At 74.3% G+C, this 57,671-nt stretch carries 45 protein-coding genes (2 of these 45 running past the window's edge); 29 read left to right on the top strand and 16 right to left on the bottom strand.

The window, feature by feature from the left end; all coding sequences use genetic code 11:
* Together POL72_RS38195 and POL72_RS38190 are read left to right on the top strand one after the other, a co-directional pair.
* Positions 1-1,183 carry the 3' portion of a DUF6600 domain-containing protein gene (locus POL72_RS38195; RefSeq protein WP_272101758.1) on the top strand. The gene continues 275 nt to the left of window position 1, outside the view, so only the last 1,183 of its 1,458 coding nucleotides appear in the window; its start codon lies beyond the left edge, outside the window; it ends in the stop codon at positions 1,181-1,183.
* A 45-nt stretch (positions 1,184-1,228) separates the two neighbouring features.
* Positions 1,229-1,855, top strand: coding sequence for a hypothetical protein (locus tag POL72_RS38190; protein WP_272101757.1), 627 nt, complete (start codon positions 1,229-1,231; stop codon positions 1,853-1,855).
* A gap of 75 nt (positions 1,856-1,930) precedes the next feature.
* Here POL72_RS38190 and POL72_RS38185 read toward each other — a convergent pair whose 3' ends face one another.
* From POL72_RS38185 to POL72_RS38175, 3 genes are all read right to left on the bottom strand, one after another.
* Complete coding sequence (locus tag POL72_RS38185) at positions 1,931-3,547, bottom strand: M16 family metallopeptidase (protein WP_272101756.1); 1,617 nt, start codon at positions 3,545-3,547, stop codon at positions 1,931-1,933.
* A complete protein-coding gene (locus tag POL72_RS38180; RefSeq protein WP_272101755.1) occupies positions 3,544-4,920 on the bottom strand; it encodes a M16 family metallopeptidase in 1,377 nt (458 codons plus the stop codon). The genes POL72_RS38185 and POL72_RS38180 overlap by 4 nt, the downstream gene beginning before the upstream one ends.
* A 398-nt stretch (positions 4,921-5,318) precedes the next feature.
* Positions 5,319-6,182 carry a hypothetical protein gene (locus POL72_RS38175; RefSeq protein ID WP_272101754.1) on the bottom strand — a complete coding sequence of 288 codons (864 nt, stop codon included), beginning with the start codon at positions 6,180-6,182 and terminating at the stop codon, positions 5,319-5,321.
* A 676-nt stretch (positions 6,183-6,858) separates the two neighbouring features.
* Here POL72_RS38175 and POL72_RS38170 point away from each other — a divergent pair.
* From POL72_RS38170 to POL72_RS51040, 8 genes are all read left to right on the top strand, one after another.
* Entirely contained in the window at positions 6,859-9,120 is a 2,262-nt protein-coding gene (locus POL72_RS38170; RefSeq protein WP_272101753.1) for a hypothetical protein, read from the top strand.
* 378 nt (positions 9,121-9,498) lie between these two features.
* Complete coding sequence (locus POL72_RS38165) at positions 9,499-10,710, top strand: hypothetical protein (RefSeq protein ID WP_272101752.1); 1,212 nt, start codon at positions 9,499-9,501, stop codon at positions 10,708-10,710.
* The gene (locus POL72_RS38160) at positions 10,707-11,873 is read left to right on the top strand and encodes a hypothetical protein (RefSeq protein ID WP_272101751.1); all 1,167 of its coding nucleotides are present in this window, start codon (positions 10,707-10,709) and stop codon (positions 11,871-11,873) included. The genes POL72_RS38165 and POL72_RS38160 overlap by 4 nt, the downstream gene beginning before the upstream one ends.
* Before the next feature lie 3 nt (positions 11,874-11,876).
* On the top strand, positions 11,877-12,497 hold the full coding sequence (locus POL72_RS38155; protein WP_272101750.1) for a LysE family transporter: 621 nt from the start codon (positions 11,877-11,879) through the stop codon (positions 12,495-12,497).
* A gap of 89 nt (positions 12,498-12,586) precedes the next feature.
* Positions 12,587-14,869 (top strand): iron-containing redox enzyme family protein, encoded by a 2,283-nt coding sequence (locus POL72_RS38150; protein ID WP_272101749.1) that lies wholly within the window; start codon positions 12,587-12,589, stop codon positions 14,867-14,869.
* 9 nt (positions 14,870-14,878) lie between these two features.
* Complete coding sequence (gene asnB / locus POL72_RS38145) at positions 14,879-16,885, top strand: asparagine synthase (glutamine-hydrolyzing) (RefSeq protein WP_272101748.1); 2,007 nt, start codon at positions 14,879-14,881, stop codon at positions 16,883-16,885.
* Positions 16,882-17,847, top strand: coding sequence for a diiron oxygenase (locus POL72_RS38140; protein WP_272101747.1), 966 nt, complete (start codon positions 16,882-16,884; stop codon positions 17,845-17,847). Before asnB ends, POL72_RS38140 begins: the two co-directional genes overlap by 4 nt.
* Entirely contained in the window at positions 17,844-19,271 is a 1,428-nt protein-coding gene (locus POL72_RS51040; protein ID WP_272101746.1) for a phospholipase D-like domain-containing protein, read from the top strand. The genes POL72_RS38140 and POL72_RS51040 overlap by 4 nt, the downstream gene beginning before the upstream one ends.
* A 5-nt stretch (positions 19,272-19,276) precedes the next feature.
* Here POL72_RS51040 and POL72_RS38130 read toward each other — a convergent pair whose 3' ends face one another.
* Both POL72_RS38130 and POL72_RS38125 read right to left on the bottom strand, forming a co-directional pair.
* A complete protein-coding gene (locus POL72_RS38130) occupies positions 19,277-20,065 on the bottom strand; it encodes a CPBP family intramembrane glutamic endopeptidase (RefSeq protein ID WP_272101745.1) in 789 nt (262 codons plus the stop codon).
* A 209-nt stretch (positions 20,066-20,274) separates the two neighbouring features.
* Positions 20,275-21,618, bottom strand: a complete 1,344-nt coding sequence (locus POL72_RS38125) for an MFS transporter (protein ID WP_272101744.1) — start codon at positions 21,616-21,618, stop codon at positions 20,275-20,277.
* A 356-nt stretch (positions 21,619-21,974) separates the two neighbouring features.
* Between POL72_RS38125 and POL72_RS38120 the strand changes: the two genes are divergently transcribed.
* The 6 genes from POL72_RS38120 to POL72_RS38095 all read left to right on the top strand — a co-directional run bounded on the left by POL72_RS38120 (position 21,975) and on the right by POL72_RS38095 (position 31,114).
* A complete protein-coding gene (locus POL72_RS38120; protein WP_272101743.1) occupies positions 21,975-23,255 on the top strand; it encodes a hypothetical protein in 1,281 nt (426 codons plus the stop codon).
* 156 nt (positions 23,256-23,411) lie between these two features.
* A complete protein-coding gene (locus POL72_RS38115) occupies positions 23,412-24,629 on the top strand; it encodes a hypothetical protein (protein ID WP_272101742.1) in 1,218 nt (405 codons plus the stop codon).
* Positions 24,630-25,661, top strand: coding sequence for a diacylglycerol/lipid kinase family protein (locus tag POL72_RS38110; RefSeq protein WP_272101741.1), 1,032 nt, complete (start codon positions 24,630-24,632; stop codon positions 25,659-25,661).
* 140 nt (positions 25,662-25,801) lie between these two features.
* Complete coding sequence (locus POL72_RS38105; protein WP_272101740.1) at positions 25,802-27,466, top strand: serine/threonine-protein kinase; 1,665 nt, start codon at positions 25,802-25,804, stop codon at positions 27,464-27,466.
* 7 nt (positions 27,467-27,473) lie between these two features.
* Positions 27,474-30,092 carry a Kelch repeat-containing protein gene (locus POL72_RS38100; protein ID WP_272101739.1) on the top strand — a complete coding sequence of 873 codons (2,619 nt, stop codon included), beginning with the start codon at positions 27,474-27,476 and terminating at the stop codon, positions 30,090-30,092.
* On the top strand, positions 30,089-31,114 hold the full coding sequence (locus POL72_RS38095) for a peptidase associated/transthyretin-like domain-containing protein (protein ID WP_272101738.1): 1,026 nt from the start codon (positions 30,089-30,091) through the stop codon (positions 31,112-31,114). Before POL72_RS38100 ends, POL72_RS38095 begins: the two co-directional genes overlap by 4 nt.
* A 15-nt stretch (positions 31,115-31,129) precedes the next feature.
* On the opposite strand, the gene POL72_RS38090 is transcribed toward POL72_RS38095, so the two are convergent.
* The 8 genes from POL72_RS38090 to POL72_RS38055 all read right to left on the bottom strand — a co-directional run bounded on the left by POL72_RS38090 (position 31,130) and on the right by POL72_RS38055 (position 38,564).
* The gene (locus POL72_RS38090; protein ID WP_272101737.1) at positions 31,130-31,582 is read right to left on the bottom strand and encodes a hypothetical protein; all 453 of its coding nucleotides are present in this window, start codon (positions 31,580-31,582) and stop codon (positions 31,130-31,132) included.
* 391 nt (positions 31,583-31,973) lie between these two features.
* Positions 31,974-33,104 carry a hypothetical protein gene (locus POL72_RS38085; protein WP_272101736.1) on the bottom strand — a complete coding sequence of 377 codons (1,131 nt, stop codon included), beginning with the start codon at positions 33,102-33,104 and terminating at the stop codon, positions 31,974-31,976.
* Between the two features lie 126 nt (positions 33,105-33,230).
* On the bottom strand, positions 33,231-33,605 hold the full coding sequence (locus POL72_RS38080) for a response regulator (protein ID WP_272101735.1): 375 nt from the start codon (positions 33,603-33,605) through the stop codon (positions 33,231-33,233).
* Between the two features lie 55 nt (positions 33,606-33,660).
* Complete coding sequence (locus tag POL72_RS38075) at positions 33,661-35,103, bottom strand: HAMP domain-containing sensor histidine kinase (RefSeq protein ID WP_272101734.1); 1,443 nt, start codon at positions 35,101-35,103, stop codon at positions 33,661-33,663.
* Positions 35,100-35,786 (bottom strand): response regulator, encoded by a 687-nt coding sequence (locus POL72_RS38070; protein WP_272101733.1) that lies wholly within the window; start codon positions 35,784-35,786, stop codon positions 35,100-35,102. The genes POL72_RS38075 and POL72_RS38070 overlap by 4 nt, the downstream gene beginning before the upstream one ends.
* 58 nt (positions 35,787-35,844) lie before the next feature.
* A complete protein-coding gene (locus POL72_RS38065) occupies positions 35,845-36,081 on the bottom strand; it encodes a hypothetical protein (RefSeq protein ID WP_272101732.1) in 237 nt (78 codons plus the stop codon).
* 8 nt (positions 36,082-36,089) lie between these two features.
* Positions 36,090-36,632 (bottom strand): Spy/CpxP family protein refolding chaperone, encoded by a 543-nt coding sequence (locus tag POL72_RS38060; protein ID WP_272101731.1) that lies wholly within the window; start codon positions 36,630-36,632, stop codon positions 36,090-36,092.
* Positions 36,633-36,968: 336 nt separating this feature from the next.
* A complete protein-coding gene (locus tag POL72_RS38055) occupies positions 36,969-38,564 on the bottom strand; it encodes a hypothetical protein (protein ID WP_272101730.1) in 1,596 nt (531 codons plus the stop codon).
* Positions 38,565-38,843: 279 nt separating this feature from the next.
* Between POL72_RS38055 and POL72_RS38050 the strand changes: the two genes are divergently transcribed.
* Genes POL72_RS38050 through POL72_RS38035 form a run of 4 tightly spaced genes read left to right on the top strand, consistent with a single transcriptional unit; the run spans position 38,844 to position 43,180 of the window.
* The gene (locus tag POL72_RS38050) at positions 38,844-39,365 is read left to right on the top strand and encodes a hypothetical protein (RefSeq protein ID WP_272101729.1); all 522 of its coding nucleotides are present in this window, start codon (positions 38,844-38,846) and stop codon (positions 39,363-39,365) included.
* A complete protein-coding gene (locus POL72_RS38045; RefSeq protein ID WP_272101728.1) occupies positions 39,362-40,936 on the top strand; it encodes a GMC family oxidoreductase in 1,575 nt (524 codons plus the stop codon). Before POL72_RS38050 ends, POL72_RS38045 begins: the two co-directional genes overlap by 4 nt.
* A gap of 55 nt (positions 40,937-40,991) precedes the next feature.
* Positions 40,992-42,074: a low-specificity L-threonine aldolase gene (gene ltaE / locus POL72_RS38040; protein WP_272101727.1), complete on the top strand. Its 1,083-nt coding sequence runs from the start codon at positions 40,992-40,994 to the stop codon at positions 42,072-42,074.
* Positions 42,071-43,180 (top strand): tetratricopeptide repeat protein, encoded by a 1,110-nt coding sequence (locus POL72_RS38035; protein WP_272101726.1) that lies wholly within the window; start codon positions 42,071-42,073, stop codon positions 43,178-43,180. Before ltaE ends, POL72_RS38035 begins: the two co-directional genes overlap by 4 nt.
* Positions 43,181-43,212: 32 nt before the next feature.
* Here the strand turns inward: POL72_RS38035 and POL72_RS38030 are convergent, their stop codons facing one another.
* Entirely contained in the window at positions 43,213-43,605 is a 393-nt protein-coding gene (locus POL72_RS38030; protein ID WP_272101725.1) for a hypothetical protein, read from the bottom strand.
* 253 nt (positions 43,606-43,858) lie between these two features.
* Between POL72_RS38030 and POL72_RS38025 the strand changes: the two genes are divergently transcribed.
* From POL72_RS38025 to trxA, 8 genes are all read left to right on the top strand, one after another.
* A complete protein-coding gene (locus POL72_RS38025; RefSeq protein ID WP_272101724.1) occupies positions 43,859-44,701 on the top strand; it encodes a hypothetical protein in 843 nt (280 codons plus the stop codon).
* Between the two features lie 38 nt (positions 44,702-44,739).
* Positions 44,740-46,776 (top strand): FHA domain-containing protein, encoded by a 2,037-nt coding sequence (locus tag POL72_RS38020; RefSeq protein ID WP_272101723.1) that lies wholly within the window; start codon positions 44,740-44,742, stop codon positions 46,774-46,776.
* Positions 46,773-48,590, top strand: coding sequence for a Stp1/IreP family PP2C-type Ser/Thr phosphatase (locus POL72_RS38015; RefSeq protein WP_272101722.1), 1,818 nt, complete (start codon positions 46,773-46,775; stop codon positions 48,588-48,590). The genes POL72_RS38020 and POL72_RS38015 overlap by 4 nt, the downstream gene beginning before the upstream one ends.
* A gap of 16 nt (positions 48,591-48,606) precedes the next feature.
* Positions 48,607-49,701 (top strand): S1 family peptidase, encoded by a 1,095-nt coding sequence (locus POL72_RS38010; RefSeq protein ID WP_272101721.1) that lies wholly within the window; start codon positions 48,607-48,609, stop codon positions 49,699-49,701.
* Entirely contained in the window at positions 49,701-51,302 is a 1,602-nt protein-coding gene (locus POL72_RS38005) for an FHA domain-containing protein (protein WP_272101720.1), read from the top strand. Before POL72_RS38010 ends, POL72_RS38005 begins: the two co-directional genes overlap by 1 nt.
* Positions 51,303-51,318: 16 nt before the next feature.
* Positions 51,319-52,848 (top strand): ABC transporter permease subunit, encoded by a 1,530-nt coding sequence (locus POL72_RS38000; protein ID WP_272101719.1) that lies wholly within the window; start codon positions 51,319-51,321, stop codon positions 52,846-52,848.
* Positions 52,845-53,837 (top strand): ABC transporter permease, encoded by a 993-nt coding sequence (locus POL72_RS37995; protein WP_272101718.1) that lies wholly within the window; start codon positions 52,845-52,847, stop codon positions 53,835-53,837. The genes POL72_RS38000 and POL72_RS37995 overlap by 4 nt, the downstream gene beginning before the upstream one ends.
* Positions 53,838-53,992: 155 nt before the next feature.
* Positions 53,993-54,634: a thioredoxin gene (gene trxA, locus POL72_RS37990; RefSeq protein ID WP_044964524.1), complete on the top strand. Its 642-nt coding sequence runs from the start codon at positions 53,993-53,995 to the stop codon at positions 54,632-54,634.
* A 66-nt stretch (positions 54,635-54,700) separates the two neighbouring features.
* Here trxA and larC read toward each other — a convergent pair whose 3' ends face one another.
* Both larC and larB read right to left on the bottom strand, forming a co-directional pair.
* Positions 54,701-56,227, bottom strand: a complete 1,527-nt coding sequence (larC, locus tag POL72_RS37985) for a nickel pincer cofactor biosynthesis protein LarC (RefSeq protein ID WP_272101717.1) — start codon at positions 56,225-56,227, stop codon at positions 54,701-54,703.
* Between the two features lie 67 nt (positions 56,228-56,294).
* Entirely contained in the window at positions 56,295-57,023 is a 729-nt protein-coding gene (gene larB / locus POL72_RS37980) for a nickel pincer cofactor biosynthesis protein LarB (RefSeq protein ID WP_276597601.1), read from the bottom strand.
* A 189-nt stretch (positions 57,024-57,212) separates the two neighbouring features.
* Here larB and POL72_RS37975 point away from each other — a divergent pair, with 189 nt between their 5' ends.
* Positions 57,213-57,671: the 5' portion of a hypothetical protein gene (locus POL72_RS37975; RefSeq protein WP_272101715.1), read on the top strand. It continues 294 nt past the right edge of the window; only the first 459 of its 753 coding nucleotides appear in the window; its start codon is at positions 57,213-57,215; its stop codon lies off the right edge, out of view.

Genomic DNA, 57,671 nt, shown 5'->3' with positions numbered 1-57,671 from the left:
CGGCACCTGGGTCGACGACCCGAGCTACGGCACGGTCTGGGTGCCCTCCGCGGTCGTGGTCGGCGCCGATTTCGCGCCCTACCAGACAGCGGGCCACTGGGCGCTGACCGACGACGGCGAGTGGCTCTGGGTCAGCGACTACACGTGGGGCCACATCCCCTTCCACTATGGCCGCTGGGTCTGGATCTCCTCCCACGGCTGGGCCTGGATCCCGGGGCGAACGTACGCCCCGGCGTGGGTCGTCTGGCGCGTCGGTGACGCCGGCTACGTCGGCTGGGCCCCGATGCCGCCGACCTACACCTGGAGCAGCGGCGTCGCGGTCTCGCTGTGGACCGTCCCCCCTGCCGCGTACGTCTTCTGCCCGACGACGCACGTCTTCCACCGCCACGTCCACACGCACGTCATCCGCGATCGCGAGGTCGTCCGGCGCATCGCCGCGCACTCGCACACCTACAGGCCGGCGCGGCCCACCGCGAGCAGGCCCGGGCGCGCCGACATCCGCCCGGGCGGCGATGGGGGCGCGGGCCGCTCGAGCCCGTCCCACGGCATCCGTCCTGGCGGCTACCGGCCGGCCTCGCCGTCGCTCGCGGAGGCCGGCGTCCCCTCCTCGGCCGCGCCGAGGCACCGCGACAGGCCGGATCCTCGCGCCCTCGCTTACGCCCGCAGGAGCACGACGCCGAGCGCACGCCACGCGGCCCCGCCGGCGCGCCGTCCGGCGTCGCCCGCAGGCGACGACCGTCGCGCGGCGCCCGCGCTGCGCACGCCGCTGCACCCGCGGGGGACGCCCGACGGCGACGCTCCGGCCCCGGTCGCCAGGCCGGGCCTCCCGGCGCGGGGCGTGTCCGACGCGGGCGCGCTGCACCGCAGCGGCGCGAGCCCATCCCACCGGCCCTGGCGGCCGGCGGTCACGCCGGCGTCGCCCCTCCCGGCCCCGGAGACGCCGGCCTCCCCGGCGCCGCGCCCCGTCGGCACGCCGGCCGCCACGCGCGACCTCCCGCACCGATCGCCGTCGGCCACCGCGCCGCGGCCGCTGCCGCAGGCGACGCAGGCGCCGCAGCCGATCGCGAAGCCGCGCGCGCTCCCGAGCGCGCCGTCGTCGCCGCCGCGCCCCAGGATCCACCTCCCGTCGGGCCCGGCTCCGGGGAAGACGGCGCCGGCGTCCGGTCGCCCGCGGTCGAGGTAGCGCTTGGTCCACGTCTTGCGACGTCCACGAGCAGGAGAAGATCCGATGACTCTTTCCGCTGACTTTGTGAAGCGTCGTTCACTGGGGCTGTGGTCGTTCCTTCTCGTCGCCGCGCCCCTCGCCTCGGCCGGTTGCATCATCGTCGACGAGGACGGCGACCATGATGGCCATCATGTCCACGATGACTGGGACGACGGCGACGACGGCAGCGTTCCCCCGCCGCCCGCGGACGACGTGCGGCGCGTCGCCGTCGACACGGACGCCACCCTGAGCACCGAGCCGGGCGAGGGCGTCGGCATCTTCGTCGAGTACACGGCGGGCGGGACGTGGACGCTCTGGACGACCTGCGACACCAACACCTCCAAGGTCGTCTGCAGCTTCGATCTCTATGCCTCGGTCGACACGTCGTCCGAGCTCATCGACCTCGCGGGGATCGAGATCGAAAAGACGGACGAGACGCGCCTCGTGGACATCGGCGTCGCGTATTTCCACGCCGAGACCGGCTCGGACATCGACGCGATGACGTTTGCCACCACCCCGGGCGCCGTCGTCCGCTTGGAGGCCCACCTCGACGGGGCGCCGGAGCCCCGCTTCGTCTACTGGTTCGGCGACGGCGTCCTGCACGAGGGCGCGCCCAGCAACCCGATCGACTTCAAGCCGACCGCGCCCTGAGGGCGCGATCCTGACGCTCCTCCCGCTGCCCGCGCGGCGGGAGGAGCGCCCGGCGAGGACGCGCGCCGCTCGGGGCTATTTCTTCGGCTGGATCGGCTGCCCCTCGACGTCCCACGCCTCCGGCTCGCCCAGGCCGATCGCCTGGAGCTGCGGCAGGATCTCCTGCCGCGGTCCCACGACCACGACGGTCGCCCCCTTCGGATCCACGGCCCTCGCGAGCTCCGCAAGGGTCGCCAGCGTCGCGCCCTGCCGCGCCTTGCTCGCGTCGCCGTCGAACGTCTCCGGCAGCTCGAGCCGCGCCAGCGTCCCGAGGCGCTGCGCGGTGCGGTTCACTGTCTCGTAGGCGGAGACGAGATCCGCGCGGTCCTGCGCCTGCACCTTCGCCAGCTCGTCACGGGTCAGCCCGGAGTCGGCCATCTTGGCGAGCTCGGCGAGCATCTCCTTCAGGGCGGGTCCGGTCGCCTCGGTGACGACGGAGGCCCGCGCCACGAACGCGCCCGGCTGCCTCGTCTCGGTGAACGCCGAGCCGGCGCCGTAGGACCAGCCGTGATCCTCGCGCAGGTTCTGGTTCAAGCGCGACGTGAACGAGCCGCCGAGCGCGGAGTTGACGAGCTGGAGCAGCGGCCGCCGAGGATCGCTCGCGGCGACCCCCTCCCGCACGGCCGCGATCACCGACTGCGGCGCCCCCGGGCGGTCGACGAGCACAAGCCGCGGCGGCTTCCAGGCCGGCGCGGCTGCCGTCGCGCCCTGCGCTGCCGCCGCGCCCTTCGTGGCCGGCGCGGCGGCCCCCGCCGCGCCTTTCGTGGACTGCGCGGCGCTCGCCGCCGCGCCCTTCGTGGCCGGCGCGGCGCTCGCCGTGGCGCCCTTCGCCGACCAGGTCCCGAGATCGCGCGAGAGCGCCTGCTGCAGCTCGTCCCGGGTGATGTCGCCGACCACGGTGATCACCGCGCGGTCCGGGCGCCACGCCGCCTTGTAGAACGCCTTCACGGCCGGGAGGCCGATCGACTTCGCGTCCGCGACCAGGCCGTCGACGGGGTGCCCGTACGGCGTGCCCGGCCCGTGGAGCGCGGCCATCGAGACCAGCCCCGAGACCCGCGTCGCGTCGTCGCCGCGCTTCCTCAGGTCGTTCTGCCAGAGCTCGCTGACGCGCTTCCACTCCTTCGCCTCGAACCGCGGGCGCGCGACCACGTCGGCGAGCAGCGAGAACGCCTTGTCGAAGTTCTTCTTCAGCACGGAGAGCGTCGCGACGCTGCCGTCGGCGCGCGCCCCGACCGAGAGCGTCGCGCCGAGGTCGTTGATCGCGCTGGACAGCTCCACCGCGCTCCGCGTCCCCGCGCCCTCGTCGAGCATGTCCGCGGTGATGTGCGCGAGCCCCGCCGCGCCCTTCGGATCGTCCGCCGCCCCCGACGCGACGGAGATGGCCACGGACACGATCGGCAGCGTGTGGCGCTCGAGCAGCCACACCTTCGAGCCGTTCGGCCCGTCGAGCACCACCGGCGCCGGCGGCGTGAACGGCTGCGGCTTCGGCAGCTCCGGCCTGGGCCCGAGCGGGTCCGCGGGCTTCGCGGCCGCCGGCGGGGCGCTCGGACGTGGCGCCTCCGCCCGGGCTGCGGACTGCGCCGGCGTCCTCGGCTCGCAGCCGAGGGCCGCGGCGACCAGCGCGATCATCGCGCCTGCGTGTGTCGCTCTCATTTCGTCACCGCCTTCTTCGCCTCTTCGCTGCCCTTCGGCACGACCCGCAGGATCACCCGGGCGTCGGGATCCAGGGTGCTCTTCGCGTACGCCTGCAGCGACTCCGCGGTCGCGTCGCGGTAGCGCTTCAGATCCTGCTCCACGAACCCGGGCTGGCCCTTCGACGTCTCGTACCGGTTGAGCATCGAGGCCCGGCCGGCGACCGACTCGAGCGCCGTCACGAAGGCGGTCTCGTACTGGTTCTTGGCCCGGTCGAGCTCCTCGCGGCTCAGCTTCGCGTCCCGCACCTTGGCGAGCTCCGCGTCGATGGCGGCCTCGACCTTCTCGAGCGGCACGCCCGGCCGCGCGATCGCCTCGACGGTGAACGTCGAGCCGAGATCGCCGGAGTGCTGCACGGCGCTCACCTCCTGGGCGAGCTGCTTGTCGTAGACGAGGGCCTTGTAGAGGCGGCTCGCCTTCCCCTGCTCGAGCGCCGTGGCGAGGAGGTCGAGATCGGCGTCGCCCGGCGCGTACTGCGGGGGGCTGTGCCAGGCCATGATCACCTTGGGGAGGTTCACGTTGTCCTCGATCGTCTTCCGCACGACGCCGCTCAGCTTCACCGGCGCGGGCGTCGTCGCCGCGGGGACGGGCCGCTCCGGGATGCCGCCGAAGAACCGCTCGATGAGATCGCGCGTCTTCTGCGCGTCGAAGTCGCCGGCGACGACGAGGGAGACGTTGTTCGGCACGTACCACCGCCGGAAGAACGTCGTGACGTCGTCGACGGTCGCGGCCTGGAGGTCCTCGTGCGAGCCGATCACGGGGTGGTGGTAGGGGTGTCCCTCCGGGTACATCAGCGAGGGCATGAGGAGGTCGACCTTGCCGTAGGGCTCGTTCTCGCTCGTCTGGCGGCGCTCGTTCCGCACGACGTCGCGCTGCGCGTTGAGCTTCGGGAGGTCCATGCTGTCCGCGAGCGACGAGAACCGATCGGCCTCGAGCCAGAGCAGGAGCGGCAGCGCGTGGGCGGGCGCCACCTCGTGGTAGTCGGTCCGGTCCTCGCTGGTCCACGCGTTGTTCCAGCCGCCCTCGGCCTCCATCCAGGCGTCGAACTGCTTCGTGGGGACGCGGCGCGTGCCCATGAACATGAGGTGCTCGAACAGGTGCGCGAAGCCGGTGCGCCCCGGCTCCTCGAACCGCGAGCCGACCTTGACCATCAGGTTCAGGGCGACCATCGGCAGCGCGTGGTCCTCGTGGAGGATCACGGTGAGGCCGTTCTTGAGGGTGTACTTGGTGAACGGGATGTCGAGCTTCGGCGCCTGGGAGGCCGCGGACTGAGGCGCCGTGGGCGCGGACGCCGGGGCGGCGGCCAGCGCGGGCGCCGGGGCCGCGGCCGGCACGGGCGCCGGGGCTGAGGCTGGCGCAGCCTTCGGAGCCGCGGCTGGCGCGGACGCCGGGGCCGCGGCTGGCGCAGCCTTCGGGGCCGCGGCTGGCGCGGCCTTCGGCGGTGAGGACGTGGCCTCGGGCGGAGCTGCTGGTGCGGGCTTCGGCCCGGACAGAGAGAGGGCCGCGGCCACGGCGACCAGGATCGGCCCGGTGGAGCGCGGGAGCGGCGGGTGACGCGCGCGGGTCTGCATGAGCCCGAGGGTTGCGCCGGTCGCGGGCGGAGCGCAAGCGGGCGGGAGCATGGATACGGAGCCGCGCCCGGCCAACGGGTGTGGTTGTCAGTTTGTCACGAAGGACGAACGCACCACGGATGCAGAAGGAGCGATGCGACGCGGACGGGATAGGGTGGGGTTTACGCGGGCTGAGCGCCGGCCGGTGCCGTGGACGCCGCGGGCGGAGGCGGAGGCGCTGCCCCCGGCCGGTTGCCGGCCACCTTGCCCTCTGCGGTCTTGCGGGCCTTTTCCCGCCGCGCTGCAGCGCGGCGGCGCCGCTCGTAGGCGCTCGTGACCTCGCGGATGATCTCCGGATGGCGGCGGAAGACGTGCGCCGCCGTCTTCCGGATCGCGCCGATGCGCTCGAGCATGAGGTGCAGGAGCTGATTGCGGGTCGCGCTCGCGGCGGCCGAGGTGTCACCGTCGGGGATCGTCTCCAGCGCTCGCCGTTGCAGGTCCTCCGCGAGCTTCCTGGCCTCGACGATGAGGCGGACATCGAACTCCTCATCTGCCTCGACCAGGCGTTCCTCGAGCGACGCCGCGAGCCCCGCGTAATCGCGGAGCGCCTGGGAGAGGGCGCTGGAGCGCTGGCCGTCCTGCGCGTGAAACTCCTTGATGCGCGCGAGCTGCGCGTCGGCGGGCTCGTCGACGTCATCGTCGAGCAGGAACTCGAGCGCCGACTCGAGCTCATCGACAACGAACCTGGCGCGCTCTCCGACGTCGGCCACGGCGGGGTCGACGATGAGGAGCAGCCGAGTCTGCGCCTCCTGCACGGCGTGGACGATGGAGACCAGATCGTCGCTGCTCGAAGCGGGCAACCGGTTCTTGACGCGCTTGAGGCCCGGGCGATCGCCGTCGGGCTCCCAGTACTTCTTCACGAACGCCGCGGCGGCGACCGCCTCGCGCACGGCGACGTCGTACGGCAGACTCAGCGGGTTATCGGTCCGCCCCTGCTCGGCGGCGGCCTTGACCCAGCGATCGTAGTCCTTCCCCTGCTTGGCCATGATGATTGCTCGACCCCTCCTCCTGCGTCCCTCGCCCCCTCCGGGCGCGGCGCGGAGACGCGAAGATGAGTCCGCTCGAAGCGCTGTCCAGAGCAGACGCACGATCCGGACGCGATCGAGGTCCACCGGAGGGGAAAGCGTCGGGGTGGGATGTCCTGATGGCCGGCTGCGTGTCCTGATGGCCGGCTGCCCTGTCCTGATGACCGGGTACCCTGTCCTGATGACCGGCTGCCCTGTCCTGATGACCGGGTACCCTGTCCCGATGGCCAGCTGCGTGTCCTGATGGCCGGGTGCCCTGTCCCGAGGGAGACAAACGCGGCAAGTTCGGCCCGTACAAGCCAAGATGATGAGTCTTTCTCATGTTCAGGAGAGCCCGATGGCAGGACGGTTCTTTGGCAAAGATCAGTCCAGAGCGCTCGAAGGGCTGCGGGCCTGGTATGATGCGGGCCGCCCGGCGGCATGCATCGTCCACGGTCCGCCCGGCGCGGGGAAGAGCACCGTTCTCGAACGCTTTTTCTGTTCGATCACCGCTCCTGGAACGCTGAAGCTCGTCGTCCACGCTGGACGCGTGTTCGGCGCTGCCTTCGAGGAAGAGGCGCTCGCGAGGCTCTCAGCAGGTCCGTGGCCCGAAGGCACAGGGTTCAGCGAACATGCCTTCGGCGTTCGCACGAGCCTCGTGAACCGAGTCATGAACTGGGACGGCGACGACGGGCAGCCGCAGCTCCTGCTCGGTCTCATCGCGCCTGACGCGTGCGTGGACTGGCCGGAGAACCCGCGCCGTTCTGTGCTGGACGAGCCAGGGCCCGCCGCGCGTGTGCTGGTGGCGGTCTCCGGCACGCGCGATGTCGCCGAGCGGTGGGCAGAGCGCCTCAATTTCCGCACCGAGCGCGTGACGTACATTCCGGTCGACGGGTTCCGTATCGATGACATCGATCCAGCTCTCCGCGACAAGCTCGCCTGGGCGGCGGTCGACGGCCCAGGCCCACGCGCCCATGTAGAAGCGATCGCGACCTCGCTTCGCGAGCGTGGTGCGGCGCGGTTGGAGACGCTCATGGCGTTCCTCGCGTGCGCGTTCGCGCCGCTCGACATCTCCGCGCTGGCTCTGCTCCTCGATGCGCAGGTGGCCGAGGTGACCGGGTGGCTCGATGCGCGCCGCGACGCCCTGGATTCGGTGATCGAATGGCATGAAGAGGGGCACCGGATTCGCTTTCGTCACGAAGCCTTGCGCGCCGCCTGGGCAGCCGCGAACCAGGAGCACGCGGCGCTCGCCGAGCGACGGTTCGCTGAGGCTGCCCGGGCCCTCGTTCGCACCTGGGAGGGCGTCGACAACGCCCAATCTCGCGCGCTGGTCTACCTCCGCCGCTATGCCGGCGATCACCTCGTCGCGTCGGGAGCGCCGCACGCCGATCTCCTCCGGCTATGCGACCCGCGGTGGGCCTGGCCGCGCTCCCGCGAGGATGTCGCCGCGCGCCGGATGGAGCTGGGGCGCGTGCGACGCACGCTGACGGCGCCGCTCGACGGCGCGGACGCCATGGGAATCCCGTCCGAAGCGCTATCGAGCTTCGTGAGGCTCGCGATGGCGCAGGGCGCGCTCGCGACGCTGCACCACGCGTGGCCCCCTGAGGCGGACGAGCCCGGCAAGGAGGCGTGGAACGACACGGAGCGGGCGCTCGCCGTGGCGCTCTTCGCGCTCGCGGCGCACGCCTCACCATCGCTGCGCGCACACATCGAGGCGCGCGCGCTCGACGTCGTACGTCGGACCGGCGCCGCGTGGCGCGGCGATGGGTGGGAAGATGCGCTCGCATTGCTCACCGCGGCGCGTGCTGCATCCGGGAGCGAGGCCGCGATGTGCGCGCGCTGGGCGGTCTCCGCCACATGGCGTGCGGAGAAAGGGCCCGACATCTACTTGCCCGCGTGGCTGACCGCAGCCAGCTTCCTGCCCCCGTCGGAAGCGGTAGCGCTGGTCCAACAAGCCATCGAGCGCGCGCTGGTGAGCGCGAAGCCGGGGCGTGCGCTCGCGCAGCTCGCCGCGCCGGAGGGGCAGGCGCTCGCCCTCTTTCGCGCAGCGATGTCCCTCGAACCGAGGTCACGCGCGAACGCTCTGGCACCGCTCTTGTCGAAGCTGCCCGATGACGAGCGGGCCAGAGCCGTCGGGGTGGTGTTCGATGCGTTCTTCGTTGACTTTGATGCAGACGCGGAGCGGCTTGACGACGAGACCTGCACCACGGCTGTTGTTCCATTCCTAGGGCTGGTTGAGCTCTCGAAGCTCTTTGACGATCCGACGACGGGAATGGGCGCCGCGTTGGCCGTGCGGTTCGCCGAGCTCGGTGCGCCGGGACGCGCGCTCGACGTCATCCGAGAGCTCTGTGGCGGCGGCATCCACGGCGCTCGCGCGCTGCTCCGCGCCGCGGCGACCGAGGGCGGCCGCTCCCTCGTGCAAGCCGCGCGCAAGGCGGTGGCTGCGCTCGACCCCGCATGGGTCGCCGCGAAGCTCGTCTGCGAACACCCAGCCGAAGCCATCCAGGTGCTCGGCCTCGATGCTGCCGTCGAAATCGCCGAACGGGCAGGCGGAGGTGGCTCCGAGGCAGCGCGCATCATGGCCCTCGCGGCGCTCTGTCGCGCCGCCCCCGAGCCGTCGCGCCCCGCGCTCGCCGCGCGCGCCGTCGCTGCCTACCACGACGATCGAGATACCGACGGGCTGGAGAGCGTGATGCGCTGCGCACCCTGGATGTCACTTGCGGACGCAGCAAAGCTGTTCTCCGTGAGCCTCGGGAACGCAGCCGAGCAGGTCACGCTCGTCGCGACCCTGAGCCGCTGGGGCGGCGTGGAACAGCTCGCGCCCCTCATCGCGCGCATCGGCGGGGAGGACGCGCTCGCCGCCGTCGCCGACGTCCTGCCCGAGGCGCTCCGGTGGATCTCGCGGGCGGAGGCCGGCTAGAACGTCGACTCGCCCCCGCAGCCCGGCTTCGGGTCCAACGACGCGAGCCGTGACCGCCCATGGGGAAGCGCCCGTAGCCTGCTGTGAAGAACCCTGCGCGCCTGGGTAATGCATTGCTCTCCATGCAGCGGTCGCCGCGCTGACCGCTTCGCACCTCGCCCCCTCGAAGAAGTCGGAACGTTCGGAATTCTCGGAATTCTCGGATGTGCGGCGCGCGCTCCGACACCGTGTGGCAGGGCACGACGCGTGCTTTATCGCCGCCGGCGCCCGCAAAGCGCCTGGTGAATCGCTCGCGTACAGCGCGGGCGGCTTTGCCGCGTTGGAGCTCCTTTGCCTCGTGAGGGTGCTTTGAGACGACGTCTGCCTCGGATTCACGCGTTGCTCGCCCCCTTATCGGCGGCGATGCTCTGGTCCGCGCCCGCTCGCCCCGACGAGCCGCCGCAGCTCTCCTGGGACAAGCCGGTTCGCTGCATCCGGTCGCCGGACGGCGGCGCGGTGCGCGTTCAATGCGAGCCAGGCCCGGAGGGCGAGCGCTGCCTCATCGCGCCCGATCACCTGGCCTACGACGGCGGCGCGCTCGACAAGGTGCAGCCGTGCAACGTGGTTGAAGATGCCTCGGCCTACCGGGCCCTGACCGCGCGCGGCGCCCGCCTCGTCGCCGCGATCGCCGAGGCGCCGCCGGGCTACGCACGCTCGGCCGACGGCAAGGCATTTCAGGTCAAGTTCGATCTCCTGAACCGGCTTTACCTGGGCGCGTCCTGGCTGCCCACGTTCCATGGCAACAACGGGCTCCCCGTGCCCGCGAGCTTCCCCCTGGGCCGCGGGAGGGCCGAGGCCGGCATCCACGTGAGCGTGCTCTCGACGCGCTCCCGCGCCCGCCATGACCTGCGCATCCTCGAGGGATCGGCGACGTTCGACGATCTCGAGCTCTCGGGGGTGCTCCTCAGCTACGATTACCAGCACCTGCACCGGCGGCCGGCCCACTGGCTCAGCACCTTCGTCGGTAAGCCGCGGCTTTACCCGATCTCGCCGCGGATGGGCTGGGGCTTCCGGGTGGTGTCGGTGAACGACCGCCCTCCCGCGCGCCGGGACACGCTCGACGTGGAGTTCGGCGAGGTCCATCTCGCGTGGAATCCGTGGCAGTCGAACGACATGTACAGCCATGTCCGGTTCGAGGCGGGCGCCGATCTCGGGGAGTACTGGGAGCACCGATCGGAGATCGACGACGGCCTGGACACCGGCGCTCTTTACGTTGGCCCGACGGGCGCCATCAAATCGCGCTTCAGCCTCGGCGAGGGCGGCCTCCACGCGCTCTCGACCGCGTTCACCTACCGGCGCCCGAGCATCGCGGCCGGGAGCGGGAGGGGAGCGGCGATGAACCGCATCGAGGCCACGATCGCCTACGAGGGCATCCTCCTCGCGATCAACGATCAGCCGATCTCGCTGCGGCTCGCCGCGATGGGGGTGAGCCGCAACGACCTCGACAGCGACGTTCGCGACGTGGAGGTCAAGGCCGCCGCGGGCCTGCGGGTGTCGTTCTGGGCTCCCCCACGGGTGTTCGAACCGATGCCCGTCTTCGAGGACCCGTGACGGCTCGGCGCCGCTTCGCCGCGCTGCTCGTCATGGCGGCGGCCGCGGCGCTCTCCCCGCGCGCCGGCCGCGCCGAGCCTGCGCGCGAGGAGAGCGAGCGCGCCGGCGGAGGCGATACCGCTGTTTCCGAGGAAGGCCGGCGCTTCCGCGTGCGCTTCGACCCGGCGAGCCGGGTGTGGCTCGGCGTCGCGTCCGCGCTGCACCGGGGCGCGGGCGGGGCGATCGAGATCGAGCCCGAGATCGACGCGGGCCTGTCCTACCGCGCGCGCAGCGTCACGGGCTCCGGGCCGGGCCGCGTGATCTGGCAGTCGGATCACCGCGTCCTCGCCGGCCGGGTGTCTCCGACGGGGCAGGCGCTCGACGGCGTGCCCGCGCTCGACGGCGTGCCCGCGCTCGACGCGGCGCTGTACGGCGCATCGTTCCTGCGGCACGACGAATCGCCGCGGGTGGTCTTGCCGATGTCGCCGCCCATCGCGGTCCCCTTCCCCTTCGACATCGGCGTGGAAGCCGAGGTGGGCCGGGTGAGCATCCCCTCGATCCCGCAGCGCCGGGGCGACGGAGCGCCGGCGCCGATGGTCCGGCTCGGCGTGGCGCGCGCCACGGCGATCCTCGATCCGTGGCGCACGGGCGAGGCGGGCCGCAGCTTCGAGATCGGGCTCGGGGTCCGTTACGATGTCGACGCTTACTACGCCGAGTCCCCCTCTCCCCACGCCGCGCCCGCGCGCCGCACGCTCGGTGAGCCGAGGGTGGTCCACCGGATCGCACCCATGACCGCAGGCTCGCTGCGGCTGCGCCTCCAGAGCGGCGACGGGCTGACGGTCTTCGATGGTCGAGGCGACGTGGTCCCGCACTGGACGAGCGAAGGGCGCTGGCGTGTCCTTGTGCGCTCGGCCGCGCACGCCGAGAGGATCCTGGCCGCGATCGACGATCAACCCATCGCCGCGGTGCTCGAGGGCGAGTACCGGCTGCTGCCGCCCGCCCTGGATGTGCAGGCGGTCCACGATCTGCGGGTGAGCCTCGGGCTCGCGTCACGCTGGCGCTGCGTTAAGGCGACGACCGGGTTGAAACCGCCTGACGACCGCGTCTCGCCCCCGCGCCCATCGCCCGCGGCGCGCCGCGGGCGATCCTTTGCAGCTCACCGCCGCACACCTCGCTTCGGATGAACCATGGCGCTCGCGCTCGTCGTGGGGTTCCTGCTCGGTTATCTCGGATCGATCCCGGCGGCGGGGCCGCTGGCCGTCTTGCTGGTGGCCGCGGCGCTCGCGGGGCAGCCCCGGCGTGTCTTGATGCTCGCCATCGGAGGCGCCTTTGCCGAGGGGCTCTGGGCGCTCGCCGCGGCGCGCGGGCTCGGGTGGGTCCTCGAGGCGCACCCCGCGATCGATCGCGCCCTGCGAGCGGGCGGCGCGGCGCTCGTCGTGGCGATGGGCCTCGCCCTGGCGCTCGCGCCTCGGCGCGCCTCGGAGGCGCCCTCGTCCGGGCGCGCGACATCGGCGCTCCTGACCGGGTTCCTCCTCGTCGCCTTCAATCCGTCGTTCCTGGCGTCGTGGATCGCGTCGTGCGCCGTGCTCCGCGCGTACCCTGCCCTCGCGCCCGCGGTCGCGCCGCCCCACGCGGCAGCGCTCGCGGTGGGCGCCGCCATGGGCGTGGTGAGCTGGTTCGCGACGCTCGGGCGCTTGCTGGCGCGCTACCGCGAGCGGCTCGGCGCATGGCACGGGCGCCTGGTGCGCGGCCTCGGGTGGACGCTGGTGGCGCTCGGGCTCGCGGGGCTCCTGCAGCGGCTCGCGTGAGATCCGTGCGCTGTGTGGACGCCGGTCGCGCGCACGCATAACGTCGTCCGGATGGGGGTAGGCGCCGGCAGCCTGCGTCGTCCGGTCGTATGAACGCCCTTCCCACCCCGGCATCGGACCGCGCGGCGAGCCCTCGGTCGCGCGCCTCGGACGCGTCGCCGCGCGCGATCTACCGCAGGCTGCGGGCCGGCGAGCCGGCCCCGGAGGATCTCGCGGGCGAGCCCGCGCTCGAGGCCGCGGCCCCCGACGGCATCGAGGCGTTCTTTGCGGCCCTGACCGCGCTCCGCGACGAGGACGAGCGATGCGGCGCGCCCGGCGACGAGGGCGAAGGCCCGGCGCGGGTCCTGCTCGGCTACGCGCCGACCGCGCTGCTCGACGGGTGCTGGCTCGCCGCGGCGGTGCGCGTGCGCCACGCGGACAGCGCGCTCGGCGCGGCCTGCCTCGACGCGTTCTGTCTGGAGTGCGGCGAGGGCGACCCGGCGCGGCACCACGGCGCCCTGTACGGCGCCGCGCTGGCCGCCGCGGGGCTCGCGCTGCCCGATCTCGGGAGCCCCGCATTCGAGCGCTCGGTCTGCCTCGCCGACGCGGACTTCGCCCTCGCGATCCCGGGGCTCCGCATTGCGCAGCTCGGGGCCGCGAGGCTGCCCGAGGCGCTGGGCCACCACGCGGCGGCCACGGTGCTGGGCCCGCCCGCCGCGGTGCGCCGGGCCGCGTCGCGCGCGCGCTGCGACGGCCTGTATTTCGCCGAGCACGCAGAGGGCGCGGAGACGGCCCGCCGGGCCCGCGATCTCGCGCGACGGTGTCTCGAGGCGCACGCCGCTGGCGGGGCGCCGGACTGGCCGCGCGTGTGGCGCGGCGCGTGGTCGCTCTGGGCCGCGCGGCGCGCGTGGCTCGCGTCGCTCCGGCCCGCCGCGGCGCCGTCCGCGTGGGAGGCGATGCTGGCGCTCGTCGAGGCGAAGGCGCGCCACGCGTTCGGATTTCACGGCCGCGTCCGGCTCGACGGACAGGCGCTGGACGGCGCGCTCGATCCGGCGCGGCTCGACGCGCGCGGCATCCTCCTGCGCCTCGCGCGCTCGCCGTGGATCGTGCCGGGGAGGCCCGACGAGAGCCCGCTCGTCACCCGCTCCGTGCAGTTCGGCGGCCCGATGTTCGGCGTGTTCACCGACGCCGAGGTCGACGTGATGCGCGCCTGGATCCGCGCGCTGATCGAGGCGCCGGAGCCTCCGGCCCCCGTCCGCGCATCGCGCGGCGGGGACGAGCGCGCCGGCTCGCCGCGCGTCGATCACGACCACGACGGGGCCTCGATCGACGGGAATCGTCGAGGATCCACCCCTCGCGCGGAGGTACGCGCAGGGCTCCCCCTGCCGGAGCTGTACCACCGGCTGCTCTGCGCCCGCGGGCCCGGGGACGTGGACCGCGACGCGGGCGAGCTCGCGCAGGCGCACGTCGAGGCGGTGCTGCGAGAGGCGCACGGCGAGGTGTCCCCCGCCCGGCTCGCCGCGGATGGGCGCTGGCCCTGGTCCGCCGCGGGGCTCTCGCGCTGGGTCGACGCGCGGCTGCGCGAGCAGATCTTCGAGGAAGGGCACGCCCACGCGCAGTCCACGGCGGGACCGCATGCGGCCCCACGCCCCGCGCGCGGCCACACGCAGCCCACCGACGACGCGGGCATCGCGCGAGAGCTCACGCGCGACGAGGCCGTCTGGCTGCTCACCCAGCTCGCGCCGGCGGCCGTGATCGACGGCGCGTGGCTCCAGGGCACGACGGCCCCCGGCGCGTTCCGCACGACGGTCGCGGCGCTCCTGCTCCGGATCTACCGCGACGAGCTCGGTGCGGGCGTGCCCGCCCAGCACCACGGCAACGTGCTGCGCAGGGCGCTCGCGGAGCAAGGCGTGACGCTGCCGCCGTGCGACGCGCGCGCGTTCATCGAACGGCCCGACCTCCTCCCGCAGGCGTTCTCGATGCCCGTGCTCTGGCTCGCGTTCGCGCAAGGGTCCATGGAGCTCTGGCCCGAGCTGCTCGGCCTCAACCTGGCCATCGAGATGGCCGGCATCGGCCGCGGGTACGCCGTGGCCGCCGCGATCCTGCGGCGCCACCGGATCGACCCGTACTTCTTCGACCTGCACAACACCATCGACAACGCCGCGTCGGGCCACACCGCGTGGTCGATCGAGGCCATCACCCGGTTCATGGACGCCTGCGCGGCGCCCGGCGACGCGCTCGCGATCGAGCGCGCAACGCTGCGGATCTGGCGCGGGTACGCCGCGTACGCGCGCGCGAGCCGGCCGCTCGTGCGCGCGGTCGCGGTGCGCCTCGGCCCACGGCTCGGCTGGCGCTGGCTCCGGCGACATCTGCTCGGGGACACGGGGAGGTAGCGATCGATCATGTGCGGCATCGTCGGAGCGCTGGATCTCGCCGGGCGACGCACGTTCGATCCGGCGCGCCTCGACCGCATGGCGGCGAGCGTGCGGCACCGCGGCCCGGACGACGGCGCCTCCTTCTCAGCGCCAGGGATCGCCATGGCCACGCGGCGCCTCGCCATCGTCGACGTCGCGGGCGGCCGCCAGCCGATGGCCGACGCGAGCGGTCGCGTGTGGGTCTCGTACAACGGCGAGCTGTTCAACCACGCCGAGCTGCGCCGCGAGCTCGCCGCGCGCGGGCACGCGCAGCGCACGCGGTGCGACACCGAGCTGTGGCCCGGGCTCTACCTCGACGCGGGCGAGGGCGCCTTCTCCCGCGCGCGCGGGCAGTTCGCCGTGGCGCTCTGGGATCGCGAGGAGCGCACGCTGCTGCTCGGCCGCGACCGGATCGGGATCTGCCCGCTCCACTACGCGGTGGCGGACGGCTGGCTCCTCTGGGCCTCGGAGATCAAGGCGATCCTGGCGAGCGGGCTCGTGCGCCCCGAGGCCGATCCGGCGGGGATCGACCACGTCTTCTCGCTGTTCGCCGCGGGCACGCAGCGGACGTGCTTCCGCGGCGTGCGCTCGATCTGGCCCGGGCACTACCTCCGCGCGCAGGGCGGCGCGGTGGAGCAGCGGCGCTACTGGGACCTGGATTTCCCGGCCCAGGGCGAGGAGCGGCGCGTCGCCTCGCTCGACGCGCTGATCGAGGAGACGCGCGCCTGCCTGCGCGACGCCGTGCAGCGTCGCCTCGTCTCCGACGGCCCGGTGGCGACGTACCTGAGCGGCGGGCTCGACTCGACGCTGGTGCTCGGCCTCGCCCGGGAGGCCCGCGGCGACGCGCCCATCGCGTCGTTCACCGTGGGCTTCGACGGCGCCGGGCCCGACGAGCGACGCCGCGCGACCCGCAGCGCGGCGCGCCTGGGCGCACGGCTCGAGACCCTGGTGCCCTCGCCTGCGGAGATCCTCGAGACCCTCCCGCGTGTTGTGGAGGCCGCAGAGGGCCCCGTGATGGACACGGCCGACGGGTGCGTGCTCCTGCTGGCCGAGCGCGCCGCGCGCCGGGGGTTCAAGGTCGTGCTCACCGGCGAGGGCGCGGACGAGGCGATGGGCGGCTACGTCTGGCACAAGACCCACCGCGCCATGGAGCGCCTCGCCCGCGTCCACGCAGCCTTGCCGCGCGCGATCCGAAGAACGCTGGCCGAGCTCGCAGCGCCCGGCACACCCGCGCCCACGTTCCAGGACCATTTCGGCGACGTTCGCCCGAGCCTCCTCGACCTGTACGAGCCGCTCTCCCGCGCGCGCTGGCTGTTCTATTCGGATACGATGGCCGAGCGCGTCGCGGGCCACGATCCGTTCTCCGAGCTCGACATCGCGCCAGCGCGGATGCGCCGCTGGGATCCGCTGAATCGGTCGCTCTACGTGGAGTACAAGCTGATGCTGGCCGGACACCTGCTGGTGGGCAAAGGCGACCGCGCGGCGATGCGCTCGGGCGTGGAGCACCGCTACCCGTTCCTCGACGAGGCCTTCGTCGAGCTCTCCAGCGGCCTCTCGCCCCTGTACAAGCTCCGCGGGCTGCGGGAGAAGTGGCTCCTGCGCGAGGTGGCGCGGCGGGTGCTCCCGCGTGACGTCGCCGACCCGCCCAAGGGGATGTTCAAGGCCCACGCGCTCTGCGCGCTCGGGCCCCAGCCTCGCTGGATCGCGCAGCTCGTGAGCCCCGAGTCGCTGCGAAAGACGGGCTATTTCTCGCCCGCGAAGGTCGCGCGCGAGCAGCGCTTCCAGCGGATCCTGCCCGCGCTCGCCCCGCGGCGGATCGTCGCCGACGGGAGCTACACCGCCGTGGTCACCACGCAGCTGTGGCACCACCTGTTCCTCGGCGGCGGGCTGTGCGAGCTGCCCGCGTGGTCGCCGCCGGCGCCCGCGGCCGGCCCGGCGCCCGCGGCCGCAGACGAGCGCGCGGTCGCGTCGATCGAGAGGACGGTCCCCTCGTGAGCCTCCAGCTCTCCGCCGATCCCGCGCTCCCCGGCCACGAAGGCAGCCCTCGAACGCCGCTCCACGACGGAGAGGCCGCCGCGCGCGAGGACCGGCTGCACGCGGCGGTGCGCCGGCGCTGGGACCGCATCGACTGGACGCGCCCGATCCCGGCCGATGCGCTGGTGATCCCTGAGGCGCACTACATGGACGTCGCGGGCCTCGGCCTCACGGAGCGCCAGCGCGTCGCGATCAACCGGCTGTTCGCGTGCTTCACGTGCGAGCTGTTCATCCACTTCGAGGGCTACGTGATCCGGTACCTCGAGCGGTCGGCCCACCGCGCGCCGTACCTGTCCGCGCCCGTCATCGCCCGCTTCGTCGCCGAGGAGCGCACGCACGCGGAGATGTTCCGCCGGCTCCTGCACAGGCTCCGGCCGGATCTCTACCCGACCGACGCGGCGCCGCCGCGCTTCCTGCGCTGGGGCCGCGGCGACGACGCGGCGCTGCGCCTCGCCCCGGCCGGCACCTTCTTCCTGCTCGCGTGGTACTTCGAGGAGATCACGCTCTTCGTGCCGCGGGCGATCGAGGCCCGGCCCGACCAGAGCGCGGCGCTCGTCGCCGAGATCATGGCCCTGCACGCGCGCGAGGAGGCGCCGCACGTCGCCATCGACGAGCGCGTGCTCCTGCACCTGAACGAGCGCTGTCCGCGCTGGCTCGCCGCGATCCAGACGGCCCTCGCGCTGCCCTTCCTCGTGTACGTCGACGGCGTGGTCGGCGACGCCTGGCGCCGCCTCGTGGCCGCGGCCGGGAGCGAGCTGGGCCTCGACGCGTCGCAGCGGCGGCGGCTCGGCGGGCGCGCCCCGACGCAGTCCGATCGCTGGGGCACCGAGAGCTTCACGCGCAAGCTGGAGGGCCGCGGGCTCGCGGGAGCGCGGCCCCTCTGCTGGGCGCTGCGCCGCGCGCTGCGCGCGGACGCCGCGTGAGCTCCGGGCTCGCGTACATCGGCGACAGCCACGGCATCCTCTCCGCGTGCCGCGACCTCATCGAGGCCGCCGAGCGGAGCGTCGTCCTGCAGATGTACCTCTTCGCGGCGAACGGCGACCAGACGACGCTGCTGCCGCGCCCGGGCGCGTTCCCCTACGCCGACACGGTCGCCGACTGGCTGATCGCCAAGAAGCGCGCGCGTCCCGACGCGACCGTCGTGGTGATCCTGGACAGCAACACGCCCGCGAACCCCGCCCTGACGCGCCGCCGCGGCGCGCTCGTGCGGAGGCGCCTCGCGGACGCGGGCGTCCTCGTGCTGAACGCCTGCCTGTTCGGCGCGCGGTTCGACCGGCGCCGCCGGCTCCTGCCCCGGATGAACTTCCACCTCGACCACGCGCGCGTCGCGATCGAGGACTGGGTCGAGCACCAGAACCGCTGGCAGGTGCTGCACAACGTCGAGGACCACCGGAAGAACCTGGTGATCGACGGCGGGCGCGCCGGCGCGATCACGTCGCACAACTTCATCGACGCGGCGTTCGACTGGCACGAGAACCTGTTCTGGCTCACGGGCGCCGTGGCCCGCCGGCTCTGGCGCGTCGCGATGGCGGCGATCGACGAGGCGCTCACCCTCCCGCAGGCGATCGGCGACGAGGGCCGCGCCGCGCTCCACGCGCTCGTCGCAGGCGCCGCGCGCGCCTCGCACGCCGCGCGCGGGCCCGACGATCCCGGGACGGAGGTCGCCTCCCCGACGCCAACGCTCGCGCCGGTGCCGGGGTACGCCGGCGGCCTGCGCGTCCCCCTCCCCCCGCCCGGCGCGCTCACCGTCGCGGGCGACGAGACGTGCGCGCTCGTCGAGCACGAGGCGATCCGCGCGCGCCTCACGGAGCTGTTCGACGGCGCGGCGGCGGGCGACGAGCTCCTCGTCGCGACGACGTACCTCTCGGACCTGCCGGTGCTCGATGCGCTCGAGCGCGCGGCGGCGCGCGGCGCCCGGGTGCGCGTGCTGATCGACTCCATCGACGCGCTCCCGCTGCCCCCAGCGGCCGCGTGGCTCATCCGCAACCTGGTCAACCACCACGGGATCACCCGCGCGATCGAGGCCGAGGCGCGGTGGCCCGACCGCTTCGCGCTGCGCGTGCACGACTCGCGCGGCGGGGCGATGATGCACCTCAAGACCGCGGCGCGGCTGGGCGCTCGGCCGATGCTCGTGGGCGGCCAGGCCAACTTCACGCCCAACTCGTTCTCGCGCGCCTGGATCGAGACCGACCTCGAGACCCGCGATCCGGCCTTCGTGGCCGCGTTCGCTGCGCACTTCGAGCGGCTCTGGGAGCTGCCCGCCTCGCGGCGCACGTCGAGCGGCCCGGGGTCGTGGACGCGCTCGGCGCTGCTGGGCGCGTTCGAGCTGCTCGGCCTCCGGCCCTGACGCGCTCAGCGGAGCATGCCGATCACCAGGGCGGCGATCGTCGCGTCCGCGACGATGTGCGCGAGCACGGGCGCGAGGAGCCCGCGGGAGCGCTGCCGCAGGAGGCCCAGCATCACGGCCCAGCTGCCCGCCAGGAAGACGCCGAGCAGCCCCCGCGGGAACCCGTGCGCGTGCTGCGCGCCGAACGAGGCGGCCTGCAGGACCACCGCGACGCGCGCGCCCCACGCCGCCGCGAGGCTGGGCTGGAGCACGCCGCGCCAGATCACCTCCTCCAGCGTGGCGTTCAGCACGGCGAAGACCGCGCCTCCCGCGATGAGCACCGGCGTCGACACCTGGAGCAGCTCCGAGCCGGTGATGTCGCGGAGGTCGGGCCGGGCGAACGCGAGCCACCCGACGAGCGCGACCGGCGTGACGCCGCCGACGAGCGCCGTCCAGCGCTTCGGGAGCCCGCCGGCCGCGCGCCAGCCCTCGGGCGGACGCAGCGCGGGCGCGAGCCGCGAGAGGCCGGCGTAGGCCGCGAGCGCAAGGACCATGGCGAGCTGCCAGACGACGCCGAGGCGCATCGCCACCACGATGCACGCCACGAGCGCCGCGACGGCGCGCGCCGGGCCCTGCGCCACGCGGGCCGCGAGCAGCGCCACGAGGGCCGCGGCCGCGGCGGCGGCGAGCGTCGCCTTCGGGAACGCGGGCGCGTCGAGCGCGGCCTGGAGCGCCAGGAGGCCGAGGGAGACCAGGCTCAGCGCGCGGTCGGCGCGCGCCTTCGGCTCGGAGAAGGCGGACGTGGGCTCTTGCATCGGGATCGCGCGGACGAGTCCGATCTACCTGGTTCCACCCGGCGGAGGTCCGGACAGGGATCCGGCCAGAGAGTTCAACGCAAAGACGCAAAGGCGCGAAGGCGCAAAAAAACAAATGTGCATTTTTGCGTCTTTGCGCCCTGGCGCCTTTGCGTTGAACTCTCTCCGCTCGCGAGGCAGATCCCTGGCGGGGTTCCGACCCGCGGTAACTACTCGCGCGGCACCAGGCGCGACAGGACGACCCCCGGGATCGACGCCGCGAACGCGATCGCGAAGAACGCGGTGAACCCCACGCTGGCGGCCAGGTAGCCGCTCAGGCTGCCGGCGAACGTCGCGGAGACCGACATGAGCGCCGACCCGATCGCGAAGTGCGACGACTTGTACCCGTCCACGCAGCGCCGCATGAGGAACACCGCGAGCACCGCCGTCCCGACGCCGGCGGCGAGCTGCTCGAGCGTGACGAGCGCGACGAGCCACGGGAGCGCCGGCCGCGCCCACGCGAGCGCCACGTACAGCAGGATCGCCGAGCTCTGCACGAGCGCGATCGGGAAGATGGTCCGCGAGAGCCCCCACCGCTTGATGATCACCCCGCCGAGGATCGAGCCGGCGATCGAGGCGACCGTCCCGACCCCGCCCACGTTGCCGCGCGCCGCCGTGTCGAGGCCGAGGCTCTTCAGCAGCGGCGACGACATCGCGAACATGAGCGCGTCGCCTGCCCGGTAGCAGAGGATGAACGCCAGGCTCGACGCGATCTTCGGCTGCCGGAGGTACGCACGGAACGGCTCGACGTAGCGCCGCAGCCCGGTCGCTCCTGGCGCGGCGCCGGCTCCGGGCGTCGCGGCCGGGCGCGGAAGCCCCGCGGCGTGCGCGATCGCGAGCAGCGCGAGCCCGCCTGCCGCGACGCCGAACGCCGCGCCAAAGGACGCCCAGCCCGCGAACGCCACCAGGAGCGCGCCCGCGAGCAGCGCGAGCCGGTACGCGCCGACCCGCAGCCCGGAGAACGCCGCCTGCGCGTCCTTGTCGAGCGCCTGCAGGTAGAAGCCGTCGACCGCGATGTCGTGCGTCGCCGCGGCGACGGCGACCGCCCCGAACAGCGCCGCCACGAGCCAGATCGCGCCGCTGTGCGCCGCCGCGGCGAGCCCGAGGACGATCGCGACGAGCGCGATCTCGGCCCCGACGAGCCAGCGCCGCGGGCTGCCGTGGAGGTCGACCAGCGGGCTCCAGAGGAACTTGAGGTTCCACGGGAGCCCGTAGAGCGACGTCAGCCCGATGATCTCCAGGCTCGCCCCCGCCGCCGTGAAGAACTCCCCCGCCACCTTGTGCGCGATCGCGTAGGGCAGGCCCTCGGCAAAGTAGGTCGACGAGATCCACAGGCCCCGGCCCGCCCCGCCCGCCGCGGCGTCGGGCGCCGCCGCCACGCCGGACGACGCGGCCTCGCCGGGCGCCTCCGAGGAGGCGCCACGCCTCGGCGGCTCCGCTCCCTGCTCGGGCAGCGCGGCGCGCGCCGGGACCGCGGGCTCGACGGGCTTGTGGGATGTAACGGCAGCCTCCACGCCTTCTCCGCACCCTTACACGATGCGCCCCGGGACGGAGCAACTTCCGGGACGCCCGACCGCCGCGCCCGACGGCGGAAGCAAGCACGACGCCGTGAGGCCGCGACGCCGTGAGGCGGCGAGGACGCAGCGGACTCCATCGCGAGCGACGCTGTGGTATCGGTCCGGCATCTGGTTTAAACGGTGAACTGCATGCGACGGGCTCACGCTCCCTCGGTGTCCCCCTGCCGTCACGGCGGCGACGCCGATCGTGGCGCTTCGTGCCGCTCCGGCCGTGCGGCCGCGCTCGCGCGCGCCGACCTCGCGCCGACCCGGCCGGCGCCTTGCCCATCTCCGGTCTTTCCGAGGGAGCCAGCGTGAACGAGTACACCCGGCGCGAGGAGGTCCGCGCCACCTTCATCGCCTCGGCCATCCTCGTCCTGTGCATCGCCGTGGCGGTCCTGCGGCTCGTCACCGTCGAGGGCAGGCTCATCCCCGACCCGGGCGCGCGGCGCCAGGCCGAGGAGTCCGAGGCCCGCGTCGCGCCCGCGCGGGCGTGCGCCCTCGCCGGCGAGAAGCTGATCGTCGAGATCGACCTGTTCAAGGCGGCCGCGAAATCGGCGCGCATGCCCGACCCGGGCCAGGCGCCCCCCGCGCCGCCGCCGCCGGCGACGACCACGAAGGGGCGCGCGCCGCGCAACGCGCCGCCGCCGCCGAAGCCCAAGGAGCCGGACAAGCAGGGCGCGTGGGCCTCGGCCCAGCCGCTCTACAAGCAGGCCAAGACCCTGGCGGGCTGCCGCGAGGCGACCGAGGCGCTCCTCGGGGCTCGGGTGAGCGCCATCCCCGCCTGGGAGGCCATCGTCAAGGCGGCCGCGATCACGCCGCCCGGCGCCGCGGAGGCCGAGCAGTTCGAGGCGGCGAAGCAGCTGCTCTCGCTCCTCGGCGACATCCCGGCCGACAAGGTCGCGCAGGCCACGAAGGACGCCGAAGCCGCGTTCAAGGCGAGCGCGGAGCGCGACCGGGAGCGCGCGCTCACCGCGATGGTCCGCGAGGCGCTGCCCCAGGGCGTCTTCTCGCGGCGCGTGGCCGTGAGCGTCGGCGTCGGGCTGACGGTCTGCGCCCTCTTCATCAGCTACCTGGGCGTGCGGGCCGCCTCGATGCGCCGCCTCGCGACGCTGCTCCCGCTGCGCGACGCGGTCCGCAGCGGGCGCCCAGGCATGCAGGCCGCGGAGATCCTGAAGACCGCCGCGGCGCACAACAGCGGCGAGCCCGGCCTCGTGATCGGCGCGGCCATCGGCGGGTTCTCCGCGGCCCTCCTCGCCCCGCGGGACGCCGACCTGTTCGTCGCCGGCGTCATGGCGGGCCTCCTCATCGGCCTCGGCGCGCAGTGGGCCTTCCGCCTCGCCCTCGGCGCGGGCCGCTGGCGCGCCCGCACCACGGAGCTCGCCGAGGTCGAGAAGCCGGCCATCCCCATCGTGCTCGTCCTGAGCGGCGTGAAGCCCGGCCTCGAGCTCGAGTTCATCCAGTTCCTGCGCTCGCTGCCCCCCACCGACGCCGCGGCGGCGGTCGAGAAGCTCGCCTCCCAGGCTGAGGAGCGCATCCTCGCCGCCGCCGACGCGGGCGCCGCCCTCACCCAGGGGAAGCCGCCGCCAGGATGACGCCGGCAGCGTGACGCCGGCCGGCGCGGGGGGCGCGCCTGCCCCCTGCACGGCCACGGAACTCCCGCGGGGTGTCGCCGCGAACACACAGCGGCGGCGGCCCTGCACCGAGCGCTCGATCCGCACGCCGTTCCATGGAATGGAGGCGCTCCCGACATGAGACACCCCCTGCAGGCTCGCCGGCCGTCCGGGCGATGGGCGCTCCTCTCGCTGCTCGCCGCCACCTGGTGGCTCGCCGCGCCCCCTGCAGCGGCGCAGGACACGGCCGCTCCGAAGGCCGCCGCGCCGCAGGCCGACGACGCTCCGCCCGCGACGCACACCGCCGCGCTGCAGGCCGATGCGCCTCCGGCCGTAGCGCCGCAGGCCGACAGCCCTCCGGCGGCGGGCAGCGCGCCCCCGACGGACGGGGCAGCCGGCGCCGGCGCGCCGTCGGGCGGCGCTGCCGGCGCGGGTGGCGCCGGCGGCGCGGCCTCGGACGCTGGCCAGCGCAGCGCGGCGCGGCGCGACAGGCCCGGGGCGACGAGCAGCCGCGCCGCCCCCTCCAAGAAGCGCCGCGGGGACATCAACCCGTGCATGACGCCCGATCCGGGCTGGGGCGTCTACGACCCGTGGTCCCGCGCGCCCTCGATCGGGCAGATGATCATGCCCCACCGGGGCGGGGTCACGAAGCGCGGCGGCTTCGACGTCATCATCCACTTCCACGGCCACGAGGCGCTCCGGAAGGAGTTCGTGAAGACCGCCGAGGGCGCCGTCCTCGTCGGCATCGATCTCGGCATCGGCTCCGGCGCGTACTCGAGCGCGTTCTCGGCGCCGTACGTCTTCGAGAACCTGCTCGACAGCATCGAGCGCGCCGTCGCGAAGAAGACCGGCAAGAAGAAGGCCTACATCCGCAAGCTCGGCCTGTCGTCGTGGAGCGCCGGCTACGGCGCGATCGAGCAGATCCTGCGGCAGCCGGCCGGCAAGCGGGTCGACGCCCTCGTGCTGCTCGACTCGCTCCACGCCGGGTACGCCGACGAGCAGCAGCACAAGCTCAAGGTCGCGCAGATCGAGCCGTTCATCGCGTTCGCGAGGCGCGCCGCGGCGGGCGAGGCGTTCATGTTCATGAGCCACTCCTCCATCCTGCCGCCCGGCTACGCGTCGACGGCGGAGACGGCGAACTTCATCGTGCAGCAGCTGCGGGGCAAGCCGAGGGGCTCCTCCCGCGCCGACGTGCTCGGCCTCGACATGATCCAGCGCTTCGACCGCGGCGATTTCCACGTCCGCGGGTACACCGGCGACGACAAGCCCGATCACTGCGCCCACATCGGCCTGATGGCGGACGTCGTGCGGATCCACCTCAACCCGCGGTGGAAGTCGCCGCGAGGCCGGCGCTAGATGGGCGGCATCGGCGTCATCATCAACCCCCGCTCGCGCCAGAACCTGAGCGATCCCCGCGCGGCGGTCCGGCTCGCGCGCGCGCTCGGCGACCACGGCGTCGTCCGCGCCGCGCGCTCCCGCGAGGACCTCGCCCGCATCGCGGAGGACTTCAGGAAGCTCTCCATCGACGTGCTCGGCATCTCCGGGGGAGACGGCACGAACCACGTCACCATCACCGGCTTCCTCGACGTCTACGAGAACGAGCCGCTGCCGCCGATCGCCTTCCTGCGCGGCGGGACGATGAACACCGTGGCCAACGCCGTGGGCGTCCCCCGCGGGCGCCCCGACGGCCTGCTCGCGGGGCTCATCGCCCGCTACACCGATCGCGGCCGGGACCCGCTGCGCTGGGTCGAGCGCCACGTGATGCAGATCGGCGCCCACTACGGCTTCATCTTCGGCACCGGCTGCGTCCACGGCTTCATCGCCGAGTACAACCGCAGCGAGGAGCGGAGCGCGCTCTGGGCCGCGAAGGTCCTCGCCCGCGCGAGCGCCGCGGTGCTCCTCAACACGGGCACCCAGGTCGCCGCGCGCTGGCAGGGCCGCGTCCACTTCGAGGACGGCTCGGCGTTCCCGGACCGCGACTACCTCGCCGTGGCCGCCGGCACGGTGGACCAGATCGGCCTCGGGTTCCGCCCGTTCCACCGCCACGACGAGCGCCCGGAGAGCTTCCACATGCTGGGCATCCACACCTCCGCGCTCGGCTTCGTCAGGAAGCTGCCCGACATCTGGCGAGCGCGGCCGATGGGCGAGGCGCACACGTTCGAGAAGATCGCCCGGCGCGCGGTGCTCGAGGCCAGGTCGGGCGTCGTCCACTACGTCTGCGACGGCGACGTGCACGAGCACGCAGGCCCGCTCCCCGTGCGCATCGGCCCGCGGGTGAAGATCCTCGTGGAGCACAAGTCCGGCCATCGCCCCGCCCGCGCCCGGCGCGCGTCGCACGATGTGTGCACCCGCGGCGAGCGCGCGCATCCCTGCGGAATCGTACGCTGATCATGCACGGATCACGCGCTGACCCTGCGCCGCCGGCGCGCCGGCGCGCGGGCAGGCAGCGGCGCGCGGGCAGGCAACGACAGACGGGTGCGCGAGACCATGGCTGTGGGAGGCCAGCAAAGTTAGACTGCGATCGCTCCATGCCGCCGCGCTCCATCTCCGCGCCCGCCTCGTCGACGGACTCGACCCCGCGGCCCGAGAGCGCGAGCCGCTCGTTCGCGGCTTCTGCGGCGTTCCCGCGCGGCAGCGCTCCGGGCTCGCTCGACCCGGAGCTGCTCGATCCGTCCCGCGTGACACCGCCCCCGGAGGCCAGCACGCCGTCGCCCGCCCCGGGACGGGCGGCGCGGCGCATCTACCGCGAGGGCGACGTGATCGGCGGCAAATACCGCCTGCGCTACGTCCTCGGCGAGGGCGGCATGGGGATGGTGTGGCTGGCCCACAACGACGTCCTCAACATCGACGTCGCCATCAAGTTCATCCGGCGCGAGGTCAACTCGACCGAGGCGACGGTGCGCCTCCACCAGGAGGCGCGCGCCGCCGCGCGGATCGATCACCCCTCGATCGTCCGTGTGATCGACTTCGGGGAGTCCGATCACCGCGACCCGTACATCGTGATGGAGGTGCTCCGGGGGGAGCAGCTGGTCGAGGCGATCGAGCGCAAGAAGCGCTTCTCGCCCACGGGGGCGCTCCGCATCCTCCTGCCCATCGCGAGCGCCGTCGCCGCGGCGCACGACCGGAGGATCGTCCACCGCGATCTCAAGCCCGAGAACATCTTCCTCGTGAAGAACGATCGCGGCGACATCACCCCGAAGATCGTCGACTTCGGCATCGCCAAGGTGTGGAGCGAGACGGCGAGCGGCGAGATGACCAAGGCGGGCACGGTGCTGGGCAGCCCCGATTACATGTCGCCCGAGCAGGCGCGCGGCATCACCGACGTCGACGGGCAGACCGACGTCTGGGCGTTCGCCGTGGTGCTCTACGAGACGATCACCGGCCAGAAGCCGTTCCAGGGCGGCAATTACCACGACCTCGTCGCGGCGATCCTCGTCAAGGATCCGACGCCGATCACCGCGCTCGGCGTGGGCGACGAGGCGCTGTGGGCCATCATCGCGCGCGGCCTCGGGAAGGAGCGCTTCAACAGGTGGCGGACCATGCGCGAGATGGGCGTCGCGCTCGCGCGGTGGGCGACCGAGAACGGCGTCGTGGAGGACGTGACAGGGACCTCGCTCGCCATGCACTGGCTGAGCGACGGCGAGCAGCGGCCGCTCTCCGAGCGGCCTGCGGTGCGGGCGCAGCAGCGGCGCCTCTCCGAGCGGCCGGCGCTGGCGGCGCGGGCGCAGAGGAGCAGCGAGGACCACCTGGAGGCCGCTGTACACCCTGTACACCACGAGGCCGCTCGCCCGAGCGGGGACCGGCGGCGCGTCGCCATCGTCGCGGCGGCGGGGCTGGCGACGCTCTTGATCCTCGGCGCCGCGCTGTTCTCCCTGCGCGCCATGAACGCGCGTGACGGCAGCGCCGAGCCCGCGCCTGCGGCGCCGCCCGCTGCGTCGCAGGCCGCCGCCGCACCATCGGCCGCACAGGGCCCCGCGCCCGAGAGCCGCCCCGAGCCGGCGCGCACGGCCGAGCCGCAGCCCTCGGCCGGCGCGCCCCGCCTCGGACCGGCGGAGGGCCCCACCGCGAGCGCCCACGCGCGGGAGCCCGCGCCGGCTCCCCGGAGCGCCGGCTCGCGGCGGACCGCGCCCTCGCGGGCGGGCGCGAAGACCTCTGGCGCCGCCTTGCCGGTCCCTTCCCGGCCGAACTTCTAGCGTCGCGATGTCTTCCCAGGAAAGCCCCGCGCGCGAGGCGCGACATGGAAGGTCCACGGCCGGCGCGCGCTGGCCGCTGCTGCTCGCGCTGGCCGTGCTCACCGGCGCCTGCTCGCTGCTCGCGGAGAGCGCCCTCTCCGACAAACCCTCCGAGGGCGGCCAGGACGCGACCTCGACGGGCGGCGGCTGCGCGCCCGACTGCCCGGACGGCGCCTGCTGCGGCGGTACGTGCGTCGCGCTGGACACGGACCGGGAGCACTGCGGCGCCTGCGGCAACGCGTGCGGCGACGGGGAGTCGTGCTGCGGCGGGTCGTGCACCAGCGTGCTGAACGATCCCTCGCACTGCGGCGCGTGCGGCGCGGCGTGCCCGAACACCCTCTGCGTGGGCGGCCACTGCTCGTCCGAGTGCGTCTTCGGCTTCGACAACTGCGACGGGAACGTCGTCACCAACGGCTGCGAGGTCGATCTCACGAGCGATCCCGAGCGCTGCGGCGGTTGCTCGCTCCGTTGCCCCTCGGGCGCCATCTGCGACGCGGGGCAGTGCGCCTGCGCGCCGCCGCTCCTCGACTGCGACAACCTCCACGACACGGGGTGCGAGATCGACGGCTCCTCGGATCCCGCGAACTGCGGCGCCTGCGGCGTCACCTGCGGGCCGAACATGGCGTGTCAGGCCGGCGTGTGCGGGTGCGCTCCGGGATACGCCGACTGCAACGGCGCGCCCGACGACGGCTGCGAGGCCACGCTCGGGACAGAGGCGGACTGCCGGAGCTGCGGGGATGCGTGCGCGGCCGGCATGATCTGCGATGGCCGCAGCGGCTGCGCCTGCGCGAGCGGGCGCCTCGACTGCGACGGCGCGCCTGGCTGCGAGGCGATCGGCATCGACCCGACGACCTGCGGAGCGTGCGACGTGCGGTGCGCGCCGGACAAGGCCTACTGCGACGGCGCGGCGTGCGCCGCCGGCTGCGCCCCCGGCCTCGCCGCGTGCGACGCCTCGTGCGTCGACACGCAGGTCAGCCCGTTCCACTGCGGCGCGTGCGGCGTCGCCGCGGGGCCGCACCAGCGCTGCGACCGAGGCGAGCTGGTGTGCGACGAGGGCTTCGCCGACTGCGACCCGGTCGCCCCGGGCTGCGAGTCCGATCTCACGAGGGACCCGCGGCACTGCGGCGCGTGCGCCACCGCCTGCAAGCCGGGCGCCGTGTGCGCCTCCGGCGCGTGCGCGTGCGGGGCGCTCACGCCGCACGACTGCGGCGCGGCCTGCCGCGCCTGCTGCTCGGACGAGGACTGCTCGGACGGCGACGGCTGCACCGCCGACGTGTGCGAAGACGGCGGCGCGAGGTGCAAGAGCACGGGCTGCGCCGACGGAGAGCAGTGCTGCAGCCTCGTCGCGTGCCGCCAGTGCTGCACAAGCGCGGACTGCAGCGGGGGCGACATCTGCTCCGGCGGCGCCTGCATCGCGCCGTGCGGAGGCGGCCTCGTGGCCTGCGATGGCAAGTGCGTCAGCCTGGGCTCGGCCGAGCACTGCGGCGCGTGCGGGAACGCCTGCCTGAGCGGGCGCGAGTGCCGCACCGGCAAGTGCACGCCCGAGTGGGCCCCGATGACGAGGCTCGGCGCGCCCGCGCCGCGGCAGATGGCCGCGGCGACCTGGATCGGGAGCGCGCTCTTCCTGTGGGGCGGCCGCACGTCGGCCGGGGACGTGGGCGACGGGGCGCTCTACGATCCGGCGCGCGACACGTGGTCGACGCTGGGCAACGAGGGCGCCCCCTCGCCGCGCGTGCTCGCGGCCGCGGCGTGGACGGGCTCCCGGGTGCTCGTCTGGGGCGGCGGCTCGTTCACGAGCTTGTTCGGCCTGTCCACCGGCGGCGTGTACGACCCAGCGGCGCGGACATGGCGCGCGATGAGCACCACGAACGCCCCCGCGGCGCGGCGGATGCCGATCGGCGTGTGGACCGGCACGCGCCTCCTGATCTGGGGCGGCTCCGCGGGCGGCGCTCCGGTGGCCGGCGGCGGGCTCTACAACCCGGTCGCCGACGCATGGACGCCGGCCTCCAGCGCCGGCGCGGCCCCCGCGCGCGAGGGCGTCGCGTGGGCCTGGTCGGGCACGGAGCTCTACGTCTTCGGCGGGCGAGCCGGCGACGCGACAACGAACGAGGGGTACGCCTACAACCCCACGACCGACGGGTGGCGATCGCTGCCCAGCGCCGACGCGCCGAGCCCGAGGACCGATGCGTTCGCGGTCTGGATGGGCGATCGGCTCCTCGTCTGGGGCGGGCAGGACCAGGACGGCAACGCCCGCAAGAGCGGCGCGATCTACGATCCGGCGGCCGACGCGTGGCGCGGGATCGACGACAAGGGCGCCCCCTCGGATCGCAGCCGCGCCGAGCGGCGCACCGGCTGGACCGGGTGGACCGGCGCGCACGCCCTCATCGCCGGCGGGCGGAGCGGCCTGACGTTCAGGCGAGACGGGAAGCTGTACGATCCGATGATGGCAGCGTGGGGAGCGAGCATGTCGGCCGCGAGCAAGCAGCACACCTTCGGCGTGGGCGTGTGGACGGGGACCGAGCTGATCTTGTGGTCCGGGCTCGACGGGCCCTCGCTGGTGCCCGAGGGGGAGCGGTTCAGGCCGTGACGCCGCGGCGGACGCGCGCGCTCTCGGGCGTCCTGGCGCTCCTCGTCGCGGCCGCGATGCTCGGCGCGCCCGCGCCCGCCGCGGCCCAGAGCGCGGCCGACGTCGCCGTCGCGCGCGAGATCTTCATCGAGGCCTCCGAGCTCGCCAGGCAGGGCCGCTGGGAGCAGGCGCGGGAGCGGTACGAGCGCTCGCTCGCGATCAAGCGCGCGCCGATCACCCTCTACAGCCTCGGGGTGGCCCAGCAGCAGACGGGGCAGCTCGTCGAGGCGCTCGAGAACTTCCGCGCGTTCCTCGTCGAGCCTTCCGCGCAGGCGACGAAGGGCTACGAGAAGCTCGCGCGGCAGGCGATCCAGGAGCTCGAGCGCAAGGTGGCGGCGCTCGAGCTGCGGCTCTCCCCGGGCGACGCCGCCGGCCTCGAGGTGAAGATCGACGGCGTCGTGGTGCCCGCGGCGGCGCTCGATCGCCCGCGCCCGGTCAACCCGGGGGATCACACGGTGACCGCGAGCGCGCCGGGCTACCGCGAGGCGGAGCGGAGCGTCGCGGCGGCGCCGGGGAGCCGAGCCGTCGTCGTGCTGAGCCTCGAGCGCGAGGTCGTCCCGCCGGCAGCGCCCGCCGGGCCGCGGGTGTCCTCGACGAGCGCTCCGGCGAGCGCTCCAGCGAGCGGCGCTCCGGCCAGACCGGTCCTGCGCGGCGCCCCGCCGAGCTCCGCGCCCGACGCTGCGCAGAGCCACGTGGTGCCGATCGTGCTGCTCGCCGGCGGCCTGACCACCGCGGCGGCCGGCGCGGCCATCGGGCTGCTCGGGGTCGCGAGCGCGTCGGACGCGCCGACGCGGGACGGGGACGCCGCCGACGCCGCGCGCGCCCAGGCGCTCGCGGGCGACATCGTCGTGGGCGCCGGCCTCCTCGCGGCGGGCGTCGGCGTGCTCGTGATGATCTTCGACCGCGATCCCGCCGGCGCCCCGCGCAAGCAGCCCCCGCCGCGCGCCGCCCTCGACCCGTTCCGCCTCACCGTGCGCTTCTGATCTCCGATACGGGAGCTAGGCCTTCGGCATCTCCCTGCGGTCGAGGTTCACAACGACGAACGCGCCGTAATTCAGGACCGTGAGCGAGTCCTCGTCCACGATGAGCACGCGGACGCACTGGGGCGGAGACGGCGCGAGCAGGTCGACGTACGGATCGAACGGCGCCTCGTCCATGGGCGGCAGCACGGCGTGCAGGAACTCGTGGAGCCGCGCTCGATGGTCGACGATGACGCTCGCGCCCGGCGCCTCCGCGCTGCCCCGCGCGTCGATCCGGAACAACGCCCGGCGCGCGGCGGGGGACACGACGAGGATCGCCGCGTCCGTCACCTCGATCTCGCTGGACGTGCACAGCCGCTCCACGCGACGGCTCACGGCCTCCTCCACCGTCTGGAACAGCCGCAGCCGCCGGCGCTGCCCTTCCGTGAGGCCCGGCTCCTCGATGTAGGCCTCGAGGCTGCACCCGCGCATGTTCCGCTCGCACCCGTACGCCATGCGTCTGCACCGTGGCTCGGTCTGCTCACCCGCTTCTGGCAGCCGGGTCGGACAGCCGTCACGCCTCCCCGCACGGGCGCTCATGCACGGGATTAGCCAACACCCCCTGCACCGCGGCGCCGCTCCAGGGTTGGTCGCGGCTGCCATGGTTTCCATGGCTCGCGGGCAGCGACCGGGACGCACACCTGCGTCCTGGAAGGCGGCACGGCTGCGCGGCGGGAGATGCAGGCGCGAACGCCCGCACCTTAGTGCACAGCCGCCAGGGCGATGCGCTCACACCGCCCGATGCGCGAGAGCCGCTCCGTGTGCCCCGGGCGGCAGGGCGTGGCGCTGGCGAGAGCTGCCGCCCTCGCCCAGCGGACCGGCGCTACGGCGCTGCCGGCGGTGCGAACTTCGCGGAGAGCTCCACCTGGGCCACGCTGCGCTGCGCGGCCTGCTGGGCGGTGGCGCCGGGCGGCACAAGCAATGCCTGGAGCCGCTGCGAGGCGTCGGCCACGCCTGGCGCGAAGCTCGACGGCGACCAGGTGAGCGTGCCCTTGCCCGAGGAGTCGAGCCGGTCGATGGTCATCGTGATCTCCCCGTTCGGGCCCGGCAGCTTGAGGTCGGCCCCTTCCGCGTACTGGCGCGTGTCCACGCTGAGCGAGACGGCGCCTCCCTCCACCTTCTCGATCTTGAAGACCCGGTACCGCAGCACGGGCAGCTGCGCGCCCGACGCCACCACGCGATCGGTGACCATCCAGTAGGCGCCTGCGCCGACGGGCTTGTCCGGGAGCGGCGGCGTGAGGAGCGCGATGGCCTCCCCGAGCGCGCCGATCAGCGGCTGGAGCCCTGGATCGGCGTCCTTGGAGAGCTCGAGCTGGAGGTTACTGACCACGTTCGCCGGCGAGAGCTCGTACCGCAGCGCGCTCCCCTTCAGCCTCGCGAGCGCGTCCGAGAGCTGCTTCGGCGGGCCGCCGACCGACATCGAGGCGAGCGTCGCCGACGCGATCTTCGCGATCACCTTCGTCGGAGCCGCGCTCGCCGCGGGCGCGGCCGCGCCCTCCTTGGGCGCGTCCGCCGGCTTCTCCGCCTTGAAGCTCACGCCGAGCTCCAGGTTCGGCAGCCCCTGCGGTCCGCCGAGGCGCAGCCCGAGCGTGATGTCGAGCTTCTGCTCGGATTTCGGGTCGGGCTTCGCGGCGAGCCTGGTCCGCGGCTCGCTGCCGTCGCTGATGACCTCGATCTTGTAAGGCACGTCCTTCGGGAGCGCGGCGGCCGCGTCGGACGCCGAGAACACGCCGCTCTCCGGCGGTCCATCCGCCGGGCCGCCCGCCGCTGGCCCCTGCTTCTCGGTGCTGCCCGACGCCGCCTCCGCGAGCTCCGCGCCGAGCTTGCCGCCGACGACGGGCAGCGCCGGGCCGGCGTCGAGCGCGCCGGCGTCGGCGGCGACCTGCGCCTTGCTCTTTTCCCCCTCGCAGCCCGCGAGCCCCGAGAGGGCGACCGCCGCGAGCGTCGAAGCCATGACCCAGCGCCACCGAGTGTCCATGACGGCCGGGTGTAGTCAAAACGGGCGCCATCTTCCAGCGCTCCGTTACGTCGCGCGTCGCGCGTCGCGCCGGACGGCTCCCGTCGAGGCGGGGCCGCCGCTTCAGGCGCGCCGCGCGGCCTTGAGCCCGCCGATGTGCTCCAGGAGCTCGAGGGGCCGGAACGGCTTGGCGTAGTAGGCGGTCGCGCCGAGCTTCAAGGCGCGGGCGCGCGCCTCGTGATCGTCGAGGGCGCTGATCACGAGGATGGGGAGGCTGGAGGTGCCCGGGTGCGCGCGGAGGCGCTCGCAGACCTCGAAGCCATCCATGCTCCCGGGCAGCATCAGGTCGAGCAGCAGCACGTCGAAGGGCTCGGTCAGGGCGCGCTCCACCGCCTCGCGGCCGGTGCCCACGCCGATCACCTCGTGACCACTCGCTCCGACCAGCGCCTCGATCATGCGCCGGATCGCGTCCTGATCTTCGCAGAGGAGGATTCGCATGGTCGCGAGCACGGGGAGCGTTGCACCCGCCCCATCGCGCGGTCAAGCGGGAACGCTACGCGCGGCGAGGGCGGGCGTCCGTGTCTGCTCGGCCCGCCAGGTTTGCTCCGCCTGCGCCTGCTCCGGTTGCTTCCCTGTCGCGTCGCTGTGGGCGCGCGGCGCTGGTCGGCGGACGCAGCGCGAGCTCGATGCCGATGCGCGCCCCGCCGCCCTCGCGGCGCTCGGCGAACGCGCGGCCCCCGTGCGCCTCCGCGATGCGCTTGCACAGCGCCAGGCCGAGGCCGAGCGAGCCGCGCTCGGCGCCGCTCTCGCCGCCCGCCGCCCGCTCGCGCCGGAAGAACGGCTCGAAGATGCGCGTCTCCTCCCCCTCCGCGAACCCGGGCCCGCGGTCCTCGACCTCGAAGACGACGCTACGCTGGCCGCCGGGACGGACCCTCAACCGCTCGGCCCCGCCGGCGTGCGCGCGCGCGTTCTCCAGCAAGTTGGCGAGGGCGCGCGCCAGCAGCGTCGCGTCCACCTGGAACGCCGGCGTCCCCTCGACGACCTCCAGCAGCGTCGGATCCAGCCCGGCGCGCTCCAGGGCGCGGATCCCGGCCTCGGCCGGGTCGAGGCGGGTCACGGTGAGGGCCGCGAAATCGAGGCGCGAGCTGGCCAGGAGGTCGCCGACGAGCGCGTCGATCTCCATGACCTCGCGGTCGAGGTCGTCGAGCACGCAGGCGCTCGGTCCGTTGCCCTCGCGAGCCATCTCCGTCAGCAGGCGGATGCGGGCGAGCGGCGTGCGGAGCTCGTGCGACACGGCGGCGAGGAGCTCTCTCTGGTCGGCGAGCTGGCGCTCGATGCGCGCGGCCATGTCGTTGACCGCCTCGGCGACGATCCCGACCTCGCCCTGCTGCCCGTGGCAGTCGAGCCGGACCCGGCTCGACAGCTTGCCGGCGCCGATCTCGTGGGCGACGTGGGCCAGATCGACGAGCGGGCGGGCGAGGCGGCGCGCGATGAGGCCGGAGGCCCCCCACATGACGATGGCCACGGCGAGCAGCGGCAGGGCGAACCGGAGCGACCCGCCGGAGCGGCCGCGCGCGGGGCAGAGGAGCACGGAGCCGAGCGGCCCCGCTTCGTCGCGGACCGGGGAGACCAGGGTCTGCGCCCGGCAGGGCTGGCCGTACCTCGCGAGCCGCCGCCCTGTCGCGTCGATGAGCTCCAGGTCGATCTCGAGATCCTCGGCGAACCCGCGGGCGAGGGCGTCTCGGGCCGCGGGATCGGCCCATACCCGCTCGAACTCGTGGGCCACGAACGACTGGGCGCGGGCGTGCTCGCGCCGCCAGCCGGAGTTGCCGACGCGATCGATGGCCCCCATCGTGGCGACCGCGGCGAGCGCGGTGATCAGGATGGTCGCGCCGAACCACATGAAGAGCCGGCGGTGCAGCCGCGCGCTCAGGAAGCGGCCGATCGAGACCTTGCGCCCGTTCTCGTAGAGCCAGGATCGGTACCGCCTCCTCACACGCGGTCCTTGGCGAGCACGTAGCCGACGCCGCGCACCGTCTTGATGAGCCTCGGCGACCTCGGGTCGTCGGACAGCTTCTGCCGCAGGTGCGAGATGTGCACGTCGACCGTCCGCCCGCCGACGTTGACGTCGCCGCGGCCGGCCTCCTCGAGGAGCGCCTCGCGGGCGACGACGCGGCCGGCGCGCCGCGCGAGGGCGACGAGGATGTCGAACTCGATGCCGGTGAGATCGGCGGGCTTGCCCGAGACGGTGACGACGCGGCCGGGCACGTCGATGGCGATGTCGCCGGCCACGATCCGCTCGCCGGCGGCGTCGGGCGTGGCCCGCCGGAGCACCGCGCGGAGGCGCGCGAGCAGCTCGCGCGGGCTGAAGGGCTTCGCGATGTAGTCGTCGGCGCCGATCTCGAGGCCGACCACGCGATCGGCCTCGTCGCCGCGGGCGGTGAGCATGAGGATCGGCATCGAGCTCTTCTGCCGGATGCGGCGGACGACCTCGATGCCGTCCATGCCCGGCATCATCACGTCGAGCAGGACGGCGTCGAAGGTGCCCGCGGCGAGCGCCGCCAGGCCGCGCGCGCCGTCGCACGCGACGGTCACCGCGAACCCGTTCTGCTCGAGGTAGCTCGCGAGCAAGGCGTGGAGCCGTGTGTCGTCGTCGATGAGCAGGAGCCGCAGCGCCATGGAAGGACCCGGGGGGCAGGTGCGGCGGCGACCGGCCGCCGCTCACCCCTTGTATAGCTCAGGGACCGGCGCCGGTGTCGGGGTCGGCCGCCGCGGGCGCGTGGGCCGCGCGCGGGGCGCTCCGCGGCCAGGAGCGCTCGGCCTCCCGCGCGGCGTCCACGCAGATGGACGCAACGTGGCGCTGGAAGGCGTCGCGGCGGGCCTCCGCCCGGCAGCGCAGCGAGGAGAAGCCGGAGGCGAAGCCGGCGACGGTGCCGAGCGCGAGCAGCGCGATGGTGATCTGGCGTCGCATCATCGTCTCCTTCACGCCCACCGGCCGTGGGTCCTGTAGGGATCGTCGCCGCGCCACCCGGCCCTGCCGGACCACATGTCGCGGAACGCGGCCGGCCCGATCTCGATGAGATCGGCGAGTTGCTCGCGCTGGCGGTCCTCGAGCACGGCGTGGACCTTCGCGAGCGCGCCGACCGCGGCCTTGCGCAGCGACTCGATGGCCGTGTCGTGGCGCGCGAAGAGCTCGCCGAGGCGCGTCTCGTCGAAGCTCGGGCTCCGCATCGCCGCAGCGACGTCCGCGCGCGTGCCGCGGATCTCGCTCCGCTGGGCCTCTGCGGCGGAGCGGAGCTCGTCGATGGCCGCGACGATGACCTTCTCCTGCGTCGGCGTGGTGCCGAGCCGATCGAAGAGGAAGGACAGGAAGAAGCGACGGCGGAAGCCGTGCCCCCCGAAGCCGCGCCGCCCGAAGAAGCGCGGCCCAGCGCCCCAGGGCGCACCGCAGTCACCCCTGTAGCCGCGCTTCAGCGTCATGAAGAGGCCTATCAGACAGGCCGTTCCAACCACGAATCCGAACATGATGAGTACCCTCCGTGAGCGTCTCCGCCGTCGATCCGTGCACGGGGCATGTGCGCGCGGCTTCGGCTCGTCCGAACGCGGGCGCCGCCCCGGGCAGCAACGACCGGAGCCGCAGACGCGCGGCTCCGGGACACCTCGAAGCTGCGCAGCGCGTGTGAAGGATGTTCAGGAGCGTGTGTGAAGAAGCATGAAGATCGCCGCGGGCAGCGCGGCTCCATGACGGAGCGGCGCGCCCGGCTGGTGCGGAGCGGCGCGCCCAGCTGCAGAGCGGCGCGCCCAGCGGGTGCGGAGCGGCGCGCCATCCACTCGCGGACGGCGCTTCGCGCTCCGGCGGCCCTACTTCACCGACTCGACGTCGCCGATGTCGTCGAGGTCGTCCTTGGATTTCCCGTCGCCCGACGTCGCCCACGGATTCGTGCGCTCGCTCTCGGGTGCGCCGCCTTCTCCGCCGTCGTCGTCTTCCTCCTCTTCGAGGTCGTCGAGCGACTCGACCTTGGCCCCGGCCGGCGAGGCGCCCGGCGCAGGCGGCGTCGATGCGCGCACCGCTGGGGGCGCGGGCGGCGTCGATGCGCGCACCGCCGGGGGCGCGGGCGGCGTCGATGCGCGCACCGCCGGAGGGGGCGGCGTCGATGCGCGGGCCGACGAGGTGCCAGGGTCGCTCGGGAGCCTGCTGCGCGACGGCTCACCCCCCTGCAGCGACACCGACGCCGCGGCGGCGCCCGCAGCGGCGGGCGGCCTGGCCGCGATCGCGCTCGGCGGCGTGACGCTGCCGCCGGCCTTCGGCCCCGCGGGGGAGCCGGCCGGCGGGCTGCTCACCGACGCCGCGAGGCCCCCCGGCGGCGAGCCGGACGCCCCGGAGGGCGCGGCGCTCGCGGCCTTGCCGGCCTGACCCGCGTCGGGCGCGCCGCCGGGCGAGCCGGAGGCAGGCGCCGACACGGGCCCGCCGCCGGACGACACGGGGGCCGGCGCCGACACCGGCCCGCCGGACGCCGACACCGCCGGCTTCGACACGGGACCGCCGTTGGATGGGACGGGAGCAGAGGCCCCCGGCGCCGATGCGGACGCCGCGCCGCCCGGTGGCGCGGCAGCGGGCGCGCCGCCGCGGCCGGACGAGAGCTCCACCGGCGCCGCCGCCTTCGGCGTGGCGGCCCGCGGCCCATCGAAGCGCATCGCCTTCTGCGCGAGCTGCACAACGGGGAGGATGTCGCGCGGCGGGATGTTCGCGGCGATGACGTCCGGCCCGGCGATCGCGAGCTCACCGTCGGCGTGGAACGGCACGCCCGGGCGCTCGCGCTCCTGCTTGAGCCGCGCGTTGTCGATGGCGACGCGGATTTCGAGCGGGATGCGGGTCTGCCACAGCCGACCGTCGATCGCCGTGCGCACGTCCCACGGCGTCAGGATCGGCGTCCTGCCGATGCCCTCGAACGGGCTGCGATCCGCGAGCAGCGCCTTGAGCAGCCACGCGACGATCTCCTGGAGCTGCGGCGTGTCCTGATCCCACGGCACCGAGTCCCGGAAGAACTGCCAGTAGCCGCCGGCCGGGCCGTACACCGCGAGATCGCGCGGATCGAACGCGTCCTCGAACGCGCGCGGGGTGATGTCGCTCTCGTCGATGACGGAGTCGATGAGCGCGCCCTGGAAGTCGGGCGTCTTGCGGCGGGCGGCCTTGGGCGAGAGGCCGGTGAGGGACGTCGTGATCTGCTGGCGTACGTCGCTCCGCTCGCGGAACCAGCCCATCCGCTCGACCGCGCCGAACTGCTCGCGCAGCTTGACCGGCGTCCACCACGGCAGATCGAGCTCGCGCAGCCGCGCGATCAGCTCGGCCACGAGCTGCAGCGCCGGCTCGCTCGCGAGGTGCACGCGCGCCTCTCTCCTCAGCGTCTCGTCATCCTTGCTCTCGGGATCCCGGTGCTGCAGCGATCGCTCCGCCATGGTTCCTCCGTGCTCCCCCGGCCGCACTGCTCAATACCAGAACCGGATCCGCGGCGGACAGCCAGCCCACGCGCGTCCGCGAAGAGCGATCTACGCGCCGCGGCGCCGCGCTCGACGCGACACGGCGCGCGCCTTCAGCGGACCGTCAGGATGTCGTTCTGCAATGCCACGCGAACAGCCCATCCGCGTGGCCGGGCCAAGCGCCCGGGATCACCCGACCACGCCGCGCGCCGCCTTGGGCCTCGGCGCTGCGTCGATCCGGGCTAGGCTCTCGCGGCCATGCACGAGGACGGGGGAAGGAGCGCGCCCGAGCGCGCCGCGCGAGGGGTCGAGCTGTGGGAGCGTGGCGGGCGCGGGCTCTCGCCGTGGGCGCGACGCATCGCGTGGGCCGCCGCCGAGGCGATGCTCTGCGACGAGGACGAGCGCGGGGAGCTCGCCCCGCCGGGCGCCGAGGTGTGCGAGCGCGCGGTCGCCGCGCTGGATCTCTCGCTCGAGCACGGCACCCCCGAGACCCGGCGCGCTTTCGGGCTGCTGGCCGTCTGCCTCGAGCTCTTGCCGCCCTTCGTGATCGGCGCCTTCGGCCGGATGAGCCGGCTCTCGCTCGGCCGGCGGCTCGCGTACCTGGAGGCGCTCGAGTCGAGCCGCTCCGGGCTCCTCGCGATGCTGCTCCTCGCCTTCAAGGTGCCGATGTGCATGGCCGCCTTCGAGGAGGGCGCGGAGCTCGCGCTGACGGGCTTCGACCGCGAGAGCACCGCGGCGCGGCGCAGGCTGCCCGGGCTCGGCGCCGGGGGCCGCGCGTGAACGGCGGCATCGCGTCGAGCGAGCCGATCGTCAGCGGGCGCGACCTGCCGGCGGGGTTCGACGAGCCCTGCGACGTCGTCGTGGTCGGCTCCGGCGCCGGCGGCGCGGTCGTCGCGGCGCTGCTCGCCGAGGCGGGGCGGCGCGTGATCGTGCTGGAGGAGGGCCCCCACGTTCGCCCTGACGACTACCAGCGCTGGAAGCCCAGCGAGTCGGTGCGGCGGCTGTTCCGCGAGGCCGGGCTGTTCACCGCGCTCGGCGTCGGCCAGACGCCGATGATCTCGCTCACCCTGGGGCGCGCCGTCGGCGGATCGTCGGTGGTGACCGGCGGGGTCTGCTTCCGCATCCCGGGCAGCGTCCACGCGCGATGGACGCGCGACCTCGGCCTCGACGCGCTCTCGGAGCGCGCCCTCGAGGCGGCGTACGAGAGCGTCGAGCAGCGGCTGGAGGTCCGCGAGGTCCCCGAGGCGCTGCGCTCCGCCTCGACGGCGCGGCTCGTCGAGGGCGCGAGGCGGCTCGGCATCCCGATGCGCCCGCTCCGCCGCAACACCGGCGGCGCGTGCGAGGGCAACGGCCGGTGCAACTTCACCTGCCCCGCCGGGGCGAAGCGCTCGGTCGACGTCGCCTACCTGCCGTCGGCGACCGCGCGAGGCGCGCGCGTGGTCGCCGACGCGCTGGTCGAGCGGATCGCCGTGAAGCGCGGGCGCGCCGTCGGCGTCGAGGGGAGGCTGCTCGGCGGCGAGCCCGGCGCCCCGCCGCGCCGCTTCCGGGTGCGCGCGAAGGCCGTGGTCGCCGCGTGCGGCACGCTGCACACGCCGCTGCTCCTCCGCGCGACGGGCGCGTTCGGGGCGAGCTCCGGGCTCGGCGACGGCGTGACGCTGCACCCCGCGGTGCGCGTGGTCGCGCGGTTCGACGACGCGCTGAACGGCTGGGACGGCGCGCTCCAGAGCGTCTACTCCGACCACTTCGACGCCGAGGGGATCAAGCTCGTCGGCGTCTACTCGGCGGTGAACGTGCTCGCGGCGGGCCTGCCAGGCGTCGGGCCCGCGCTGCGGCGGCGGGCCTCCGCGCTGTCGCGCTGCGCCGTCTTCGGCGCCATGATCCACGACGAGGGCGGCGGCCGCGTCCGCCCCGGCCCCGGCCGGGAGCCGCTCGTCTCTTACGCGATGGCGCCGCGGGACCTCGCGCGGCTCCGCCGTTCCATCACGATCCTCAGCGAGATGGCGCTCGCCGCCGGCGCGCGCGAGGTCTACACCGCGCTGCTCGGCGCGCCGCCGGTCACGTCGATGGACGCCGCGCGCGCCGCCGAGCGCGCTCCGATCGACGCGCGCCGCATCGAGTGCATGGCGTTCCACCCGCTCGGGAGCGCGCGGGTGGCGAACGATCCGCGGCGCGGGATCGTCGATCAGAGCGGCGAGTGCTTCGCGCTGCCGGGGCTCTTCGTCGCCGACGGCTCGATCCTCCCCACGAGCATCGGCGTGAACTCCCAGGTGCCGATCATGGCGATGGCGACGCGCATCGCGTGGCGGATGGCCGAGCGGTTCCCGCGGCTCGCGGCGGCGAGCCCCGCGTAGAGGGGCGCGGCGCGGTGCTACAACGTCGGCCGACGCCGACAGCCGAGGTTCCAGGATGCAAGCGACGATCGATCTCCGCTCCGACACCGTGACCCGACCGACCGCGGCCATGCGCGCCGCCATGGCCGCGGCCGAGGTCGGCGACGACGTGTACCGGGAGGACCCCACCGTGCGGGCGCTCGAGGAGCGCGTCGCGGAGCTCACGGGCAAGGAGGCCGCGCTGTTCGTGCCGAGCGGGACGATGGGCAACCAGATCGCGCTCCTCTGCCACACCCAGCGCGGCGACGAGGTGATCGTGGGCGAGGGCGCGCACTGCGCGTTCTACGAGAGCGGCGCCGCCCCCGCCTGGAGCGGCGTGCAGTTCGCCTTCGCCGGGCGCGGCGGCCTGTTCACGGCGGCCGACGTCGAGGACGCGATCAAGCCGCCGCAGTACTACCTCCCGCGCACGAGCCTCGTCGCGATCGAGAACACCCACAACCGCGCAGGCGGCCGGGTCTTTCCGCAGGAGGACGTGCTCGCCATCGCGTCGGTCGCGCGCGCGCACGGGCTCGCGCTGCACCTCGACGGGGCGCGCCTCTGGAACGCGGCGGTCGCCGCCGGCCGGACGCCCGCCGAGCTCGCCGCGCCGTTCGACACGGTGAGCGTCTGCTTCTCGAAGGGCCTCGGCGCGCCCGTCGGCTCCGCGCTGTGCGGCAGCGCCGACGTGCTCCGCGCCGCGCTGCGCTTCCGGAAGATGCTCGGCGGCGGCATGCGGCAGGCCGGCGTGCTCGCGGCCGCCGCCCTGTACGCGCTCGCGCACCACCAGGGCCGCATCGCCGAGGACCACGAGGCCGCGCGCGCCATCGCGCGGGCGATGCGCGCGGCGGCGCTTCACGCGGCGGCGCCCGCGACGATCGAGGAGCCCGAGACGAACATCCTCTACATCGAGACGCCCGGCATCCCGGCCGAGCGGCTCGTCGAGGCCGCGCGGCGGCGCGGCGTGCTCGTGGGGGCGACGGGCCGGAGCGCCGTCCGCGCCGTGACCCACCTCGATCTCGCGCCGGAGCAGGTCGCGCCCGCGGCGAGCGCCCTCGCCGAGGCGCTCGCCGAGGTGCTGGCGCAGCCGCGCGATCGCGGCGCCGAGGGCGCGCGCGCATGAGCGGCCCCCGCACGAACGCCCCCGCGCCGGCGATCGCCCTCGCGATCGCCGCGCTGCTCGGCCCTGCGTGCGCGCCGGCGCTCGGCGACGCCTACCTCGCCGCGATGACCGCCGGCGAGCGCGCCTACCACGCGGGGCGCTACCGCGAGGCGGCCCGCTCGTTCGACGACGCCGCGTCGCAGGCGCTGCGCGTGAAGGACCGCGACGAGGCGCGCCTCATGCAGGCGCGCTCGTTCGAGCGTGAGGAGTCCTGGGGCGAGGCGCGCGCGTCGTACGAGCGGCTGCTCGCCGACTCGCCGCGCGGGCCGCGCTCGGAGCGCGCGGAGTTCGAGCTCGCCGATCTCGCGATCGAGCACGGCGACGCGGACGCGGGCTACGCGATGCTGCTGACGGCGACGCTCCGCCACCCGTCGCACGGGCTCGCGCGCAACGCGCTGAAGCGGCTCATCCGGCGCGAAGAGGAGCGCGCCGGCGCGGCGGGCGCGCTCGCGTGGCTGCGGCAGCGCGGCCCCGCGCTCCGCGGGACGGAGCTCGATCAGGACGTCGCCTACCACACCGCGCTCCTCCTGGAGCGGAGCGGCGATCGCGAGGCCGCGCTGCGCGCGCTCGTCGCCGCCGCGCGCGCGCACCCGTACCCCGTCGGCAGCTTGACGGACGACGCCCTGTTCCACGCGGCGGAGCTCGCCGCGTCCCTCGGACGCCCCGAGGAGGCCATCGGCTACCTGAGGGAGATGCTCTCCGCGCGCGAGCCGGCCGTCACCGGCAGCTACGACCGCGGGAAGTTCGACGACGCGCAGCTCGAGATCGCGCGCCTCTACCGCGACGCGCTCGGCGATCGCGCGGCCGCGCGCCGCGAGCTGCACAAGCTCTATACGGACCACCCCGCGTCCATCCTGCGCGACGACGCGCTCTGGGCCGAGGCGAAGCTGTGGCGCGAGGATGGCCGGAGCAAGGAGGCGTGCGCCACCGCAGCCCGGATCGCCCGGGAGCTCCCAGAATCACGCTACGCGCGCTGCGCGCACGCGATATGTCCGTCGCTCCCGGCGGCGCCTCGCCCGTGCGCGGACTACATCCTCCGCGAGCTCGACGAACGGAAGGACCCTTGACGCGGGGACGCCGCGCGGCGCGGTCGCCGCGCTCAGTCGTCCTCGTCGTCCGCGGGCTCCAGCTCGGCGTCGTCGTCTTCGTCGTCTTCGTCCTCGTCGTCGGCGAGGTCCTCGTCGTCGGCCTCATCGAGGTCGTCGTCGTCCTCGCGCGGCTCGTACTTCAGATCGATGCCGATGTCGCCGAGCTGGGTCTCGAGGAGCTCGAAGAGCTCGTCCACGTCGTCGCCCCCCCACTCGTCGAGCACGTCGGTCAAGAACTCAAAAAAATCACCGCTGTCCAGACGACGCTCGATCTCTTCGACCTGCTCCTCCGAGAACGCCTCGAGGACGTCCTCGCGCAGCGCTTCGGTGTCGCCTTCCTCAACGGCATCCGCCGCAGAGAGGCGGATCTGCTTTACGGCACGCTTGTCGAGGTGAATCTCCATGAAGGTGGCTTCGTTTAGGCGACCCTCGCAGCTGCCGTCAAGCGGCGTATGGTGTCGAGCTTCAAGAGACCGCTCGCCTCCCCCCTCCATCGCGTCTTTTCCTGGGGGCGCGGCCAGGACGCCGCGGGGCGCGGAGCTGCCCCAGGCGGCCACGCGCTCGCCCACGTCGGAGGTCGGCGCGGGCACGCCTCCAGCGCCCGCGCGGCGGAGGAGCGTTGCCGGCGGCAGATCTCTCGCGTATCTCAAACAACTCGTGCGTTTGCGATCTCCGCCCGGCGCGCTCTCGGCCGCGATCATCGCGGCCGGCGCCCTGCTGTCCTTGACAGCGCGGGCCGCGCCTCCGCACCCCCAGGCCGAGGGCGCCCTCCACGGCGCCGCGCCAGGCGCTCCCGCCGGCGGCCGGACGGGAGGAGGCCCGGGCGAAGGGGCCGAGGACGGCCGCGCCCCGCCCGCCGGGAGCGCGCCGCTCCACGCGGCGGGGGACGAGACCGCCGCCGAACAGGAGCCATCGCTCGCCGTCAAGCCGCGCGTCGAGCTCGCCTCCCGACCGCCGCCGCTGCACGTCGAGTACGTGCAGTACGGCGTCGCCCTCGTGGCAGAGATGAGCCTCGATCCGGGCGCTGCATGCCCGCGCTCGGGGCCCCTCTACGCGTGCATCCTGGGCAGCGGAGGCGGGCTCGCGATCCGCGGCGGATACCGCTCGCCGGGCCCCTGGTACTTCGGCGGCGCGTACCAGTTCACCAAGATGGACTCGAGCAACCTCTACCGGCTTGGAATCTTCCAGCAGCTGCGGGCCGAGATGAGGTACCTGCCGGACATCGGCTACCGGGCGGCTCCGTACTTTTCCGCCGGGATCGGCGGCGTCGCCTACGGGAACGAGTGGGGCGTCGAGACGGGCGGCGCGCTCATCTTCGGCGGCGTCGGGGTCGAGCTGGAGGTCTCGCGCCGCGCGGTGCTCGGCGTCAGCTGCGTGTACCGGCCGGTGCTGCTCGCTGGCTGGAGGGACACGGCGAACTACCAGCGGGCCACCGCCATCGCGCAATTCGTCGGCTTCGAGCTCCTCCTCGAGGTGCGGACCGAGGTCGGCCGGCGCTGAGCGGTTCCCCTGTCCGCTCGAGAGAACGCACCGGCTACTTGACTCGACCGTCGCTCCGCGGTCCCCTCGGCAGCGTGATCTGCGATGTGTGCGGTCGCGACAACGCTGGCGATCTGACGTTCTGTCAGGATTGCGGTCGGCGGCTGAAGGCTCGAGAGGCGCGGGTCGTCCCGCCGACGCCGCCGAGCGGCTTGCCGCAGGTGTCGCTCCCGGCCCTGCCCGCGCCTGCACAGGCCGAGACGCCGCCGCCCGCGAACGACGCCCGCGCGGTCGCCAGGCCGCCGGGGCCTCGCGGCGCGCCGGGGCGCCTTCGCCCGGAGGCGCCCGTGTTCTCCTTCAGCCCGCTCAACTCGGCGAGGACGGAACCGGCGATGCCGGCGGCGCACGGCCGCGCGGAGGGCGCATCGCGCCCGGCGCGCGAGGGCGCCGCGACGCCGGCTGCCGGCGCGCTGGACAGCGCGATCCAGATGGTGCCAGCCCTGCAAGCGCCGAAGGTCACCGAGCGGGGCGACGCGCCCGCGCCTCCCGCGACGCCCTCGATCACCGACGCGATCCTGGGGCTCTCCTGCCCGAACTGCAGCGGGGAGAACCCTCCGGGCTACCGCTTCTGCGTGACGTGCGGCGCGCCGCTGAACAGGAAGGATGGCGGAGCGGCGGCGGGCGCTCCACAGCCGGTGAGCCAGGTGTCGAAGCGCGCCAGGGGAGAGCGCGGCGAGCCAGGCGCCGCGCTCTCCCCTGGCGCGCCGTACATGGCGCCCCCGCCGCACGAGGAGATCGGGACGACCGCGCGAGGTCTCGACGACGTCACGCACGTCACGCACGTCACGCACGTCACGCCCCGGCACGCAACTCCGGCGGAGGCCGCGCCGCCGGCGGCCCGCGACGAGCGCTCCGGCGCCGGAGACGCGCAGCAACGGGGCGGCGCGCCGGCCAGGCCGCCTCCGCCCCCGCTGCCACCGGTCGCCCTGCCCCCGGCGCGGCTGCCCCCGCCCGCGGCCAGCGGGAGCAGCGCCGACAAGATCGTCGGCTCGCCGGTCGTCGACATCGCGTCCTCGCAGCGGGCGCCCGTCCCGCCGGTCGAGTGCGCGCGCTGTCGCGGTCAGTGCCTGGCGGGCACGCGGTTCTGCAAGTACTGCGGCGCGCCCCTCGAAGGCGAGCGGCCCGCCTCCGAGCGCCCCGCCAGACCCGCCACCGACCGCCCGCAGCCAGCGCCCGCGCTCGCCCCGGACGCCCGGCGCGACCCGCATCGGCCCCCGCATGCTGCCGAGCCCGCCGGGCCGCTCTCGACCGAGACGGGCAGCGCGCCTCCGCCCTCCCAGCAGCCGCTCGCTCCGCTGCGCGCGTCCCTCTCGGCTCGCCCGCCGGCGTGGGTTCCGGCTGACACCCAGCCGACCCGGGCTGACACCCAGCCGACCCGAGCGCCCGAGGGCAAGCTCATCGTGATCGTCGAAGACGGGACCGAGGGAAAGAGCTTCCCCCTCGCCGGCCCGCAGATCGACATCGGCCGCACCGAGGGGGAGATCCTCCTGGAGGACGACCAGTACGTCTCGCCGCGGCACGCGCGGATCATTCCGCAGGAAGGGTCCTGGGTTCTCCGTGACCTGGGCAGCGTCAACCGCATCTACCTTCGCATCCGGAAGACGCACGCCCTCCGAGATGGCGACTTGCTCCTCCTGGGCCTCGAGGTGTTACAGTTTCAGACCGTGAACGACGGCGAGCGAGGCCTCGGCCATGCCATCCAGCATGGAACGTTGCTGTTTGGCTCGCCCGCCATCCACCGCCGGGCGAGACTCTGCCAGCGGACGGTGGAGGGCGTGATGCGGGACGTGTACCACCTCTACCGGGATGAGACGGTGATCGGACGGGAGACGGGAGACATCGTATTCACGGCCGATCCGTTCCTCTCGCGACGCCACGCCGCCATCCGGAGGAACCCGGCCACGGGGGAGTTCACGCTCAGCGACCTGGACTCGTCGAACGGGACCTACGTCGCCATCCGCGAGGACGTCAGCCTCCTCGATCGCGACTTCGTGCGCATCGGGCAGCACCTGTTCCGCGTGGATCTCACCCGATGAGCGACCAGACCGTCCGCGAAACGCCGACCGAGGCGCTGGAAGTCGAGGGGCTCCCCGGCGCAGCCTCGGCAGGAACCGACTCGAGCAGCCACGCCGGCAAGGCGCTTCATGACTCCCCGCACGGCGCCGCGTCGCTCGAGCCCGGCAAGGCGGGGTCTGTGGAAGCAGGCAAGCCCGTGAACTGGAAGCCCCCGCCGCCCAAGACGCGTCCGGCCGCGAACGCCGCGCAGAAGGCTGGCATCGCCGTGAAGCCCGTGAAGGCGCCCAGCGCATCGAGCCCGGAGAAGGTCGGGCGGAAGCTCCCTCCACCGCCGCGGGTGCGGCTCACCGCGGGCGGGTCACGCGAGGAAGACGCGGATGGAAGCACGACCCGGTCGGACGACCTCGGAGACGCGGTGACCCCCGACGCGCCGCCGGCAGCCGCTCAAGCGCACGCCTCGCTCGCGGCTGCGTCGTACGACGGCGCGTTCGACGAGACCCCCGCCGCGGAGGCCGCCCATGGCGGCGGCGCGGCCGGGCGCTTCGCGGGCGAGGCGCCGGGAGCCGGCGAGCCGGACGAGGGCGGGCAGCGCCCCGACGGCATGGACGGCGCGGCGACACCGCCCGACGAGCCGCGCCGCCCCGAGGTCGTGCTGCGGCTGTTCGGCCGCACCGACGTGGGCCAGGTCCGCGAGCACAACGAGGACAACTTCATCGTCGCGGATCTCACGAACGCGAGCCGCGGCCTGATGGAGATGGACCGCTACCAGGTCGTCGGCGAGCGGGGCGCCCTGCTCGGCGTGTGCGACGGCATGGGCGGCGCCGCGGCCGGCGAGGTCGCGAGCCAGCTCGCGGTCGACATCATCTACCAGCGGATGAGCGCCGCCGGTCCCCCGGAGAACCACGACGAGCTCGCGGCGCGGCTGGTGCAGTCGATCGAGGCGGCGGGCCTCCGGATCTTCAGCGAGGCGAAGCTCGATCGGACCCGGCGAGGGATGGGGACCACCTCGACCATCGCCGCGCTCATGGACGATCACCTGTTCCTCGGGCAGGTCGGCGACAGCCGCGCGTACGTCCTCCGCGGCGATCGGCTCGTGCAGGTGACGCGCGACCAGTCGCTCGTGAACCAGCTCATCGAGGCGGGCCAGCTCACCGAGGAGGAGGCCGAGACCTTCGAGCACAACAACATCATCCTCCAGGCGCTCGGCACCGCGGACTCGGTGCAGGTCGACCTCACCTTCGTGGAGCTCAGGCGGGGCGACACGCTGATGCTCTGTTCCGACGGGCTCTCGGGCATGGTGCGGAACGAGGAGATCCGCGAGGTGCTGCGGACCGTCGACGATCCGATCGAGGCCTGCAAGGTGCTGACGGATCGGGCCAACCAGGCCGGCGGGCACGACAACATCACGGTGGTGGTCGCGAAGTTCGACGGCGACGGGCTCGCGCCGCCGGAGCTCGAGGACATCGAGGACCTCCGCTACCAGAAGTACGCGCTGCCCGAGCACCTCCTGGCGCAGAACGCCGCCGCGTCCGAGCCGGCGCGCAAGGTGAAGGAGCTCGACGAGAAGAAGATCTCGCAGCGCCCCCCCTCGCCGAAGTCGTGGCTCAGCAGCAGCGCCGACAGCGACGTGGACGACGACGGGGACGACTACGACCACGTCGCCTCGCCGCTGCCGGCCGACGACGCGCTGGACGAGCGCAACGCCCGCGCGCCCGTCCAGGGCGACGAGCCGATCATGATCCCGACCGACGGCGCGCCGCAGTGGCTGGTGATCTTGATGATCGTGAGCGCCGTCGCGTGCGTTACCATCGCCGGCTACTACCTGCTTCGTTAGGGTGCGCGCGGCGCACGTGCGCGCGCCTTCCACCGCGATGCTGCGCAGCAACGACAAGCGCGGCCGGCAGACGCCGGCCGCCCCGCAGGAAGAGTGGCCCCCCGGGCGCCCCGACGCGGACGGCCGCGTCGACGTCGAGACCGCGCAGCGCATCGTCAAGGATGCCGTCGTGCAGGCGATGCGGCGCGAGGAGAAGGCGCTCGCGCTCGTGCGCGCCAAGGCGGACGACGCGAGGCGCAAGGTGTCGCGCCACAACCTGCTCCTCGGGCTGGGCGTCGCCGCGGCGCTCGTCGCCGTGGCGGTGGCGTCCGTGGTCACGTACCGGTCGCGCCGGGCGGCCGACGCGCTGGCGCGCGAGGTCGGCCTCGGGATCGCGCCCGCGGCGCGCCCGTCGGGCGCGATCCCGGAGCAGGTGCTCTCGGGGCGCGCCATCTTCGAGCAGAACAGGCTGGCGCTCTACGTGATGGGCTACAAGGTGGACAACCGCATCGGCGGTTGCTGCTCGGCGTTCGCCATCGCGCCCGATCTGCTCGCGACGAACGCTCACTGCGTCCGCGACTGCCGCGCCCGCGGCGGCACCTCGATCGTCACGCAGAACGACTCGATGGGGAAGGTCCGCTTCCCCATCGTCGCGATGTCGGCCCACCCGGCGTACAAGCCGGGGCAGGCGGGCGCCGGCTCGCCGGACGTCGCCCTGCTCCGGATAGCCGGCAAGGCGACGCACACGGTGAAGCTCGCGAACGACGCCGAGCTGCGGGCCATCGGGCCGGGCGACGACGCCTACGTCATCGGCTTCCCTGGTCGCCTGATGGACCCGCTGAGCCCCTCGGCGACGTTCCTGCAGGGCCGCATCGGGCGCGTGACCGGCATCGACGAGGAGGCGACGACGCCGGACCGAGCCGTCCTGATCCAGCACGACGCGGTCACGCGCGGGGGCAACAGCGGGAGCCCCATCTTCAACCAGTACGGGCACGTCATCGGCATCCACGCGGCGCACATCGACGACGAGGACGACGTCACGATCGACGGCCGGAAGGCGACGGTGACGCAGAGCTCGCCGTTCCGCATCGGGATGCGGATCGATCTGCTGAAGGGGGTCCCCGCGCCGTGATGCTGCGCGTCGTACACACCTTCGGGCGCAACGCCGGGTCTGTGGAGCTCCACGACCGGCGCGCTGTGCGCTTCGGTCGAGCGCCGGACAACGACGTCGTCTTCGACCCGAACCACGATCGCGACGCGAGCAGCCACCACGCCGAGGCGCGCCTCGAGGCGACGGGCTGGGTGCTCTACGACCTCGACAGCCGCAACGGGACCTACGCGGGCGGGCAGCGGATCAAGCGGCACCCGATCGCGTCGGGCGACGAGATCACGTTCGGCGCCAAGGGCCCGCGGGTGCGGCTGGAGCTCATCGAGCGCCGCACGTCGGGTCCGCCGCCGGCGCACGCCGTGGCGCCTCACCTCTCTCCCGCCGCGGCTTACCCTGCGCCAGTGACGGGCCATCCGGCGCCCGCTGCGTACCCGGTGCCTACTGCGGGCTACCCCGCGCCCGCCGCGTACCCCGCGCCCGCCGCGTACCCCGCGCCCGCCGCGTACCCCGCGCCCGCCGCGTACCCCGCGCCCGCTGCGTACCCCGCGCCCGCCGCGTACCCCGCGCCCGCTGCCGCCCCCCATGGACACGTCCCGGCCGCGCCGCCGGCCGGCGCGCGGCGGGTCGGCGAGCGGACGATCGCCATGATGATCTCCTCCGCCGTCGCGGCCGCCACGGGGCGCGCGAAGCCCCGCGGCACCGTCGAGATCAACGCCATGCTCCACAAGGAGGTGCACGCCGCGACGGCAGGCCAGCGGCGCACGACCTACATCCTGGCCGCGCTCCTCGTGATCGCGCTCGCCAGCCTCGCCGCGCTCATCGTCTACAACCGCTCCTCCCACGACGAGATCAGCCAGCTGCGGGAGGAGCTCGCGGGCCTCTCGCCGGAGGACCCCCGGCGCAAGGAGATCGAGCGCCGCCTCGGGACGCTCCACCCCTCGAACGCCAACTTCGGGCGCAACCTCCACGACCGCTCCAGGAAGGGGATCTTCATGCTCGCCGCCGGGCGCGAGGGGTTCTGCACGGCGTTCGCGGTGCGGCCCTCCGTCCTCGTGACGAACGCCCACTGCATCACCGCGGCCAAGCGCCGCGGCGGCGCGATCGTGGCGCTCGAGAACGAGGGCCGAGGCCAGATAAGCTTCGCCGTGACCGGCATGCGGACGCACCCGCAGTACCGCGACAGCGCGGATCAGCTCACCCCGGACATCGGCACCGTGACGATCGCGGGGCGCGCGGCCGCCGTGCTCGAGCTCGCGACGCGGGAGGAGCTCGCCGCGGCGGGCGCCGGCGACGACGTGTACCTGATCGGCTTCCCGGAGCGGCTCACGGACACCGCGAACCCCGTCGCCACGTTCCTCGCCGCCAACATCGGCCGGATCACGGGCGCGAACGGCCGGCCCGCGCCCGCGGCGGAGGCATGGCTGATCCAGCACGACGCCCGCAGCACGAGCGGCATGAACGGGAGCCCCATCTTCAACGGCCAGGGCAAGGTCATCGGCATCAACGCCGGCGGTTACCTCGAGGGCAACGACGAGACGATCTCTGGCCAGAAGATGGAGGTGGTAAAGGCCTCCCCCTACAAGTTCGGGATGCGCATCGACCTGCTCGACGCCATCCTGCGCTGACTCCCGGCCGAGAGAGATGCTCCGCCACGCGCTCCGCAGGCTCCTCTGGACGCTGCCGACCCTCGTCGGTGTCTCGCTGCTGACCTTCTTCGTGCTCTCCTTCGTCCCGGATCCGACGGACGACCCGCTCCTCGCCAGCTCGCTCTCCAGCGCGGAGCTCGCGCGGCTCCGCCGGGAGCGCTTCCTCGACCTGCCGCGCTTCATCAACCTGAAGCCGCGCGACGTGCGCCTGCGCGCCCTCGCGGCCGCGCAGGCCATCGCGGCCGGCGGCGACGACGCCGCGGCCGCCGCCGACGAGCTGCGTCGCCTCGGCGGCGCCGCGCTGCCGCACATCCTGCCGCTCGACGCGCTCGCGCCCGAGCCGCGCACCCGCGTCGCGCTCGCGCTCGCGCCCGTCGCGGCGCGGATGGGCCTGCCGCGGGCCGACGACGCCGCGGACCCGGCGCACGCTGTCGCGTTCTGGACGCGCTTCTGGGACGACCGCGGCATCGAGTTCCGGAGCGCGTCGGTGCGGAGCGCCGTGCGGCGCCTGGTCCGCTACGGCTCCGCGTCGCGCGCCGCCGAGCTGCTGGAGCTCGACACGTTCGCCCTGCAGGCGGTGATCGCCGCGCTGCAGCCGCCGCGCGACGCCGAGTCGCTCGAGCAGGCGCGCGCCCTCGTCGACGTCGCGGCCCACATCGCGGAGATCGACGACCGGATCGCCCCGGGCGACGACCTCGCGGAGGCCCGCGCGTGCGTCACGCGGTGGAGGTCGTTCTGGAACGTATACCGCAGCGACTTCGAGGTGTTCACCGGCCCGGCGCAGCTCGCGGCGACCGTGCTCGAGACCCGCTACGGCAAGTGGGCGCTCGGCGCGGTCACCCACCGGCTCGGCGTCGCAGCGACCGGCGAGCCGGTGCTCGACGAGCTCGCGCGGCGCGCGCCCGTCACCCTCGCGCTCGTCTTCGGGGCGATCGCGCTGGCCTACGCCGTGGCGATCCCGCTCGGCGCGCTCAGCGCGGCCTCGCAGGGCCGGCGGAGCGACTCCGCGATCGCGGCCGCCGTGCTCACCGCCGCCGTCCTCCCGACCGCCGTCGTGGCCGTGGCCGCCGTGCTCCTCTCGGGCGGCGCGCGGTCCCTGCTCCTGCCGACGTGCCTCATCGCGCTCTCGCTCGTCGCCGCGCCGGCGCGGCAGCAGCGCGCCGCGCTCGTCGCGATCCTCACGCAGGACTTCGTCCGGGCCGCGCGGGCGCGCGGCGCCGGCGCCGCGCGCGCCATCGCCGTCCACGGGCTCCGCAACGCCGTGCTCCCGGTCGTGACGCTCGCCATGCTCGAGCCGCCGATGGCGCTCGGCGGCGCGTTCGTCGTCGAGCGCGTCTTCGAGCTCCACGGGCTCGGCGAGCTCACGCTCCTCGCCGTGCAGGCGCGCGACGTGAGCTGGCTCATGGCCATCTCGATCGGCGCCGCGGCCATCGCCGCGCTCGGCGTGATCGCGACCGACCTCGCCTATGTGCTCGTCGATCCGCGGCTCGGCCCGGCGGTGCTCTCGCGGAGGAGCGAGGCGTGACCCACGCGACGGCGTTCCTCCGCCGGATGGTCGGCAGCAAGCGCGTCGCCATCGGCGCCGTGCTGCTCGGCGTCCTCGCCCTGCTGGCCATCTTCGCCGAGCTCCTCGCCGCCCCTGCGCCCATCGCCTGCTTCGGGCCGGAAGGCGCGGAGATCCTGCCCGCGGTCACCGAGGGCGCCACGCTCGATTCGCTCACCGAGGCCGAGCTCAGGGTGCGCTTCGAGGGCTTCGCGATCTGGCCGCCCATCCGCTACGGCCCGGAGCAGCGCACCGACGCCGGCCCGAACGCGTCGCCGTCCCTCGACCACCCGCTCGGCACGGACTTCGAGAGCCGCGATCTCGCCGCGCGGCTGATCTACGGCGCGCGCACGGCGCTCGGCCTGTCGCTCAGCGCGGTGCTCGTGGGCATGTTCCTCGGCGTCGTGCTCGGCGGGCTCGCGGGCACGCTGCGCGGCGTCTGGAACGACGGCCTCGTCCGCCTCGTCGAGACGGTCGACACCTTCCCGGCGATCCTCGTCGTGGCCATCGTGCGGGCGATCGAGCGCGAGCCCTCCGCGCTGTCGCTGGTGCTCGCGGTCGCCTTCGTCCGCTGGGCGGAGATCGCGCGCCTCGTGCGCGCCGAGGTGCTGCGCGCGTCGAGCGAGGAGTACGTGATGGCCGCGCGCGCGCTCGGCAGCACCCGGCTGCGCGTCTTCTACCGCCACATCCTCCCGAACGCGCTCGGCCCCGTGATCGTGAGCTCGGTGCTCGGCGTGGCGTCCGTGGTCCTGCTCGAGGCGGCGATCTCGTTCCTCGGGATGGGCGCGCCCGCGCGCGTGGCCTCGTGGGGGGAGACGCTGGGCCAGGCGGCGCGGCACCCGAGCGAGATCCGGCTGCTCGTCTTCCCCGGCGTGCTGCTCCTGGCGACGGTCGGCGGCTCTTACCTCATCGCCGACGCGCTGCGCGACTCCATCGATGCACGCACCGTGCGCGCGCGCGTCCCGCGCTGACGCGCGGGGGCCGTACGTCCGCGCGCCAGCCGCCGGCCGTGCAGCGCTCTCGCGCGCCGAAATTGCGCGAAATCGCCTTCCTCTCCGCGATCTCGGCGGCGGAGCCCTCGCGCCGCTCGATCTCGCAGGAAAGGCCCGCTATGAATTCGCCCGCCATGGCCGTTCCCGAGATCAACGAGCAGGAGTTCGAGCGCGAGGTGCTCCGCAGCGAGTTGCCCGTGCTCATCGATTTCACCGCCACCTGGTGCGGGCCGTGCAAGACGGTCGCGCCCGAGGTCGACGCCATCGCGCGCGAGCTCGAGGGCAAGGCCAAGGTGGTCAAGGTCGACATCGACCGGTCGAAGCGCATCGCCACAACGCTGCGCATCCAGGCCGTCCCGACGTTCATGGTCTTTCATCGAGGCCGCCCGGTGGCCGCCGAGCAGGGCGTCCTCAACCGCAAGCAGCTCCGCGAGCTGCTCGATCCGTTCCTCCCGCGCGCCGAGGGCGCCATCCGGGCGGCCGAGCTGGCGCAGCTGATCCGGGAGGGCCAGGTGGTCCCCGTGGACACGCGCGAGACCCCCGCCTACGGCCGCGCCCACATCCCGGGCGCTGTGCACATCCCGATCGAGGAGATCGAGGGCCGGCTCGCCGAGCTCCACATGCTGGCCGGCGCGCCGGTGCTCTACTGCCGCTCCGGCGACAAGTCGAAGGACGTCGCCGCGAAGCTCGCCGAGGAGGGCGTGCCCGTCGCGTTCCTCGAGGGCGGCTTTCTCTCGTGGGAGGCCGAGGCGCTCCCGATCCAGCGCCCCGACTGACCGCTGCCGCACGCTGCGCCGCTCGGCGAGCACGGCGCCTCGCGGCGGCACCTGCGTGGGGCGGCGTTACCCCTTGGCGGCCGACAGCGCCGCCGAGACGACCTCGCGCACCGGCACGCCGTGCGTCCTCGCCGCCGCGGCGCAATCGTCGAACTCCGGCTTGATCTGCGGCGGCCCGAACGGCCCCTCGCTGATCTTCACCCGGATGGCTCCGTACGCCGTCTGCACGGTGGTGATCCGCCGCGGCCGCTCGGTGCGCGCGACAGGGATCTTCCGTAGCCCGATGCTGGTCGTCTCGCGGAGCAGCGCCGTCGCGACGGCGTCGGCCTGGGGGGCTGCCGCGAGCGCGGCGATCGTCAGGGCGGGGCGCCCTTTCTTCATGGTGATCGGCACCGCCCAGGCGTCGAGCGCGCCCGCCGCGAACAGCGCCTCGATCGCGTGCCCTGCCACCTCGCCCGTCAGATCGTCGACGTTCGCCTCGACGAGCACGTGCGACGCGCTGCCGACGCTCTCCTCGCCGCCCGTGCGCGTCCCGAGCACGACCCGCAGCAGGTTGGGGCGGTCCGGCAGCTCGCGCTGACCGGCGCCGAAGCCGATCCGATCCGGGGCGAACGTCGGCCAGCGCTCGAACCGGGTCGCCAGCGTGGCGATGATGGCCGCGCCGGTGGGCGTGACCAGCTCGGCGTCGAGCTCGACGCCGTAGGTCGGGACGCCGCGGAGGCACGCGACCGCCGCGGGCGGCGGCAGCGGGAGGATCCCGTGCCGCGCCTTCACGAACCCGCGCCCCATGGGCAGCGGCGATCCGACGACCTCCGCCCCGATGTGCACGATCGCCGCGGCGGAGCCCACGATGTCGACGATCGCATCGACGGCGCCGACCTCGTGGAAGTGCACGTCTTCGAGGCGGATCCGGTGCACGGCGGCCTCCGCCTCGCCGAGGCGCCGGAAGATCCGGCGTGCCAGCGCGGCGACCGGTGGATCGAGCGGCGCGGCGGCGAGCATGGCGTCGATGGATCCGTAGGTGCGCTCCGGCTGCGGCGCCTCGACGTGCACGTCGAACGAGGTCGCCACGATGCCGCTCCGATGGGCGTGCCCGCGGTGCAGGTGGAACCCATCAAGCGGCAGCGCGGCGACGGCGCGCTCGATGACGAGGAGGGGCACCCCGAGATCGAGCAGCGCGGCGATGGTCATGTCGCCCGCGATCCCGCTGAACGCGTCGAAGAACAGGACCTTGCCCGCGCCCGCGCCCTCCTCGAGGAGCGGCGCGCGCGGATGGTCGTGCCCGTGGTGGTGGTGCCCTCCGTGCGCGTGCCCGTGGTCGTGCTCGTCTCCGTGCGCGTGGTGGTGGTGATGGCCTCCGTGCGCGTGCTCGTCTCCGTGCGCGTGATGGTGGTGATGGCCTCCGTGCGCGTGCTCGTCTCCGTGCGCGTGCCCGTGGTCGGGATGGCTCCCGTGGTCGGGATGGCTCCCGTGGTCGGGATGGCCCCCGTGCGCGTGCTCGTGGTGGTGATGGCCTCCGCGCGCGTGCCCGTGGTCGTGCTCGTCTCCGTGCACATCCCCGTGCGCGTGGTCGTGATCGTGCCCGTGTCCCATCTCTCGCCTTCTCCGTTCCCCGGGCGCCTTCGCGGCGCGGCGCTCCCGCGGTCGCGCTCGCTCCGCGCTACTCCTTCGGCAACATGCGATGCACCACCATCGCCGCGCCGAAGCCGCTGTCGATGTTGACCACGGCGACGCCGGAGGCACACGACGTGAGCATGCCGAAGAGCGCGGTGAAGCCGCCCAGGGCAGCGCCGTAGCCGACCGACGTCGGCACCGCGACGACCGGCGCCGCCACGAGCCCGCCGACCACGCTCGGCAGCGCGCCTTCCATGCCCGCGACAACGATCACCGCCGACGCCTTGCGCAGCTCCTCGACGCGATGGAGGAAGCGGTGCAGCCCCGCGACCCCCACGTCGTACAGCCGCTTCGCCTCGAGGCCCACGGCGCGCAGGGTCTCGATGGCCTCCTCGGCGACCGGGAGGTCGCTCGTGCCCGCCGTCACGACGGCGACCGCCCCGGCGGCGCGCTTCGGCAGCGGCGCGACCTCGATGCTGCCGGTCCGCGCGAGGGGCACATAACGGAACGCGGGCACGAGCGCCGAGACCGCCGCGCCCTTCGCGGCGTCGACCCGGGTCACGAGCACGTTCTGGCCTGCCCCCGAGATCTCCCCGGCGATCAGGGCGATCTGCTCGGGTGTCTTCCCTTCGCCGAAGATCACCTCGGGGACGCCCTGCCTGAGCGCGCGGTGGTGATCGACGGTCGCGACGCCCAGGTCCCGGAAAGGCAGCCCCCGGAGGGCATCGAGCGCCTCCTCGACGGCAAGCTCGCCGGTCCGAACGCGCTCAAGCATCTCCCGGACGAGGCGCGGCTCCATGTGCGCAGCCGCTTAGCGCGGTGGCGTCCCCAGGGCAAACGTTCCGCCCCGCCTGCCCAGCCGCACTCGGAAGAGCCCTGGCGTGGGCCGCTCGAGCCGTCCTGGTCAGGAAAAGGTCCAGGCACTTTGCTCAGGAGGGGGCGACAGGACTACTTTCGGCGCCGCGTGCCCGCCTTCGTCGCTCCCCTCGTCGGCTTTGCTCTCGGCGCGCTGCTCGCCTGGTTCAGCGCTGCAGCCCCTCACCGCCTGGGCGCGCTGCGCGCGGCGGAGCCTCGGCTAGCGCCGGGCGCGCGCGCTCGGCCGCTCGTGCTCGTCTCCCTGTTCGCCTGCCTCGTCTTCGCGCCGGTTTGCGCGTACTTCCTCGTGTTCGCCCCTGACTGGAGCTTCGCGTACCTCGTCGACACGCGCCGCATCCCGTCCGCCGTCGACCTCGTGCTCGTCCTCGTCAACGCCGCCTCGGTGCCCGCCGGCTTCGCCGCCGCGAATCGCTTCGCCGGGAGCGCTGGCGGCAGGTGGACCGCCCAGCGCGCGGTCCGCGCGCTCGCCGTCCTCGCCGGCGCGCCGCTGTCGATCGCCCTGCTTGCCGTCGTGGCCCTGTCGCGGCGGCTCGCGCTCGACGGCACC

Origin of the sequence: Sorangium aterium, from assembly GCF_028368935.1 — a bacterium.
In the GTDB taxonomy this organism is placed as follows: Bacteria; Myxococcota_A; Polyangia; order Polyangiales; family Polyangiaceae; genus Sorangium; species Sorangium atrum.
The sequence above is the reverse complement of the archived record's forward strand: the minus strand, read 5'-3'. Positions and strand labels throughout refer to the sequence as shown.

Coding starts and splice junctions, on each gene's coding strand:
- POL72_RS38190 (WP_272101757.1), top strand. CDS start 1,229: ATGACTCTTTCCGCTGACTTTGTGAAGCGTCGTTCACTGGGGCTGTGG.
- POL72_RS38185 (WP_272101756.1), bottom strand. CDS start 3,547: ATGAGAGCGACACACGCAGGCGCGATGATCGCGCTGGTCGCCGCGGCC.
- POL72_RS38175 (WP_272101754.1), bottom strand. CDS start 6,182: ATGGCCAAGCAGGGGAAGGACTACGATCGCTGGGTCAAGGCCGCCGCC.
- POL72_RS38155 (WP_272101750.1), top strand. CDS start 11,877: ATGGCGCTCGCGCTCGTCGTGGGGTTCCTGCTCGGTTATCTCGGATCG.
- POL72_RS38150 (WP_272101749.1), top strand. CDS start 12,587: ATGAACGCCCTTCCCACCCCGGCATCGGACCGCGCGGCGAGCCCTCGG.
- asnB (WP_272101748.1), top strand. CDS start 14,879: ATGTGCGGCATCGTCGGAGCGCTGGATCTCGCCGGGCGACGCACGTTC.
- POL72_RS38130 (WP_272101745.1), bottom strand. CDS start 20,065: ATGCAAGAGCCCACGTCCGCCTTCTCCGAGCCGAAGGCGCGCGCCGAC.
- POL72_RS38115 (WP_272101742.1), top strand. CDS start 23,412: ATGAGACACCCCCTGCAGGCTCGCCGGCCGTCCGGGCGATGGGCGCTC.
- POL72_RS38110 (WP_272101741.1), top strand. CDS start 24,630: ATGGGCGGCATCGGCGTCATCATCAACCCCCGCTCGCGCCAGAACCTG.
- POL72_RS38105 (WP_272101740.1), top strand. CDS start 25,802: ATGCCGCCGCGCTCCATCTCCGCGCCCGCCTCGTCGACGGACTCGACC.
- POL72_RS38100 (WP_272101739.1), top strand. CDS start 27,474: ATGTCTTCCCAGGAAAGCCCCGCGCGCGAGGCGCGACATGGAAGGTCC.
- POL72_RS38090 (WP_272101737.1), bottom strand. CDS start 31,582: ATGCGCGGGTGCAGCCTCGAGGCCTACATCGAGGAGCCGGGCCTCACG.
- POL72_RS38085 (WP_272101736.1), bottom strand. CDS start 33,104: ATGGCTTCGACGCTCGCGGCGGTCGCCCTCTCGGGGCTCGCGGGCTGC.
- POL72_RS38080 (WP_272101735.1), bottom strand. CDS start 33,605: ATGCGAATCCTCCTCTGCGAAGATCAGGACGCGATCCGGCGCATGATC.
- POL72_RS38070 (WP_272101733.1), bottom strand. CDS start 35,786: ATGGCGCTGCGGCTCCTGCTCATCGACGACGACACACGGCTCCACGCC.
- POL72_RS38065 (WP_272101732.1), bottom strand. CDS start 36,081: ATGATGCGACGCCAGATCACCATCGCGCTGCTCGCGCTCGGCACCGTC.
- POL72_RS38060 (WP_272101731.1), bottom strand. CDS start 36,632: ATGTTCGGATTCGTGGTTGGAACGGCCTGTCTGATAGGCCTCTTCATG.
- POL72_RS38055 (WP_272101730.1), bottom strand. CDS start 38,564: ATGGCGGAGCGATCGCTGCAGCACCGGGATCCCGAGAGCAAGGATGAC.
- POL72_RS38050 (WP_272101729.1), top strand. CDS start 38,844: ATGCACGAGGACGGGGGAAGGAGCGCGCCCGAGCGCGCCGCGCGAGGG.
- ltaE (WP_272101727.1), top strand. CDS start 40,992: ATGCAAGCGACGATCGATCTCCGCTCCGACACCGTGACCCGACCGACC.
- POL72_RS38035 (WP_272101726.1), top strand. CDS start 42,071: ATGAGCGGCCCCCGCACGAACGCCCCCGCGCCGGCGATCGCCCTCGCG.
- POL72_RS38030 (WP_272101725.1), bottom strand. CDS start 43,605: ATGGAGATTCACCTCGACAAGCGTGCCGTAAAGCAGATCCGCCTCTCT.
- POL72_RS38015 (WP_272101722.1), top strand. CDS start 46,773: ATGAGCGACCAGACCGTCCGCGAAACGCCGACCGAGGCGCTGGAAGTC.
- POL72_RS38005 (WP_272101720.1), top strand. CDS start 49,701: ATGCTGCGCGTCGTACACACCTTCGGGCGCAACGCCGGGTCTGTGGAG.
- POL72_RS38000 (WP_272101719.1), top strand. CDS start 51,319: ATGCTCCGCCACGCGCTCCGCAGGCTCCTCTGGACGCTGCCGACCCTC.
- trxA (WP_044964524.1), top strand. CDS start 53,993: ATGGCCGTTCCCGAGATCAACGAGCAGGAGTTCGAGCGCGAGGTGCTC.
- larC (WP_272101717.1), bottom strand. CDS start 56,227: ATGGGACACGGGCACGATCACGACCACGCGCACGGGGATGTGCACGGA.
- larB (WP_276597601.1), bottom strand. CDS start 57,023: ATGCTTGAGCGCGTTCGGACCGGCGAGCTTGCCGTCGAGGAGGCGCTC.